This is a genomic window from Longimicrobium sp. (assembly GCF_036399935.1).
In the GTDB taxonomy this organism is placed as follows: Bacteria; Gemmatimonadota; Gemmatimonadetes; order Longimicrobiales; family Longimicrobiaceae; genus Longimicrobium.
Genome location: NZ_DASWMD010000009.1, coordinates 1 through 43,066 on the forward strand (window position 1 = coordinate 1; position 43,066 = coordinate 43,066).

Genomic DNA, 43,066 nt, shown 5'->3' on the forward strand with positions numbered 1-43,066 from the left:
TGGCCTTGTCGAACGACGCCTTGAAGACGACCGGAAGCCCCAGGTCGTCCGCCAGCCGCGCCAGCGCCTCGCCCACCTGCAGGTTCAGCGCGTCGTGCTCCACGACGCACGGCCCGGCGAGGAGGAAGAAGGGCGCGCCCACGCGGAACAGCTCGGCGGCGTCCGTCATCCCGCGGCCACCCGGGCCCGGATGATCTCGCTCACCTCCAGGAAGTCGTCCGCGGCGCGAAGGCGCAGGTGCGCTTCGCGCTGCGTCTCGGGCGGCGCCTCCCCGGCGCCGAGCATCCCCAGCGCACCGCGCTTGAGCTGCTCGCCCACGTCCGCGAGGACGTCGGCGTCGCGGGCCCTGAACTCCGCCGTCCCCGTGTCGCGAAGCTGCTCCAGCCCGCGCGCGATCTCCGTCACCGAATCGGCTGCGTTGCCCGACCCCGCCCCGGCGTAGGCCAGGAGCGAATCGATGTGCGCATCGGTGGGAACGGGCAGGCTGTCCATCACGCGACCACCGTCTCCGTCGCGGACTCCGACGCCGCCACCTTGGACGCGGCCGGCGCGAGGTCGCGGTGCATGCTCACCTGTTCCTCGCCGTTCCGGCGCCCGACCGCCGCGGTGACGAAGGACGCGAAGAGCGGATGCGGATGGTCCGGCCGCGACTTGAGCTCGGGGTGCGCCTGCGTGGCGACGAACCAGGGGTGGTCCGGCAGCTCGATCATCTCCACCAGGTTGCCGTCGGGCGAAGTGCCGCTGATGCGCATGCCCGCGTCTTCCAGCTGCGGCCGGTACTCGTTGTTCACCTCGTAGCGGTGACGGTGGCGCTCGCTGATCTCGTTGCCGCCGTAGATCTCGGCCGAGCGCGAGCCGGGCGCCAGGCGCGCCGTGTACGCGCCCAGCCGCTGCGTGCCGCCCAGGTCGGTGATCTGGCGCTGGCTGTCCATCAGGCAGATCACCGGGTCGCTCGTGTCGCGCTCCCACTCGGCGGAGTGCGCCTGGGCCAGGCCGCAGACGGAGCGCGAGAACTCGATGATGGCCGTCTGCATCCCCAGGCAGATGCCGAAGAACGGCAGGCCGTTTTCGCGCGCCCACTGGATGGCGGAAAGCATCCCCTCCACCCCGCGCACGCCGAAGCCGCCGGGGATCAGCAGGCCGTGGTACTGCGACAGCTTGTCCGCCGGCTGGCCGTTCTCGAAGTCCTCGGACGACAGCCAGTCGATCTCCACCTTCACGTCGTTGGCGATGCCGCCGTGGTACAGCGCCTCCTGCACCGACTTGTACGAATCGACCAGCGCCACGTACTTGCCCACGACGGCGATCTTCACCGCCCCGTTCTTCGGCCGCTTCACCCGCTCCACCAGGCGCTCCCACTCGCCCAGGTCGGGCTTGGCGGTCTGCAGCCCCAGCTTGGCGCACACCTGGTCGTCGAGCCGCTGCTTGTGGTATTCCAGCGGCACCTCGTAGATGCTGGCCACGTCGCGGGCCTCGATGACGCTGGCCACGTCCACGTTGGTGAACAGGGCGATCTTGCGGCGCATCTCGGGCGGAAGCGCATGCTCGCTGCGGCAGATGAGGATGTCGGGCTGAATGCCGATCTCCATCAGCTCGCGCACGGAGTGCTGCGTTGGCTTGGTCTTCAGCTCGCCCGCCGCGGCGATGTAGGGGATCAGCGTCAGGTGGATGAACAGCGTGTGCTCGCGCCCCACCTCCTGCCGGTACTGGCGGATGGCCTCCAGGAACGGCAGCGACTCGATGTCGCCCACCGTGCCGCCGATCTCGGTGATCACCACGTCGTGGTTGGGCGCCAGGCGGCGGATGGCCGTCTTGATGGCGTCGGTGATGTGGGGAATCACCTGCACGGTGGCGCCCAGGTACTCGCCGCGGCGCTCCTTCTGGATGACTTCCTGGTAGATGCGCCCGGTCGTGATGGAGTTGGCGACGGAAAGCGACTCGCCCACGAAGCGCTCGTAGTGGCCCAGGTCCAGGTCGGTCTCCGCCCCGTCGTCGGTGACGAACACCTCGCCGTGCTGGAAGGGCGACAGGGTGCCCGGGTCGACGTTGATGTACGGATCGAACTTCTGGATGGTCACGCGCAGCCCGCGGTCCACCAGGAGCCGGCCGATGGAGGCCGCGGCGATCCCCTTCCCCAGCGACGAGACCACGCCGCCGGTGACGAAGATGTACTTGGTGGGTGTCGTGTTCATGGCGGTCATGCGGGTGCCTCGATCAGGTCGGGTGTAGATGCACTGCCCAGGATGCGCTCGGCGCGCGCCGCGTCGGCCGGGGTGTCGACCCCGCCCTCGGCCGGCGCGCCCACCGCCACGCCGATGCGGATGCCCGCGGCCAGCGGACGGAGCTGCTCCAGCTTTTCGATCCGCTCCAGCGGCGCCTCGCCCAGCGCCACCCAGCGGAGCAGCGCGTCGCGGCGGTAGCTGTAGATGCCCACGTGGCGCAGGTACGGCCCGGAGGCGAAGTCGGGCTCGGCGTCGCGGGCGAAGGGAACCGGGGCGCGCGAAAAGTACAGCGCCGCGCCGTCATCGCCCCTCACCACCTTCACCACCGAGGGCTCGCGCCACTCGTCCACCGAGCCGATCGGCGTCGCCACGGTGCCCGCGTCCCACCCGCCCTCGCGGACGAGGTGGATGGCGGACTCCAGGTGGTCGCGGCGCACGAACGGCTCGTCGCCCTGCACGTTGACGATGGTGCCGAAGCCCGCGTACTCGCCCATCCGCGCCACCTCGGCCACGCGGTCGGTGCCGGAGCGGTGGTCCTCGCGCGTGAGCGCCACCCGCGCGCCGAACCCGCGCGCGACGTCGGCCACGCGCTCGCTGTCCGTGGCCACGACGAGCGCGTCGAAGAGGGCGAACGCCGAAACGCGCCGCCAGACCCATTCTACGAGGGGCCGGCCAGCGAGCGGATGCAGCGGTTTTTCAGGGAGTCGTTGCGAAGACAGCCGGGCCGGGATGACGCCGAGAACTCCGGCAGCCACGATACCCGTATGAGGGAAGTCGGCCCGTCCGCTTGCAAGTATCACGCCAGGGAAGTTAGCGTCGGCGCGGCGGCGGGACAAGGGCCAGCTTCGTGGAGTGCGCGAGTGCGGTAGTGCGTGGGTGCGGAAGGAGGTTGGGAAGGTAGTGCGCCCGGCGCGTGGCGGCTAGGGCATCCCTTGCTGAGCGTGGTCGCAAGGCGCGACTTTCAAGAGATGGAGAACGACGTGGCGAGCACCGCCCAGACCGAGTACCCCGAGCCCAATCCCGCGGCCGTGGGCTTCGTGATGCACCTGGGGCGCGCCATGCACAGCTATGGCGAGGCGTCGCACCGGCTGGAAGACATCCTGGGCGCCCTGTCGGACCGGCTGGGGCTGCAGGGGGCGCAGTTCTTTTCGCAGCCCACGTCGCTGATGGCGTCGTTCGGCCCGGTGGAGTTCCAGCGCACCTACATGCTGCGCGTGCAGCCGGGCGACGTGGACCTTCGCAACCTGGCGGCGGTGCACGCCGTCAGCCTGGAGGTGGCGCAGGGGCACATCCCGCCCGCGGAGGGGAGCGCACGCATCGCCGCCATCGCCGCGTCGCCGTCTCCGTACGGGCCGTTCCTCACGACGCTGGCCTTCGGCGGCATCTCGGGGGCGAGCTGCCAGCTCCTGGGCGGCGGCCTGCGCGAGATCGTCGCCGGCACGGTGCTGGGGCTGGGGCTGCGGGGGTTCATGCTGGTGGCCGCGCGCGTGCCGCGGCTGGGGCGCGTGTTCGAGCCGCTGGCTGCCCTGCTCGTGAGCGGCGCGGCCGTGGCGCTGGCGCACGTGGGCGGGCCGCTCTCCGTCCTGGTCGCCACCCTCGCCGGGCTGATCGTGCTGCTGCCCGGGCTCACGCTGACCAACGCGCTGAACGAGCTCGCCAGCCGGCAGCTGGCGTCGGGAACGGCGCGGCTGAGCGGCGCCTTCATCACCTTTTTGGGGCTGGCGTTCGGCGTGGCACTGGGCAACCGGCTGGCGACGGCGGCGTTCGGCGCGCCGGCCGCCGTGCAGGCGGGTTCCCTTCCGGGATGGGCCGGACTGGTCGCCCTTGTGGTGTCGCCCCTGTGCGGCGTGGTGCTGCTGAAGGCGGCGCCGCGCGACATCCCGTGGATCGTGGTGGGCACCGCGCTGGGCGTGGGGGGCGGCCAGGTGGGGGCGGCGGCGCTGGGGGTGGAGCTGGGCGCCTTTGCCGGGGCCGTCGCCGTGGGGCTGGCCAGCAGCATCTACGCGCGGCTGCAGAACCGGCCCCCCGCCGTGGTGCTGGTGCCCGGCATCCTGCTGCTGGTGCCGGGGAGCGTGGGCTTCCGCGGGCTCACCTCGCTGATGGAGCGGCAGACGCTGGCGGGGATCGAAACGGCGTTCAGCATGATGCTCACGGCCGTGGCCCTCGTCTCGGGGCTGCTGATCGCCGGCGTGATCGCGCCCGAGCGGCGGGTGCGCGATCCGGGCGCCCCCACCCGCCGCCCGCGGCTGAGCGGCTGAGAGACGCGCCGCCAGCCCCGCAGGTCACCTGTCCGGAGCGCCACGTTGTCATCCCGATGGAGCGGCCCCGGTGAACTTGCGCCCACGCCGTCGATCGCAGCGACACACAGCCGGATTGGCGCTCCATCACGGCAGAAACACTGGCCCTGTCTCTGCCCAGTCTCGCGCTGTTGCGAGCGCCGATCGGCGCGAATGGCTTCATCGAGGAGAGAACCACGGTGCGCTTCGCAACGTGTGTGGCGGATCCCTCAGTCGCTGCAAACTGTGTAGCCGCCGCGGCTTCCGCTTGGCCGCTCCATCGGGATGACAAACGCGCCCACGCCTCACCTGCCGAGGCGGGACCGAATTCTCCCCTCTCCGCACGCAGTTTGTGCGGGGAGGGGCCGGGGGAGGGGCACCCGCGGCATGCTTCGAAGCCGATCGAAGCGCGTTTGACCTGGTCCACGCAACACGAAAGCCCCGCCGGACCGGCGGGGCTTTCGTGTCGATGGAGGAGCCGGACTACTTGCCGCCGGACCGGAAGACGCGGACGCCGTAGTGGCACTGGGCGGTCGAGCAGGTGGCCATCTGCACCTTCAGCACGGCCTCGACGTTGCTCGTGTTTTCGATGGCCAGCATCGGCACGTCGTCCAGCTCGCGATCGGCCTCGATCTCGTCGCCGTCGTCGTCCGAGAGCACCAGGTCAAGATCCGAGCAGCCGCCGTCGCACACGCCCACGACCATGTAGGTGACGCCCGCCTCGAGATCGATCTCGAACTCCTCGTCCTGGCCCGCGGCCAAGGTGCCGGTGACGGCGTCGTCGAGCGGGACGAATCCCTGTCCCCTCATCAGCACCACCGCCGAATCGAGCTGCGTGCGGACGATGTTCGCCTGCGCCTCGGCCGTGGTGGAAACGAGCAGCGCGGCCGCGGCGAGCAGGAAGGATCTCAGTTTCATGGGATTCACCTTGCGTGGGCGAGGGTCGGGAGGGATTCCATTCGGTCGTCCGGAAAGTTGGCCGGCTGCTCCAAGATATCGCTGCAGGCGGGCTTCGCAAAGAGGCGCCGGCCGAACGGGTGTGCCGCCCGATCTCTCGTCGGGTGGAAGCGGAGGCGGTATGTTGCGGGGGCGCGTTGGCGGGAGGATGTCCGCGCGCCGCGGGGAACCCCTGGAAAAGGTGACGGATGAAACGCGCACGGCTGGTCCCCGACATCGAAACGTACGCGCAGGACATCGTGGACACCGTGCGTGAGCCCCTGCTCATGCTCGACACCACCCTGCGCGTGCGCAGCGCCAACCGCGCCTTCTACCAGACCTTCCGTGTTTCCGCGGAAGAAACCGAGGACCAGCTGATCTACGAGCTGGGCAACGGCCAGTGGGACATCCCCGACCTGCGGACGCTGCTCGAGGACATCGTCCCCAAGAACTCGGTGTTCGACGACTTCGAGCTGGAGCACACCTTTCCGGCAATCGGGCGGCGGGTGATGCTGCTGAACGCGCGGCAGCTGCGTGCCGGCGGCCATGGCGAGCTGCTGGTGCTGGCCATGGAGGACGTCACCGAGCGCCGTCGGGCCGAAGCGGACCTGGAGGCGATCGACGCTTATGCCCAGGACATCGTCGACACGGTCCGCGAGCCGCTGCTGATTCTGGACCCGTCGCTCCGCGTGCGCAGCGCCAACCGCGCCTTCTACCAGACCTTCGAAGTGGGGGCAGAAGAGACGGAAAACCAGCTGATCTACGAGCTGGGCAACGGGCAGTGGGACATCCCCGCGCTCCGCACCCTGCTCGAAGACATCATCCCCAAGAGCTCGGTGTTCAACGACTTCGAGCTGGAGCACACCTTTCCCCAGATCGGGCGGCGGGTGATGCTGCTGAACGCCCGTCAGCTGCGCGCGGGGAGCCATGACGAGCTGCTGGTGCTGGCCATGGAGGACGTCACCGAGCGCCGCCGCGCCGAGGCGGAGCTGAAGGCCATCGAGACGTACGCCCAAGACATCGTGGAAACCGTCCGCGAGCCGCTGCTCATCCTGGACGCCTCGCTCCGCGTGCGCAGCGCCAACCGCGCCTTCTACCACACCTTCGAGGTGGGCGCGGAAGAAACGGAGGGCCAGCTGATCTACGAGCTGGGCACCGGGCAGTGGGACATCCCGGCGCTGCGTACCCTGCTGGAGGACATCATCCCCAAGAGCTCGGTGTTCAACGACTTCGAGCTGGAGCACACCTTTCCCCAGATCGGGCGGCGGGTGATGCTGCTGAACGCCCGGCAGCTGCGCGCCGGGAGCCACGACGAGCTGCTGGTGCTGGCGCTGGAGGACGTCACGGAGCGCCGCCGCGCCGAGGCGGACCTGGTGGCCATTGAGACGTACGCCCAGGACATCGTGGAAACCGTCCGCGAGCCGCTGCTGATCCTGGACGCATCGCTCCGCGTGCGCAGCGCCAACCGCGCGTTCTACCACACCTTCGAGGTGGGGGCGGAGGAGACGGAGGGGCAGCTCATCTACGAGCTGGGCAACGGCCAGTGGGACATCCCCGACCTGCGCGTGCTGCTGGAAGACATCATCCCCACGCGGTCGGTGTTCAACGACTTCGAGCTGGAGCACACCTTTCCCCAGATCGGGCGGCGGGTGATGCTGCTGAATGCGCGGCAGCTGCGCGCCGGCAGCCACGGCGAGCTGCTGATGCTGGCGCTGGAGGACGTGACGGAGCGGCGGCGCGCCGAGGAGGAGGTGGCGGAGGCCCGCGAGGCGGCGGAGTCGGCCAACCGCTCCAAGAGCCAGTTCCTGGCCAACATGAGCCACGAGCTGCGCACGCCGCTGAACGCCATCCTCGGCTATTCGGAGATGCTCCAGGAAGAGGCCGACGAGCAGAGCCTGGGGTCCTTCACGGTAGACCTGGGTCGCATCAACTCCGCCGGGAAGCACCTGCTGGCGCTGATCAACGACATCCTGGACCTGTCGAAGATCGAAGCGGGAAAGATGGAGCTGTTCGTGGAGCGGTTCGACCTGGCCGAGCTGATCGACGAGGTCGCCTCGACGGTGCAGCCGATGGTGCAGAAGAACGCCAACACCCTGAAGGTGGTGCGTGCCGCGGGGCTGGGCGAGATGCGGGCGGACCAGATGAAGGTGCGGCAGGCGCTCTACAACCTGCTTTCCAACGCCGTGAAGTTCACCCAGGGCGGCACCATCACCCTGAACGCCGACCGCCAGCTGATGGACGGGGGCGAGTGGATCGTCTTCCGGGTGGCGGACACGGGGATCGGGCTGAGCGACGAGCAGCTGTCCAAGCTGTTCCTGGACTTCAGCCAGGCCGACGCATCGACCACGCGCCGCTTCGGGGGAACGGGGCTGGGGCTGGCCCTCACCCGGCGCTTCTGCCAGATGATGGGCGGCGACGTTTCCGTGCAGAGCGTGCTGGGCGAGGGGAGCGTGTTCACCATCAAGCTTCCCGCGCTGATGCAGGAAAGCGCGCCGGAGGGCGACGGCGCCCGGGCGGGCGCCTTCGTGGCCTCGCGCGCCGGCGAGATCCCGGCGGGGGGCGAGGCCCCGCCGGGAACGCGCTACGTGCTGGTGATCGACGACGATCCCGCTCCGCGCGAGCTGCTGCAGCGCTACCTGACCGAGGAGGGGTTCGCCGTCCGCACCGCGGCCAGCGGGCCCGAGGGGCTGCTCCTTGCGCGCACCCTGCACCCCGCCGCCATCACGCTGGACGTGATGATGCCGGAGATGGACGGCTGGAGCGTGCTCAAGGCGCTGAAGGAAGACCCGGAGCTGCGCGGCATCCCGGTCATCATGCTCACCATGGTGGACGACCCGGAACGGGGATTCGCGCTGGGCGCGGCCGAGTACGCCACCAAGCCGGTGGACCGCAACCGCCTGTCCGCCACCCTGCGCAGGTATGCGCGCCCGGGGCCCGAGTCGCTGGTGCTGATGGTGGAGGACGACCCGGCGACGCGTGCGATGATGCGCAACGTGCTGGACAAGGAGGGGTGGCGCGTCTGCGAGGCCGACGACGGCCGGGCCGGGCTCCGGTGCATGGAGTCGGAGACGCCGGACGTGATCCTGCTGGACCTGATGATGCCGGAGATGGACGGCTTCGAGTTCGCCGACCAGGTGCGCCACCACCCCGAGTGGCGCAACGTGCCCATCATCGTCATCACCGCCCACGACCTGAGCGCCCGCGACCGCCAGCGGCTGAGCGGCTACGTAGAAACCATCCTGCAGAAGACGGGGGATTCGCACGAGTCGCTGCTGTCGCGCGTGCGCGAGCTGCTCGACGACTTCGCCGTTCCCCGCGGCGCGATGGCCACCCCCAATGGAGACGAAGCGGCGCGGCCGGCGCCTGACGCTTCGGGTACGCGATGAAGAAGATTTTGCTGGTGGAAGACAACGAGATGAACCGCGACATGCTGTCGAGGCGCCTGGAGCGGAAGGGCTACGACGTGGTGGTCGCGGTCGACGGGCAGGACGGGGTGGACCGGGCCGCCAGGGAGCTGCCGGACCTGGTGCTGATGGACATGAGCCTCCCGGTGCTGGACGGATGGGAGGCGACGCGCCGGCTGAAGGCCACGCCGGCCACCGGCCACATCCCCATCATCGCGCTCACCGCGCACGCCATGGCGGGCGACCGGGAGCACGCGATGGGTGCCGGGTGCGACGACTACGACACCAAGCCCATCGACCTGCCGCGCCTGCTCACCAAGATCGAGAGCCTCCTGGCCCGGCACGCCCGGGGCTAAGCGTCCAGGCGGCGGCCGCTCAGGCCTTTTCGCCGCATTCCGGGCAGAACTTGGCGCTGGACGGCATCTCGGCCGAGCAGCCGCCGCACGTCTTGTTCAGCGAGAGCGCCACGCCGCACTCGGGGCAGAACTTGCCCCGCCCCGCCGGCGCGCCGCAGTCGCGGCAGCTGACCACGCGCTGCTCCAGGTCTGCTTCGCTGACGCTGGCCTTTTCGTACGCCACCTCGCGGGCGCGGGCGATTTTGGCTTCGCGGTTGATGGCGGCCAACTCGGGGTCCAGCCGGGGCACGCACGAAATGCAGGTGCCCTCGTCCTCGTTCCAGCAGTTGTCGCAGTTGTGGTTGGCGCACCGCGGGCAGCGGTGAAAGTGCTCGCGCGCGCTCGTCACCGCCTCGCGCAGCGCCGTGTCGCGCGCCTTGGACCACCCCGCGTTCCGCACGTGTGAAAGCGCGTTGCGCGCGCTGCCGAAGATGCCGCCGAACAACCCCTCCGCCGCGCCCAGCAATCCATCCGCCGTTCCCGCCGCGTACCGGTCGAACTCCGAGCGCCAGGCTTCGCCGCAGTGCTCGCAGTGAAACTCGAACTGGAAGCCGCTGTCGGTGGAGAGGTCGTTGTAGTTGTCGGAGATCTGGATTTCGCTCATGGGAAGGTCTCGCGGTGGGTGGGGGCGGGCAGATGTACGGGTGCAAGCTAAACGGCAGATTTCCCCGGCAACAGGGTCATTTGCATCATGCAGGTGAGGATCAGCGAAGCGGGGCGGCCGGTGTTCGGGTGCAGGGGCTCGCGGAGGTCCGCGAGGGAGTAGCCGGCGGCCGCGAGTACGTCCGTCCACGACTCGAGTGTACGGAAGTACCAGGGCATCGGCGCCGCGAATCCCTCGCCGAAGGCCGTGAAGGTTTCCGTGCGCCAGCCGTCCTGGTACGGACCCTCGCCCGCCGCGATCCACGGATGCACCGTCTGGATGACCAGCGCGCCGCCGGGACGCAGGACGCTCCGCAAGGCCGCGAGAAGGGGAACGGGGTGCTCGTCCAGCAGGGAGAAGTTGCAGACGACAGCGTCGTACTCGCCGCGGGCGAGGGACGGGTCCCCCGCCAGCGCGTCGTAGGAAACGGCGTGGAACTCTCCCCCGCCCTCCCGGCGCGCCGCGTCCACCAATTCCGGCGAAACGTCGATCCCCACGACGTCGATCCCCTGCTCCGCCAGCGCCCTCGCCAGCCATCCTTCGCCGCAGCCCAGGTCCAGCACCCGTTCCGGCCGGCGCTCCAGCACCGCGCGGACGATGGCGGCATCGGTCACCAGCCGCCGGCTCTCGATCCCTCCCCCGCGCACGGTGCGGGTCCACGCCTCGGCGTTGCGGCTCCAGCTGCGGACCAGCGCGTCCTGATGGCTCACGCTCAGAACTGCGGGAGGGAGATGCCGAAGCTGAGGGTGGGCTCGAAGTCGGCCGGGTTCACCAGCACGCGGGCGTAGATGAAGGGAAAGACGATGCCCACGCCGGCGTTCTGCACCCAGTCCGGCGACGCGCCGCCCACCCACGCCGCGCCCACGGCGTGCCCGATCTCCAGGCTGGGCGAGCCCACGTACGGCAGCACCACGCGCGGATAGGGGATCAGGTAGCTGGACTCGATGAAGGCAAGGTGGTCGCCGCGGAACGCAGCGACCTCTTCCGTAGGGAGCGTGCCGCTGCCGCCCAGGATGCCGAAGCGCTGCGGCGCCGCCCCGCCGCCCAGGGGCATCATCCCGCGGAAGTACAGGCGGATGGTGTGGGTGCGCAGCGCCATCGCCCAGTAGGTGCCTTCCACCAGCGCCTGCGTGAACGTGGCGTCGCCCGCCCCCTGAAGCGCGTGCTCCAGGTTCACCTGGCCGTCGAAGGTGGAAGTGATGCCGCGCCAGTGGTACTCGGTGCCGGCGATGGCGGACACGATGGTGCCCTCCAGCGCCTCCATGTTGGACCGGTCCAGCCCGTCCCCGAGCAGCGACCACGGGTCTTGCGGCTCGAGCCGGCGGTCGCGCGACGCCTGCACGCCGAAGCGCGGCCCCAGCCACGACTCGCCCGCGATCAGCGGCTTGCCCACGGGGCGCTCCACCATCACCCGCAGCACGTCGGCGTCCCAGTAGTCTCGGTAGTCGTTCCCGAGCACCAGCGCGTGCAGCGAGTTGGTGATGTCGCCGTAAATCCACGCGTCGTTGGTGCGGGTGGCGCGCGAAAGCTCGGCCGTCAGGTGGATGCTCTCGCGCGCCAGCGGCAGGTCTGCCCGCACGCCGCCGCCCAGGTGGTTCTCCTGCTCGAACCGGTACGAGCCCCACACGTTCAGCCGCGGGCCGCCGCGCCGGCGCGTGGGATGGATGTTGGCGCTGGCGTGGAGCGTGAGCCCGTTGACGCGGTCGTACGTGGGGAACGGGCCCACGGCGGGGGCGAAGAACGCCGGCCGCGCGGGCGGGGTGACCGTCACCGAGGCCGTGTAGGTGCCGTCCGTGGCGGGAACGGTGGCGATGGCGACGCGGGTCGTGGGATCCTGCCGGAAGATGGAGTCGCGCTCCAGGATGGCCAGCCCCGACGGGTACACGCCGCCGTCCAGCACCGCCACCGCGCCGCCCACCCTGCCGCCGGGCCGAATCCAGAAGTCGCCCCCGAGGACCGCCACGGAGCCGTCGACGTTGCCCTCGAGCTTCACCTCGGCGTCGTAGACCACCAGGTCGCCGGGGGTGCGGAACTCCGGCCCCAGCACCGTGTCGCGGTCGATCCACACGTACGTGCGCCGCGCCAGGATTTCCCGCGCGCGGCGAACGGCCGGGGAGTCGTCGTCGCCGGCGAGCTCCGGCACCTGGGCGGCGGCGGGCGCGGCCGCCAGGAGCCCGGCGGCAAGGAGGAGGGCCGTGAGGATGCGCTTCATCCCATCCGCAGGAAGTTGCGCAGCAGGTCGTGCCCGTGCTCGCTGGCGATGGACTCCGGGTGAAACTGCACGCCCCACACCGGGTGCTCGCGATGCCTCACCGCCTGGATCTCGTCCTCCCACCCCTCCTCCTGCGTCCAGGCGATCGCTTCCAGCTCGTCGGGAAGCGTGCTCGGCTCGATGACCAGCGAATGATAGCGCGCCACCGTGAACGGCGAGGGCACGCCCGCGAAGATCCCCTCGCCGTGGTGGCGGATGGGCGACGTCTTGCCGTGCATCACCCGCCGCGCGCGCACCACCTCGCCGCCGTACGCCGCCCCGATGGACTGGTGCCCCAGGCACACGCCCAGGATGGGCGTGGTGGGCCCCAGCTGCCTGATGACGTCCACGGACACGCCCGCCTCGGCCGGGGTGCACGGCCCGGGAGAGATCACGATCCGTTCCGGCGCCATCTCGCGGATCTGGTCCACCGACAGCTCGTCGTTGCGCCGGACCTCCATCTCCGCCCCCAATTCGCCCAGGTACTGCACGAGATTGAAGGTGAAGCTGTCGTAGTTATCGATAACCAGTATCATGAGATAAGCGCATTCGCCTGATGCGATTCGTAGATGGTCCTGGCGAGAAACGTCGGCTCGTGCCTCAGTCTCGCCGCTCCCCGAAAAGTCACACCCCGTGCCACGGCCGCGCAATCCCGGGCGACGGCGGCGGCCGGATCAGGGTGGCGAGGGCCGCTTCGTGGGGATGATGGTGGCTCCGTCGACCCCGGTGAATCCGTGGGTCGCCGCGGCTTCGGCCGCTCTGACAACCGTGATGTTGGCGACCGAGTCGGGGTGAATGGTTTCCAACTGGGCCAGCGGAATCTCGGGCGTGGCGCCACACCCGTCGGACGACTGGATGAAGCGCTGCCCACCGAGCACGACGCCGGTGCGCCGCGGCCGGCCGATGCCTGCGCTGGAATCCGCTGGAGCATCCGCGGGCTCGGGCCGCCACGTGGGATCGCGCGTCATCGCCAGGCGCAGGGGCGGCGGCGCGCTCGCGCCGATGGTCACGGTCGGCGTCATGCGGTAGTAACCCCGGCGCGCCGCCACCAGGTCCGCCGGGCCGGACGCCAGGCCACAGAGTTCGAACCGGCCCCGATGGTCCGTCACGGTAACCCGGCGCGCTCCGCTGATGTGCACTCCCGCGAGGGGCGCGCTCGTCCGCTCATCCACGACGACGCCGGTCACCCTTCCGCGCTCCTGCGCCGGGAGGGCGTCCGCCCACAGCACGGAGGCGGCGCCGAGGATCAGCGCGTGGATCCGGCGAAGGCGGCGCATGGACCTAGCGGACGCGGAACGGGACGGTGAACGCGCTTCGGTCCCAGACGATGCGCAGGGTTCCGCCGTTCCCGGCCGGCTCCACGTCGATGGTGAACGCCTCCACCGGCTCGGCGTGCGTCGTCCGCGTCATGCGCACGCGGCCCAGGTCGCGCGCGGCGTCGTAGGTGGTGCCGCCCTGGCCCGTCTGGCGGTTGACGATCAGCCATCCGCCGTCCTGCTCCGGGATGGTGTACAGCGTGTACTCGCCCGGAGGGATGACCAGGTCGCTGCAGGCGTCGTCGCCCAGCACCAGCGTGCGGTCGGTGGTGAAGTGCGTGGCGCGGTTGGCCCCCGTGCGCCACAGCTGCCCCCACTGCACCACCTGCCCGAAGATCTCGCGCCCGCGCCGCATGGGCGTGCCGTAGTCCACCAGGATGTGCGCGCCGGCCACGGTGGCCTCCTCGCGTCCGCGGCCGGAAAGCTCGCCCACGCCGCGCCCCTCGCGGTCGGCGCGAGCCCAGCGCGCGGCGGGCTCCGCCAGTTCCAGCCAGGGCACGCGCGTGACGATCACCTTGCGCGTGGTCCCCGCTGCATCCAGGGAAAGCAGCCGGCCCTGCGCGTCCACCCGCGCCACGGACGGGCCGCGCAGCGGGTGGGTGAGTGTCCACCCCCCGCCCTGCGCCGGCGCCACGCCGTACGCCAGCGAGCGGCCGCCCACCAGCATCGGCTGGGTGCCGCCCTGCCCGCCAACGGCCCGCATCAGCGCCAGCTCGAAGGGCCAGTGCACCAGGTCCACCCACGGCAGCGCGTCGGCGGACGCTTCCACGCGGCTCGTCGCCATGGAATCGCCGAGCGTCACCGTGCGCGTCCACCCGCCTTCCGCTGCCTCGTACACCTCCGTGCGGGCGGGCGTTTCCGGTGCGGCGGGGTCGAACATCCGCTCCGTGAACCGGCGCATGCGGCCGTCCGGCGCCAGGTCCATCTCGTAGCGGCGGTGCGTGGTGCGCGGCGAGCGGACGACGGCCTCGGCGGTGATGCGCGTGGGCGTGCGCGTCCACCGCTCCAGCGCCAGCGTGTCGCGCCCCAGCACGGTGACCAGCGCCGCGCTGTCGGCCTGCTGCGCGGCGGCCGGTGCGGCGGCCAGCAGAGGCAAGGCGCAGGCGGCACGGAGGAGAGGGCGTGTCACGATCGTTCGCATCGTTCGGCTCCTGGTGGGTCGCGGGTCTCGGTCGATGTCGCCAGGCAACCTAACCGGGGCGCGCGGCGGCACAAGCGGCCCGGACCCTCAATCCGCGAGCAGCCGGCGCTCGCGTCTTGGAACGCGGAGGCGCAGGCCTATGGCGGAGACGCCGAAGCCCGCCATCCCGTAAAGCATGGCGACCACTGGATCGCCAATGGCGAGGAGGGCGATTCCGCCGCCCGCCAGCGTGCCGAGCGTGGTACCGCCCACGGCCAAGCCCAGCGGCACGTGCCGCATCAGCAGCCACGCCGCAATCGGCCCCAGCACCGCGCCCAGCACGCCCCCGAAGATCATCGCGAACTCCAGTGCGAACCTTAGGCCGGCGAGCGAAAGGATCGAGGGATCAGAGTGAACCATCCCCCACCCGATCAGTACGAGCGTTCCCGCGATGGTCCCGAAGAGCCAACCCGCCACCATCAGCCCCGCCGTCACTGCGGCGATCCGCTTGATCCGCATACCGCCTCTTGTGTCTTTGGAAGAGTACTTTGCACTACAAAGCAATGTGTATCGTTCCGCCTCGGCCGTCAAGGCATCTCTTTCGTGGTCGGGCTGATCAGCCGCGCAGGTCGTCCAGCGCGCGGCCCAGCCGCGCGAGCCCTTCCGCGAACGTCTCCGGTTCCACGCCCAAGCCGATGCGCACGTGGTCCGGCGCGCCAAAGAAGCTGCCGGGGACCACCGCGGCGTCGTAGCGATCCTGCAGCTGGGCGCAGAGCCCGTCCGCGTTACCCATCCGCAGGCGCGGGAAGCTGACGGTTCCGTGCACGTGCGGAGCGACGTCCAAGTCCTGACGGGTAGAATAGAATGCGTTCAGCGCGGCGGCGTTGGCGTCCAGCAGCGTCCGCGAGCGGCGGGCGAGCGCATCCAGGTTCTGGAAGGCGACGAGCGACATCCGCTCCGCCGCGTGCACGCCGATGTTGTTGAACAGCTCCGTCAGCCGCCACATCCGTTCCGCCAGCGCCGGCTCGGCGAGCACCCATCCGCAGCGCAAGCCGTTGAGCCCGTAGACCTTGGTGAGGCTGTTCGTGGAGAGAAAGGCCGGACCCAGGTGGAACGCCGTCCGCGGCGCAGGCTCCCACAGCGCGTCCACGTACACCTCGTCCACGATCACCCGCGCGCCGTGCGCCTCCGCGATCTGCCCGATCCGCCGCAGCGCGTCGTCATCCGCCAGGGCGCTGCTGGGGTTGTGGAGGTTGGTGATGACAATCGCCCGCGTGCGGCTGGTCATCCCCTGCTCCACCGCGGACGGATCCAGCCGGAAGCCGTCCTCCGCGCGGCGGGTGAAGTGGCGCACCTCCGCGCCCAGGTAGCGCGCGACGGCGACCAGCGGCTCGTACGTGGGATGCTCGATCAGCACCTCGTCCCCGGGCTGAACGAGCGCCGCGAGGGCCAGGTGGTTGGCCATGGACGTGCCCATCGCCGCGACGACGCACGCCGGGTCTACGCGATACCGATCCGCGATCGCCTGCTGCAGCGGCGCGTAGCCGTACGCGCCGGTGCCACTGATCTCCATGTCCTCCAGCGCCACCGGCAACTCGTCGACCGACACGTACGGCACGCCGCTGGACGTGAGGTCGTACCGGGCCGGGGTGCGCGTCTTGGCCCAGCGCAGGTAGTCGCTGCCGTACGGGCGATGGCTCACGCGGCCCGCCGGCGCCAGAGGAGGTAGACGGGAAGCCCGGTGAGCATGATCCCCAGCCCGATGGCGCTGTCCACGGGCGCCTCCAGCACGGTGCTGATGACGATGAGCGCCGCGGCGGCGATGAACAGCGCCGTCGTCAGCGGATGCCCGGGGATGCGAGCAGACCCATCGTCCCCATCACCCGCGCGGCGGCGGAAAAGGAAGACGGCGCCGGCGGTGAGGCCGAAGAACACCCAGTCCACCGCCACGACGTAGCTGAGGATCTGCTCATAGCTGCCGGAAAGCGCGATCAGCAGCGAGAGCGCGCCCTGCAGCAGCACGGCGACCACCGGCGCCTGCGTGCGCGGCGAAACCCATGCGACACTGCGGAAGAACAGGCGGTCCTCGGCCATGGCGAAGTACACGCGCGGCGCCGTCAGCATCCCCTGGCTGAGGAAGCCGAGCGTGGAGATGGCGATGCCCGCCGCGATGATCGTCGCTCCCGTGGGGCCGAACGCCAGGCGCATGACGCTGGAGGCGGGCGCCGTCGTCTCCGCCAGCCCCGCGGCGCCCAGCGCGTGCACGCACGCCAGCGTGACGCCGACGTACAGGCCGATCACCCCCAGCACGCCGATCAGCAGCCCGCGCGCAAGATCGCGCCGCGGGTTCTTCATCTCGCCCGCGACGAAGCTGGCCGTCTGCCATCCGCCGTACGAGAACATCACCGGCGTCATCGCCGCGCCGAAGGCCAGCAGCACGCTTCCGCCGCCGACGGTAGGGGCCGCCGCGGGGACCGCATCCGCAGGACCCGTCACGAAGAACAGGCCGGCCGCCACCAGCGCCAGGATCGCGGCAATCTTCAGCACCATCAGCGTGTTCTGCACCGTTCCCCCGGAGCGCACCCCCATGCAGTTCACGGCGGCCAGCAGCGCGATCCCCAGCCCGGCGATCACCGGCTCGCCCAGCGGCACCTGGGTGACCTCGCGGAAGTAGCGCGCGAACGTCACCGCCACGGCCGCCATGCCGCCCGTCTGGATGACCAGCAGCAGCGCCCAGCCATAGACGAACGCCACGGCCGGGTGGTAGGCATCGCGCAGGTACGCGTACTGGCCGCCCACGTGCGGGCGCCGCGCGGCCAGCTCCGCGTACACGAACGCGCCGGCCAGCGCGATCAGCCCGCCCGCGAGCCAGGCGCCTACGATCAACGCCGGCGTATGGACGTGGCGCGCGACCACGTACGGCGTCACGAAGATGCCGCTGCCCACGATGCCGCCCATCACGATCATCGTGGCGTCGAACAGGCCCAGGCGCCGGGCCAGCCGTGGCGGCTCGGGACGGGCGGATGCGGGAACGGGCGTGGAGTTCACGGGCGGCGGAACGGTGCGGGTCGGGAGGCGGACCGGAGATTGCGCGACAGAATCAGCCCCCGGCCCGGCCGGGCGCAAGGGCACCCCATTTCCCCAACCCGATCAAGGGCCGTTCCTTGCATGACGGCAGCGGAACTTCCACCGGCAGCTCGATGAACCCAGCAGACACGGCGGCCCCACGGCCGAGTGCGAACCTCGTATTTTCCGGCTCCAGCGAAATGGCGCGCCTGTGCCGCGCCACCGACTGGGCATCCACCCCCCTGGGACCCGTCGCTCTATGGCCGCAGAGCCTGCGGACCGCGGCGGGGATGGTGATCGAGCAGGGGATCGCGCAGAGCCTGTGCTGGGGCCCGGAGCTGGTGCAGATCTACAACGACGAGTACCGCGTGATCATGCGCGACAAGCACCCCTCGGGGCTTGGGCGCTCGGTGCTGTTGAACTGGGCGGAGATCGCGGAGTTCATCGCGCCGCTGTTCCAGCGCGTGATGGCGGGCGAGACGGTGTTCTTCGAGGACCAGCCCTTTCGCGTGGAGCGTGGCGGGGTGATGGAAGACGCCTACTTCACCTTTTCGTACAGCCCCGTGCGGCTGGAGTCGGGCGAGGTGGGCGGCGGGCTGATCAACTGCTTCGAGACCACCCGGCAGGTGCACGCCCGCGCCCTGCAAAAGGAGCGCGACGCCCTGTACGATTCGCTGGTGTTCGAGCGCTCGCGCCTGGAGTACGTGTTCCAGCACGCGCCGGCGTTCCTGGCCATTCTGCGCGGCCAGCAGCACTCCTTCGACCTGGTGAACCAGGCGTACTACCAGCTGGTGGGGCACCGCGACATCGTGGGCAAGCCGGTGCTGGAGGCGCTTCCCGAAATCCGCGGGCAGGGGTTCGTGGAGCTGCTGGACGGTGTGCTGGCCACGGGCGACCCGTTCCTGGGGCGCGAGCTTCCCGTGATGCTGGCCCGCACGCCCGGCGCGCCCCCGGAAGAAAAGTTCATCGACCTTACCTACATGCCCCTGGTAGAATCCGACGGAACGCGCTCGGGGGTGATCGCGCACGGCTACGACGTGACGGGCCAGGTGCATGCCCGGCGCGAGGTGGAGCGCCTGCTGCGCGAGAGCGAGGAGGCCCGCCGCACGCTGCAGGAGGTGAACCACCGGCTGGAGCTTCAGCGGCTGGAGCTGGAAACGGCCAACCACCAGCTGCAGGAAGGTGCCGTGGAGCTCGAGGCCCAGGCCGAGGAGCTCCAGAGCACGGCCAGCGCGCTGGAGGCGCGCACCCGCGAGACCGAGGCCGCGCGCGCCGAGGCCGAGCGGGCTCGCGAGCACCTGGCGCGGGTGATCGAGCAGGCGCCCGTGCCCATGTACATCGCCGTGGGGCGCAACCACGTGTTCGAGATGGTCAACGCCCCGTACGCGGCCATGGTGGGCAGGCGGCGCGAGGACATGCTGGGGCGCCCCGGCCGCGAGGTGTTTCCCGAGTTCGTGCCGCAGGGCGTGTTCACGCTGATCGATGACGTGTTCGACTCCGGCGTGCCGTACCGGGCCACGGCCATTCCCGCCACCTTCGACGCCGACCGCGACGGCGTGCCCGAGACGCACTACTTCAACCTGGTGTACCAGCCGCTGCTGGATGCCGGGGGCGCGGTATACGCCATGGCCCTGGTGGCCACGGAGGTCACCGAGCTGGTGCAGGCGCGCGAGGCGGCCGAGGCGGCGCAGCGCGACGCGGAGCTGGCCAACCGGGCGAAGGCCGACTTCCTGGCCAGCATGAGCCACGAGCTGCGCACCCCGCTGAACGCCATCGGCGGGTACGTGGACCTGATCGACATGGGCATCCAGGGGCCGGTGACCCCGGAGCAGCAGGCCGCCCTGGCCCGGGTGAAGGCCAGCCAGCAGCACCTGCTGGTGCTCATCAACGACGTGCTTTCGTTCGCCAAGGTAGAGGCAGGGACCATCGAGCTGGACCTTCGCCCGCTGGGCGCGCGCGAGCTGGTGGCTGGCGTGGAGCCGCTGGTGGCGCCCCAGGCCCAGGCGAAGGGAATCGCGCTCTCCGTGGACGGCAGCGGCCCCGAGCGCCGCCTGCTGGGCGACGAGGAGCGCGTGCGGCAGATCCTGCTGAACCTGGTGGGCAACGCCATCAAGTTCACCCAGCCCGGTGGATCGGTGCAGCTGTCCATCGGCGGCGACGCGCGGTGGGTGCGCATCTCCGTCCGCGACGACGGCCCGGGGATCGCCGTCGAGAAGCAGCAGGCCATCTTCGACCCGTTCGTGCAGGTGGAGCGCCGCTTCAGCAACCCGCGCGAGGGGGTGGGGCTGGGGCTGGCCATCAGCCGCGACCTGGCGCGCGCCATGGGCGGCGACCTGGCCGTCGTCAGCACTCCCGGCGAAGGCAGCACCTTCACCGTTCAGCTTCCCGCGGCGGCGTGATGGATGCGTCCCTTCCCTCCTCCGCCGCGCTGCACCCGTCGAGCCCCATGAGCACATCCGAATCGTTCGCCCACTCCCTGCGCGGGATCATCGCCGAGCTCGACGGCGCCGAGCCGTCGCACACGCACCTGAACCGCGCCGCCATCGACGTCGACCGGCTGGGCCGCCACCTGGGCGGCCTCGGGCTGGCGAACGACCGCGAGATCGGCCGGGCGTTCACCGGAGCCATCGCGGCGCTGGCCTCCGCGCACCCCGTCGCCCAGGACAAGCGGGCCGACGCGGTGGACCGCGCCCTGGCGGAGCTGCGGGCCGCCCTGGCGCACGCGGAGAACGGGACGCCGCACCCACCGTCGGGGGAGGCCGATGCAGAGCGCCCCTGAACGGCGGACTGTGCTCATCGCCGAGCGCGACCCCAGCGTCCGCGAGCTGCAGGAGCACTTCCTGGGTAGGGCGGGCTTCGCCGTGGAGTTCGCCGGCGACGGCCTGGACGCGCTGGAGCGCGCCCGGCTGCTGCGCCCCGCGGTCGTCATCACCGAGATCCTGATCCCCAAGCTGGACGGCCTGGCGCTCTGCCGGCGGCTGGGGGAAGACCCGGACACGCGCCACATCCCCGTTCTCGTCTTCAGCATCCTGGCGGCCGCGCCGCGGGCGGCGGAGGCCGGGGCCAGGGCGTACCTGCGCAAGCCCCTCGTCGAATCGCTTTTCGTGGCCACGGTCCAGCAGTTGATCGTGCCGCCCATCGATATCCTGGAGACCCAATGAGCCTCGAACCGATGGTGGACCGCCGGGCAGCCCCCAGGGACGACGTGCTGGACGACACCGAGCGGATGAGCGCCGGAAACCCCGAAGCCGACCACATCCTGGGCGGCGGGTTTCCGGCCAACTCCATCAACATCATCATGGGCCACCCCGGCTCGGGAAAGACGATCTTCGCCGAGCAGCTGATCTTTCACAACGCGGCCGAAGACCGGCCCATCCTGTACTTCACCACCCTTTCCGAGCCGCTCGCCAAGGTCGTGCGCTACCTGCAGGGGTTCCGCTTCTTCGACGAGAACAAGCTGGGAACGCAGGTGATCTACGAGGACGTGGGTCCGCAGCTGGCGAAGGAGGGGGCGCCCGCCCTGATCCCGCTGCTGCGCGAGGCCATCATGACGCTGTCGCCCAAGGTGATCGTCATCGACTCGTTCAAGGCGGTGCACGACCTGGCGCCCTCCATGGCCGACCGGCGGCGGATGGTATACGAGATGACGGCGCTGCTCACCGCGTACGGCACCACGGCGTTCCTGCTGGGCGAGTACACCGAGGACGACATCCTGCTTTATCCCGAGTTCGCCGTGGCCGACGCCATCGTCGAGCTTTCGCGCCGCCGCCTGGGCAACCGCGACGAGCGCTACTTTCGCGTCTACAAGCTGCGCGGCAGCCGCTACCTGGAGGGCGCGCACGCCTTCCGCATCACCAACTCGGGGCTCGACGTGTATCCGCGGCTGGTCAGCCCGCGCATGCCCGAAGGGTACGAGCCCGCCTCGGAGCGCATTTCCACCGGCGTCGCGGGGCTCGACGAGATGATCGGCGGCGGCCTGTGGCGCGGGACCACCACGCTGCTGGCCGGGCCGTCGGGCGCGGGGAAGACGACCATCGGGCTGCAGTTCGCCCTGGAGGGGGCCCGCCGCGGCGAGCCCACGCTGTACATGAACTTCCAGGAGAACCCCACCCAGCTCGTGCGCACCATCCGCGGGCTGGGGGTAGACCTGGAAGAGGCGCAGCGGCAGGGGCTGGACCTGGTGTACGCATCGCCGGTGGAGCTGCAGATCGACAGCATCATCGTCGACATGTTCCGCCGCATCCAGCAGGGCGGCGTCAGGCGCCTGGTGATCGACGCGCTGGGAGACCTGGCCAGCGCCGCCACCGATCCCCAGCGCCTTCACGACTACCTGTACGCGCTGGTGCAGCACTTCGCCGTCAGCACCATCACCAGCGTGCTGAACTTCGAGACGATGGGCAACACCATCTCGGGGAACGGGATGCAGAACGCCATGAGCTACCTGTCCGACAACGTGCTGCTCCTGACGGTGGATGGCGACGAGCGCACCCGCCGCCGCCTGCGCGTGCTCAAGACGCGCGGAAGCGCACACGACACGCGGGTGCGCGAGGTCGGCATCACCGACGCCGGGCTGAGCATCCTGGAATGACCGTTCCGGCCCCGGGCGACGCGCACCTGGCCCAGCTGCGCAAGCTGACGGAGGTCAGCCGCGCGCTCACCTACACCACGTCGCTCCAGCAGGTCACCCGGCTGACGGTGGAGCGCGGCGCCGACCTGATCGACGCCGCCTGCGCCGTGCTGATGCTTCCCGATGCCTACGGCGTGCTGCAGGTGCGCTCTTCGTGCGGGGTGCGCGACGAGGACGTGGAGCGCCTGCACGCGCCGTTGACGGACGACGGAGTCGGGCGGCTGCAGGAGTTGCTGGGGGTGCCCGACGACCGCTTCGTCGCCGTGCCGCTGGTCGTGGGCGGCGCGGTCACGGGGCTGCTGGCCGCCGCCACCCGGCAGCCTTCGACCTCCACCGACGAGACGCTGCTCTCCGCCCTGGCCGACCAGGCGGCCCTCGCGCTGGAAAACGCACGGCTGGGCGGCGAGGTGCGCGAGGAGATGGAGGACCGCCTGCGCGCCAGCGAGGGCGCGACGGACGCCCAGGAGCGCGCGCTCTCGACGCTGGCGCACGACATCCGCACGCCGCTGGGGGCCATCGACGGGTACTGCGAGAACCTGGAGATCGGGGTGTACGGCCCCGTCAACGACCGCCAGCGCGAAGCCCTGGGCCGGGTTCGCATGAGCGGCCGGCACCTGCTCTCGCTGCTGGACAACGTGATGGAGATGGCCCGCCTGAACGCGGGGGTGCTGCGCATGGGCGCCGAGCCGGTGGAGCTGGCCGACGTGGCGCGGGAAGCGGTGCACATGCTGCTCCCCGCCGCACAGGCGAAGCTGGTGGCACTGGAGGCGGGAGCCGTGGAGGAGGTCACGGTGACGGCGGACCACGCGCGGGTGCGGCAGGTGCTGGTGAACCTCGTCGGCAACGCGGTGAAGTTCACCCCGGCGGACGGTTCGGTGACGGTGAGCACGGCCGTCGTGTCGATCGATGGAAGCGCGTGGGGGGAGATCCGCGTCGCCGACACGGGCCCGGGGATCGCCCCGGCGGAACAGGCGGCGATCTTCGAGCCGTACTACCGCAGCGAGGAGACGGCGCAGCTGCCCGGTGTCGGCCTGGGGCTGGCGATCTCGCAGGCGCTGGTGCGGCAGATGGAGGGCGAGCTGGCGCTGGAAAGCGAGCCCGGCGCCGGCTCCACGTTCATCGTCCGCTTTCCGGCGCTTCCCCTGCCCTGACGAGCGGCACGCGGCCCACCAGAAGCGTGTGCTTGCCGCCCGAGGTGGCGTGCGCCCTCGCCTTGACCACGTGCACGGTTAGCCCGGCCTCCCGCAGGAGGGCGGCGAAGTGGGGGTCGTCGTCCGCGGACCAGTAGGCCACGCGGCCGCCGGGGCGCAGCGCCGCGATGGCCTGGCGGATGCCCTTCATCCGGTACAGGTCCGCGTTGCCCCCCGTCGTCAGCGCGTGCGCCCCGTTGTCCACGTCCAGCATGATGCCGTCGAACGCCCCCGGGCTATCGCGCAGCACGCGGGCGACGTCGTCGTGCCGCACCTGCACGCGCGGGTCGGCCAGGGCCTCGGCGGCCAGCGGATACTCGGGGTTGCGGTTCCACTCGATGATCTCGCCCACGAGCTCCGCTACCACCACCTTCGCGTCGGCCGGCAGCGAGCGGAGTGCGGCCTTGAGCGTGAATCCCATCCCCAGCCCGCCGATGAGCACGCTCGGCGCTCGTGCATCGCGCAGCGGCTTGCAGACGAGTTCCGCCAGCTGCTCCTCGGAGTGGTAGCGGCGGGTGGACATCAGGTCCGTGCCCTCCACCCGGATGGTGTAGTCGCCGTCGTGGCGGTACAGCGTCAGCCTGGTGCCGTCCGGCGTGACGGCCTCGCCCAGTCGTTCGGTTCGCTTCACGGTTCGGTCGGTTCGTGGGTCCATGCAGCGGGGGCGAAGCGATTCGTCCGCCGATCCGCCGCCCAAGCAATGAGAAAAGCGAGGGAGGTACAGAGGGACAGAGAACAGCCAGAAATACAGAGGACAACACGTTTTTCCTCTGTATTTCTGGTCTTTCTCTGTACCCTCTGTAAATTCGCTGTTGCTGTTCCCTCCCAGGCGCGAAGCTAGTGCCGGATGGCGTCCAGGCGCGCAATCTCCTCTTCCGACAGGCGGAACGTGCCGGAGCCCATCACCCCCTGTACCTGCTCGCCGTTGCGCGCGCCGACGATGGCACCGGTGACGGACGACAGGCGTAGCGTCCACGCGATGGCCACCTCGCCCGGCGAGCGCCCGTGCGGTTCGCCGATGGCGCGCAGCTCGTCCACGATCCGCAGGTTCTTCGACAGGTGGGGCTCGGTGAAGTCCGGGTGCCCGCGCCGCCAGTCGCTCTCGGGCAGGTTCGCCGCCCGCTCGCGCGTCATCGCCCCCGTCAGCAGCCCCGATTGCATGGGCGAGTAGACGATCACGCCGATGCCGTTCTGCTCGCAAAAGGGCAGGATCTCGTCTTCCACCTCCGGGTGCACCAGCGAGTACGGCGGCTGCAGCGACGTCACGGGCGCGATCTCCTGCGCCATCGTCAGCAGCCCCACGTCCCAGTTGCTGACGCCGATCCAGCGCACCTTTCCCTCGCGCTGCAGCTCGGCCATGGTGCGCCAGCCTTCCTCGTTCTGCGCGAAGTCATCGTCCACCGGCCAGTGGATCTGGTACAGGTCGATGGCGTCCACCTTCAGCCGGCGCAGGCTGTCTTCGCACTCCTTCCGGATGGAATCGGCGGTGAGGTTGTTGTAGGGATCGCCCTCGCCCTCGTTCCAGCGCAGGCCGCACTTGGTGAACACCCACGGACGCGCGCCGGACCACCCCTCCAGCGCGCGCGCCACCAACTCTTCCGAGTGGCCCAGGCCGTACACGGCAGCCGTGTCGATCCAGTTCACCCCCAAGTCCAGCGCACGGTGGATGGCCTCGATGGCCTGCTGGTCGTCCTGCGGCCCCCATCCGAACGCCCATCCCGGCCCGCCGATGGCCCACGAGCCGAAGCCGATGGGCGTGATCTCCATGTCGCTGTTGCCGAGCTTTCTCGTCTGCATCTTCCCCGTTCTTCACGTGCCGTCGTCCGTGCATCCCTGTTTGGGCGGCCGTGGACGTTGCGCAATCCGTGCCCAAGCGGATGGAGCGCCGCGGCGCGCGTTTCGCTGCGGAGCCGGTTTCCGACAGAGATCGTACCGTCGATGGACCCGTTCCGAAGGAGGCGTTCCGGTGAAGACTCGTTCGACGTTGATGATGGCCTTCGTGCTGGCTGCCGGGTGCGCGCCCCCGCAAGCTGCGCCCGCCGCCACGCCGGAGGTGGCGCCGGTGAGGACGATGGATGCCAACCAGGCACTGGACCAGCTGGCGGAGGCGTTCTTCGAGGCTACCCTGCCCCTGAGCCCCACGACGGCGACGTTCATCGGCGACGCGCGGTTCAACGACCGGTACACGGCGGGGTTCGTACCGGAAACGCGCGCCGCGTTCAGGGCGCTCGGGGCGGAGTACGAGGCGCGGCTGGCCGCCATCGACCGCGCCGCGTTGGAGGAGGAGCATCAGCTGACGTACGACGTGTTCCGCTGGAACCTGGAGAACGCGCGAGCGGCCGAGCAGTTTCCGTCGCACCTGATGCCGCTCAACCAGTTCTTCAACTTCACCGCCGGGTTCGCGCAGATGGGCTCCGGGACGGGGCTTCACCCGTTCAAGACGGTGAAGGACTACGACGATTTCCTGTCGCGCATCGGCGCGTTCGAGCGGGTGGTGGATGCGTCCATCGCCAACATGCGCGAGGGCGTGGCGACCGGCATCGTGCAGCCGCGCATCCTGATGGAGCGCGCGCTGCCACAGCTTTCGGCGCACGTGGTCGCCGACCCCGCGCAGAGCCTGTTCTGGGGGCCCATCGCCAGCATGCCGGCCACCTTTTCCGCCGCGGACCGTGCGCGGCTGACGACGGCGTACACGCAGGCCATCCGCGAGCGCATCGTCCCCACGTTTCGCCGGCTACACGACTTTGTGCGCGACGAGTACCTGCCGCGCACCCGCACGACGGTGGGCCTCTCGGCGCTCCCGAACGGCCGCGCGTGGTACGAGCACATGGTGCGGACGAGCACCACGACCAACCTGACGCCCGAGCAGGTGCACGAGATCGGGCTGGCGGAGGTGGCGCGCATCCATCGCGAGATGGAGACGGTGATGCGGCAGGTGGGGTGGACGCGCGACCTGAAGTCGTTCATGCAGCACATGCAGATGGCGCCGCAGTTCCGCTACGGTACGCGCGAGGAGATGCTGGCCGACTACCGGGCCGCCCAAGCGCGCATCGACGCGTCGACGGACCGGCTGTTCGACGTGAAGCCGCGCGCGAACTACGAGATCCGCCCCGTGGAGCCGTTCCGCGAGCGCAGCTTTTCGGGCGGATCGTACACGGCGGCGAGCCCGGACGGATCGCGCCCGGGCGTGTTCCATCTGAACACCTACGATCCCGGCTCGCGGCCGCGGTACGGAATGGAGTCGCTGCTGATCCACGAGGGTTCGCCCGGGCACCACTTCCAGATCTCCATTCAGCGCGAGCTGGAGCACCTGCCCCGCATCCGCCGCTTCGGCGGGTTCACGGCGTACGCGGAGGGCTGGGGATTGTACGCGGAGACGCTGGGGCGCGAGCTGGGGCTGTACCAGGACCCATACCAGTACTTCGGCTATCTGTCGTCGGAGCTGTGGCGCGCCATCCGGCTGGTGCTGGACACGGGCATCCACGCCAAGGGGTGGACGCACGAGCAGGCGATCGCCTACGCGCAGCAGAACTCGGCGAACAGCCTGACGAGCACCCAATCGGAGGTGGAGCGGTTCAGCGCCATTCCCGGGCAGGGCCTGGCGTACAAGATCGGCCAGATGAAGATCACCGAACTGCGTGAGCGCGCCCGCACGGCGCTGGGCCCGCGCTTCGACATCAAGGCCTTCCATCGCGCGGTGCTGGAGAGCGGCGCCCTGCCCCTCGACGTGCTCGACGCCAAGATCGATCGCTGGATCGCGGCCCAACAACGGAGGTGAACGCGAGCACCGTTGTCCAACGGAGGAGTGTCGCTCGGAGGCCGGCGCTTCCGATGGGCGGGAGAGCAGCAGCACGCCTACGGGCCGTATCGAATGCGAGTTATTCCGGCCGGGTTTGGCCGCTGGCGGCAAAGGTTCTTGACAAGGGGTGAACAAACACCGAAGATTATCGTGCTTACACCCTCATCGGGAGCGCTGCTGTGGCCGCTAGCGTGTCTGATCTCCTGCAGGAACGGATTCGGATAGAAACCCGAATCGGTAACCGGGTCGCCGATCTCTGGTCCGTCCTGCAACCGGAACTAGGTATATCTGCGGAACTCAGGACGACCTCACCACAGGTTCGCATTGGACAGGCGACGATAGGGCTAGAAGTTTCCGTCCGCGGACGACCAACTCCGTTTGACGAAGAACGTACAGCTACACACGTCTTTGAGATCCCGCCGCATGTTCTGGATCTGGACTCGGATTCAGCGTGCGAAGTTCTTCGTCGCCTCTTCCCGCTCCAATGTACAGCTTGCGGACTTGTGCAGGCGCTTGGTTCAACCGCCTGCAGGTCGGCTGCTGGTTGCTGGGAACGGCTCGTCTGGCGGCGAGAGGCGCCGAAGCCGGCCTACTACGTTGAAGAAAGGGACACCTGGGGGTACTTCGATGCAGCGCCAGCAAGAGGGCTCCGTTTCGTCGTTGAGCTTGCAACCAACCAGGTCCTCCGCATCGAGTACACGCTTCGCAACCGGCAACGTTGGGTCACACCGACGGTCGAGACGCAGGCACAGGTCCTAAAAAAGCTCGCAGCCACTATCAGAAGCGACCTTCACCACGCTATCGATGGCCGGATTTCGAGGTACGCGGATCCAGCTTGCTTTGCCTTTGAGCTGCCGGGTTGGTGCGATGGACCCGCACAATCTGCCCCGACCCACATGCACGTGAGCCGGTCGCATATTCGGGTCATGTAAATTACGGGGCAGAGCTGGCGTACAAGATCGACGGATGAACGTGACTGAGTTGCGCCGCTGCGTCCGCGTGCGTTCCACCGCACGGTGCTGGAGCGCGGCGCCCTGCCCTTGGACGCGCTTGACGCCAAAACCGCTGGATCGCCAGCGGCACGCCGATGTCGATCGTATCAATGCGTCACGCCGACGGGATTGAGACAAAGCTTTGTGTTCTCGGCGAGTTGCCCGAAACCGCGGTTCTTGATCGGACGCAGCGCCGCTGGTTACATCTATTTACTCTAACCCCCGAGTAATGGCCACATTGAGAGTAGCACAACGAAAGTAATGAGAGCAGAAACAAACCCCAAGCTCCGGAATGGCTGATTCCTAAGATCCAAGAACCAGCGCATACGGAATGTGGCCACACCCGCCGCTTGTGCCCCTTTGACCAATACTGTCGAAACAACATACAGCCAGAGCCATATTGACGTGGCATATGTCCCGTAGAACCACGCGCCGAAGCCTAAAGCGATTATATCCTTCCGTGGTACACTTGATTCTAGCGTCATTATTCCCGGCAAGTACGCCGGATTCATCATGGCAGAGATGAATTCCGCCCACATCGTATTTGCGATGTTCGGTAACCCTGTCGTTCTTGGACTTAGATTGATGTTAGCTAAGACCATCCCAGATACCATTACCGCAACATTTAGCCGCGCAAGAAGAGTTGTAACGATAAGATCTGAGACTAGTAACAATCCAACTGCCATCCGAGTCTTAGCTCGCTGCACGTGCGCCAAAATCACGCGGGTCTCTAAGAGTGAAATGTAATCCGGTAGCAGTGTGCATACGGCCCACCAGATAAGCAACAGCTTGGCTCGTGTGGGCATTGTCAACAGGTTCGATTGACGAAAGTACGCGAGTACCTCTGGGTCAGCACTGATGGTGATAAGCAATAGAACACCTGTCGTCGCAACTGAAGCTAGAGACGAACGAGCGAAGCAGCGCCACGACAAATGTTTTTTCCCAAAAACAGTATCAAATGCTTCCACCAGAACAACCGACCAACGTAGTACGATATCTTTTCCACGGTAGTTTGTTAAGGATCGGTAAAGACTGTACCGCGCTCTTTTTGACGCTACCGTTTCTAGCCGGTCGAAAACGGTCCATACGAAGCCGGCGCCTCCCAATGCTGCGCCGACAAAGAGTAGTATGGATGTTGGTTGTGCGCTCATGATAAGAGATTTTGGTTGAAGGAAACCAATCTTCCAAGTACAACCGCAATGAAGCTGCCCGCCTCGCGGAATAGGCGTTAGTTAGCTCATACCGATTACTAGGTCCCTTGCTCCTCGCCCACCGCCCTGCGCAGTTCCGCAGCCAGCGCGGTCAACCTCGCCGCACGGGCTTCGAATCCGCTGGCGATGCGCGACAAGTTCTCCGGCATTGGAGCTCGCCTGCCGATCGCCCATGCGCGGAGAACGTCATACTTGAGACCTGCATCCTCGGCGAGTTGGCGCATTGAGAACGGGCCGTCTCGCAACGCACGTTGCACGAGGCTGATGATGTCTTCTCTCACGGACGTGCATCCCTGGCGCAAAGGCGTTCACAAAACCGTTGACGGCACCTGTGCCGTTCACTAATTTGTAAACGCAGGGCAATAGAAGAGGCTGACCACTCTCCCGCAAGAAGATCCGGCCAGCCTCTCACCGCGAACCGACCCGAAGGCCGCCCGCTCGCCAAGAGTAGCCCTGCCCGGCGCCAAGGGTCAAGAGGATTGGAGGCCACGATGAGCGCAGCCCAAGACTCCCCCGCCCCGGCTCCCGCCGAGCCTACTGCGGCCTACGCGATCATCAAGCAGAAGAAGAGTCGTTGGTGGGAGGTGCGCGATCCGGCGGGCGAACTGGTGTGCTTGACCGTGTACAAGCGCGGCGCGATCGAAGTGGTTCGCCGGCTCGCGGCGTAAGACGAACCACCTCACGCACGACGGCGCGGCGCCAGATCCTGGCGCCGCGCCGTCGTTTTTAGCGTAGCAAAGAGCCGGTAGCCGCGTCCGAGTCGCCAGATGGCTCGTGTCAGGTCGCGGCGGCGAGCGGAGCGGCCGCCGGGACACGGACGGCCCCGCGCGCCGGAAGGAAGGTCGCGATTAGCTCCCAGAGCGCGAACAGCACGACGCCGGGGAAGAGGAACGTGAAGTCCGTAAGCCCAAGCCCCACCACCAGCGGCGGCGCCATCCCGTGCATCGCGGCGCCCAGGATTCCCAGCCATGTGATCCACCGCGACCCAATCACCCGCTCGCGCGCACCCGCCAGCATGAAGCCGATCATCGTGACGGAGAACACGGGATACAGGACCACCGCCAGCGCCAGGTGAATGGTCAGGATGGGCGTGGTGCGGCCAGCCATGAGGCTCGCGTGGTCCAGGTAGGCGAACGTATGGAACACGGCCTCGGTAGCCATCAGCGCCGTGCCGATCACCGCCAGCCGCGCCCACTTGGCGGTGCGGGTGGGTAGCCCGCCGGCGCGGCGGAACAGGATGAGCGCCGCGAGCAGCGAGATGTATCCGGCGAGCACCAGCACGTGAGAGAGCACCCAGTCCGGGTGAGCGAGCATCTCGGCCATGCTGCCGCCGGGGTGGCGCGGGCCGCCGCCGAGGATGCCGACCGCGCCGAGAAGCAGGAAGAGACGCCAGGGTTGGAAACGAACCTTGCTCATACCGTTCTCACTCCAGGGAATCGGGTGAACGCTTCAGATTCGGCGAAGATAGGGCAGTCAGGCCGAGGCGTCTTGTACAGAACGGCCATCGTCGTGGAACAGGTGGCCGACGACGGGGCCGGCCGCCTCGGCGCGGTATTCCTGCGGCGTCATCGCGGCGAACACGCGGAAGTCGCGGCGCAGGTGCGCCTGGTCGTAGTAGCCGGCGCCCTGCGCGATTTGCCCCAGGGTGGTCGATGAAGGGGGGGAGATCAGGTGCGTGGCGCGGACGAACCGTGCGACGCGCACGTATTCGGCGGGCCCGACACCCACGTGGTCGTTGATCATGCGGCGAAGGTGGCGCGGGGAGATGGCCAGCGTCCGGGCCGTCGTCCCCACCGGGTCTTCTCCGCGGGCCTGTCGCAGCACGGCGCACGCGTGCCGGGCCATCTGTGCCCCACGCACCGGGCGAAGCCGCTTCAACAGCCACTGGACGATCAGCTCGCACTGCTCCGGGAACCCGGGCGTTTCGCGCAGCCGCTCGCCCATGATGCGCACGTCGTCCGGGAGGTCGGAGCCGTGCATCTCGGCGTTCAGGAGCTCGGCGGGCGAAAGCGGCATCAGCCCCGCGCAGCCCTCGGCACGGAGCACGATGCCGAGAAGGTCTACCTTCCCGCCCGGACGAACGATGTAGGGCTTCGTCCTCAGCCCTCCCACCCAGGTGCAGCCCTCGTCCACCACGTGGTCGCGCACCCCCGGCACGACCCCGTGCAGCGGCGCACCCAGGTTGAACAGGTAGTCGACGTTCCCCTTGGGCAGAATGGTTTCCCGCATCCCGGCGCCGTCCCAGCGCGTGCGGAAGATCGCCTGCAGGTATGGATGCAGGGGATGGTCGCGTGGCGGCAGATAGAGATGCGGGGTGAACGGGCTCGACACGGGGGCTCCGGGCAGGGGGAGCGGATTGCGGAGGGGAACCGCGCGGGTGTGGTGGACCGACAGGACGTCGTGGGGCGATCACCCGATGACGTCCAAGAAGGCGGATTTCAGCGGAATCCGCAAGGGCACCGACGCGTCCAGAGCCGGCGCGGAAGAGCGGGTGAACCCGCCGCAACAACGGCGGAAAGCCCCAAGCAGCGCCGCTGTCGCGGCCCTGCTCGGGGCTTCACCGGCACGAACACGAGACCTGCCGATGCGCACCTGTCATCCCGACCGAGCGGCCACCCGGAACCTGCCCGCACGCGGCACTGCGCAGCGACGGAGGGATCCGCCACACACTCGCCGGAGCGCACCGGGCCCTACGATCCCACGGGCCCGCCGTATCGCAGAACGATCTCACGGCACGCCTCCAGCGCCAGACCGCGCGCCCACGCCTCCGCCTCGGCGATCTCCTCGTCCTTCCTGGACAGCGCCGAGGCGGCCCAGTACTGGCGCTCTGTGCCGATCGGCAGGTGGGCCGTTTCTGACACCATCGCGGTGAATGCGGCTTTGACACGGTCATCGTGGCGCAGCCCAAGCCTAAACAGAAGCGCGTTCATCCGCTGCGCGTTTGGCAGAACGGGCACGCGGCCATCGAGGATGGATTTCGCGAGCGCGAACACCTGGCGCTCGAGCTTTCTCTGCAGATCCGGATTTGGCCCGCCCACTCACCCCCTACCGCGAAGTCGTGGGGTAGCCCGCGCGCGTACGAAGGGCGTGGCCCGTTCGCGCGGCGACGGTGCGCAGGAGGACCGCCGCGCCCAGGAAACCCGCGATTGCGAAGATCACGCTTCCGGTGGGGCCGCCCAGCACCAGCCCGGCCACGGCCCCGGCAATCGTCCCCAGCGCCGTTCCACCGATCGCCAGCCCCAGCGGCACCTGTCGCAGCAGCAGCCACCCGGTCAACGGGGCCAGGATGCCACCGATGATCGCGCCGACGTAGACGCCCAGCCACAGGCCCTGCGGCACGAGCAGGGCTTGCGCGGGGCCAAGCATCATCAATGTCGTGATCGCGCCCAGCGCAGCGCCGATCACGCCGCCCGTGAGCGCCAGGAGAACGGTGAGGATGAGGATGCGCACAGGTCGGGAAGTCGTCGGCTCAGGCGATGTCGATCGTGGATCCATGAACCAGTCTCCACGTTCCCGCGGTCGGCCGCAGGAGCTTGAATGTGACGGTATTACGAAGGGGGACACGTTCGGCAGGCACTACGGAGGTGGAGCCGCAGTAGTTTCGGTCGCGCTACGCCCGCGGGTGATGGCTACGGTGCTCCTGCTGCAGGTACGTGCGGTCCACGTGGGTGTAGCGCTGCGTCGTGCCGATGTCGGCGTGGCCCAGCATCTCCTGCACGGCGACGAGGTCTGCCCCGCCCTCCAGCAGGTGCGTGGCGAACGAGTGGCGCAGCACGTGGGGGCTCACCCGCTTCTCGATGCCCGCCGTCTGCACGTGCTGCCGCAGGATCTTCCACACGCCCATCCGCGTGAGCGGCCCTCCGCGCGCGTTCAGAAACACGCGACCCTCGCCCTTGCCGCGGTCCAGCACCGGCCGCGTTTCGCGCAGGTAGATGGAGAGCGCGCCGATGGCCCGCCGGCCGATGGGCACCAGCCGCTCCTTGGCCCCCTTCCCGAAGACGCTGGCGAACTCCTCGTCCAGGTACAGGTTGCGGATGCGCAGGTCCGTCAGCTCCGACACGCGCACCCCGCTGGCGTAGGCAAACTCCAGCATCGCCCGGTCGCGCCAGGCCAGCGGGTGCGACAGGTCCGGCGCCTCCAGCAACGCCTCCATCTCCGCCACGCTCAGCACGTCCGGAAGCTTCTTCCAGGCCTTGGGTGTGGCGATGCCCTCGCTGGGCTCCGCGACCACCAGGTTTTCGCCGAGCAGAAAGCGAAAGTAGGTGTGCAGCGACGAGACGTTGCGGCCGATGGACGACGGGGCCAGCCCCAGGTCCTTGAGCAGCAGGAAATAATTGCGGAGATCGGACGTGGTGACGTCGCCCGGGCTGGCGCGCCCCTTGGTGCGGGCGAACTCGGCCATGCGCACGACGTCGTGCTCGTACGCCTCGAGCGTCTTTTCGGACAGCCCGCGCTCGAACCGCAGGTGGTCCAGGAACGGCTGGACCGCGAAGGAGAGCGGCGGCGCGGGCTTGTCCGCGACGGGAGGGGCCGACTGGCTCACTCGCGCGATTCCTTGCGGCTGCGGTACCACCACCACAGGACGATGGCGCCCAGAACGGCGGCCGCGATGGCCAGGTACCGGCCCGACGCCTCGACGCTGGCGCGGATCTGCTCCCAGTTTTCGCCCGCGGTGGCGCCCAAATACACGATCAGCCCATACCAGGCGGCGCTGGCAACCGCGATAGGCACGGCGGCGCGCCAGAAGCTCATCCCGCTAGTCCCGGCGAAGATGGGGACCACCGCGCGGAACGCGGGGAGAAAGCGGCTGATGAAGATCACCTTCACGCCGTGCTTGTCGTAGAACCCGGACAGCCGCTCCATCTGCTTGGGCTGCAACAGGAATCGTCCGGCCCGTGTCCGAAAGAACGCGTCGCCGTACTTCCTGCCGATCAGGTAGATCACCAGCGCGCCGCCCACGTTGCAGGCCCAGACGATCAGGAACGCCATCCACGGGTTCACGACGCCCTGCCCCGCCAGGAACCCGCCGGTGAGCGCGATGACGTCCGCCGGCACGGGGGGAAAGAAGTTCTCCAGCCCCGCGAACGCGCCGATCACCACGTAGACCAGGGCCTCGGGAAGCCCCTGCATCCACTCGATCAGCCGGTCGATGAATCCACCCACGTGATCCCTGCTCTCGTAGTTAGGTGCGTCGCCACGCCCGTGTTGTCATCCCGATGGAGCGGCCACGAAGAGCCAGCCCGCACTACATGGACCGCAGCGACTGAGGGATCCGCCACACACGTCGCTCATTCGCGATGCAGCCCTCCCTGCCCCGAATCCAGGTCCGTTTCTTCGTCTCCGCCAAATGCAGCTTCGATGCAGCCGCAGCCACCGGGCCACAGGCCGTAGTGTGTGGCGGATCCCTCAGTCGCTGCCTCGCTTCGGTGCGTCGGACGGTTCGGCTTGGCCGCTCCATCGGGATGACAGGCCGGCTGCGTAGCGGCTCGTCGAGTCCGGATTGCGGCGATCACAGGCTGGTGTCGCGGCGGTGCCGCGCGTGGAGGACGTCCAGATCCTCCAGGCTGTCCACCAGCGCCACGGCGAACACGGCGATCCCCTCGCCGCGCCCGATCCAACCCATCCCCTCGTTGGTCTTCCCCTTGATGGAGATGTGCCCGGGCGAAATGCCGATCACCGACGCCAGCCGCTCCTGCATCGCGGGCGCGTGCGGCCCGATCTTGGGCGTCTCACAGACCACGGTCACGTCGACGTTGACGACCTGGTAGTTGCGCCCTTCCAGAAGACGGACCACCTGGGCCAGCAGTTTCAGCGAGTCGGCATCCTTCCACTGCTCGTCCGATGGCGGAAAGTGCCGGCCGATGTCGCCCAGCCCGGCCGCGCCCAGCAGCGCGTCCGTCACCGCGTGCGCCACGGCGTCGGCATCGGAGTGCCCGGTCAGCCCCCGGTCGTGGGGAATCTCCACCCCGCCCAGAATCAGCTTGCGCCCCTCGGCGAACCGGTGGGAATCGTAGCCGTGCCCAATCCGCATGCCGCCCGCGTCCTTCGTTGTGAGTTGGATCCCGCCGCTCCGGGCAAGATACCGCGTCGGCATAGCCGATGGAACATCCCGCGCACGAGACCCGCGTGGCGCAAGGCCGTGCACGAGCGCTACCTTCGCCTGCCCTGCCCGTCCAACCCGAACCGACGTACCATGCTGGAGCTGTCGCCCGACGAGATGCGCGCCCTCGGCTATCGCGCCGTGGACATGATGGTGGCCCACCTGGCCGCCCTTCCCGACGAGCCCGTGTTCGGCACGGCGACGCGCGCGGAGATGGAGGCTCGCCTCCGCGAGCCGCCACCGGCCGAGGGCCGCGGCTGGGAAGCGGTGCTGCAGCGCGTGGGCGACGAGGTCTTTCCCCCGATGACGCACCTCACGCATCCCCGCTTTTTCGCCTACGTCCCCGGGCCCAGCAATTTCGTCGGGGCGATCGCGGATGCGCTGGCCTCCGGCTTCAACCCGTTCGTCGGCGCGTGGGCCATGTCGCCCGGCGCGGCGCAGGTGGAGCTGGTGACGGCGGATTGGCTGCGCGAGGCGCTGGGGATGCCGTCCACCGCGGGCGGGCTGTTCGTCAGCGGGGGATCGATGGCCAACCTCACCGCGCTGGCCGTCGCCCGGCACAAGCGGCTGGGGGATGATGCCAGCCGTGGCGTGATCTATTGCTCGGACCAGACGCACACGGCGGTGGACCGCGGGGCCCGCGTCCTGGGATTCCGCCCCGACCAGGTGCGCAAGCTGGCGCCGGACGAGCAGTATCGCCTGGATGTGGACGACCTTGCCGCAGCCATGGACGCGGACGCGGCGGCGGGGCTGCAGCCGTTCTGCGTGGTCGCCAACGCGGGCACCACCAGCACGGGCGCGGTCGATCCGCTCGCGGAGATCGCTGAGCTGTGCCGCGCGCGCGGCGTGTGGATGCACGTGGATGGCGCGTACGGCGCCGCCGCCGCGCTCACGGACGAGGGCCGCGCCGCGCTGCACGGCATCGGGGAGGCGGACTCCGTGGCACTGGACGCGCACAAATGGCTGTTTCAGCCCGTGGAGTGCGGCTGCGTCCTGGTCCGCCAGGCGGAGGACCTGAAAGACACCTTTCGCATCGTCCCCGCGTACCTGCGCGACAACGACCTGTCGGCCGAGGAGGTGAACTTCCGCGACTGGGGCGTGCAGCTGACGCGCGGGTTCCGTGCGCTGAAGCTGTGGATGACCATCCAGGTGTTCGGGATGGATGCCATCCGCCAGGCCATCGCCCGGGGAATGCGCCTGGCCGAGGTGGCGGAAGAGGAGATCCGGTCGCTGGCCGATTGGGAGATCGTCACCCCCGCGCAATTGGGCGTCGTCACCTTCCGCCATCGCCCGAACGGTATCGACGGCGCGGAGGCGGACGACCTGCAGCGGCGGATCGCCGCCGGGCTGGCGGCGGACGGGTATGCCCTGCTGAGCACGACCGAGCTGCGCGGCCGCACCGTGCTGCGCCTGTGCACCATCAACCCGCGGACGACGGCCGAGGAGATGCGGCGGACGGTGAGGACGCTGGACCGCATCGCCCGCGAGCGGGTTGTTTCGCCCCCGCGTGCCGGGTAGCTTGCCGCCCATGGAAACCAAGCCCGTCTACGTCGTATCCGACGTGCACCTGGGAGGCGTGCCACCCGCCACCGAGCGCGCATTCCGCCGGTTCCTCGACCACGTGGCGGAACATGCGTCGTTCCTGCTGATCAACGGCGACCTGTTCGACTTCTGGTTCGAGTACCGCCACGTGATCATGGCCGAGCACTACCGCGCCCTGGCCAAGCTGAAGGACGTGGTGGAGGCCGGCGTCCCCATCGCCTTCGTGGGCGGCAACCACGACGGGTGGGCGGGGCCCTTTCTGCGCGACGAGATCGGCATCGCGCTGCACGAGGGGCCGGTGGAGATGGATCTGGGAGGGCGGCGCGCGCTGGTGGCGCACGGCGACGGCGTGGGGAGCGGCGACCTGAAGTACCGCGCGCTGAAGTGGACCATCCGCAACCGCCTGTTCACCGGCGCGTTCCGCGTGATTCACCCCGACGTGGGAACGCGCATCGCCATGCTGGCCAGCACCACCGAGCACAAGGCCGAGGCGGGCGACAAGCGCGGCAAGAACCGCGCGGCGTTCATCCAGCGCTGGGCCGAGGGCGAGCTGCGAGCGCGGCCGGAGATCGACCTGGTGCTGGCCGGGCACGCGCACGTGGCCTCCATTAGCGAGGTGGAGCGCGGGCGATACTACGTGAACTCGGGCGACTGGCTGCGGAGATTCGACTACGTGGTGCTGCCCCCCGGCGGCGGTCCGCCCGAGTTGCGCCACTGGCCTGAGGACTGACGCCCATCCATCTCCAGCTAGGGCAAAAACATCGGCGGGCGCCTTGGGGCGTCCGCCGATGTCGGTTCAGCTGCATACCGGGCGCTTGAAGGCCGCCATCAGGTCAGTTCCCACCCTCGTCCATGTGGTTCAGGTTGCGGCTGACGTGGTGGATGTCGATCAGCGGCCCGCTCACGTAGCGGTCGGCGTTGGTGATCTTCCCGGCGGTGCTGCCGTGGTCACCCCAACAGCTCGTCCATGCGCTTCGCCGAGAACCCCGCCGTGGCGCGGTCGCCGCGGACGACCACGGGGCGGATGATGAAGGTGTACTCCTCCGTCATGTGCCGCAGGAGGTCGTCTTCGGAGAGCTGCTGCTCGTGGAGTCCCATCTTGCGGTACTTCATCGCGCGCTTGCTGAACAGCTTCTCCGCGCCGCCCACCTTGCGCGCCAGGTCCTCTACCTCGGCACGCGAGAGCGGCTGCGTCTTCACGTCGCGGAAGTTCCGAATCGTCACGCCGCGCTCCTCAAGATACCCCACCGCCTTCTGGCACGTCGTGCAGTAGGGCAGGCCCACCACCTCCACACTCACGCTGTCCGCCATCACCATCTCCCGTTCCCAAGATGCCGGCGGCGCCCGCGTCTCGTTCGCCGCCTCCCGTGAAGAGAACCGGGAGGATCGTCCGAGGCAACACCGGTTCCCTGCGGCATCACGGCACCCAATCCGCAACCCCTCGTGCGATTTCCTGACTTCCCGCCCGACAATATCTCCTGCATGTCCTTTCCCCCGCCCCCGATACACGATCATGCGCAAGGTAAAAGTCCTCTTCTTCGCTGCCGATCCTGCGTCCCTTTCGGCTGATCGCTCCAGGCTGCGGCTGGACGAGGAAGTCCGGCAGATCCGGAAGCGGGTGGAGGCCGCCGTCTTCGGCAACATGCTGGATTTCGATTGGCGGCCGGCTACCCGCACCCGCGACCTGCAGCAGAAACTGGAAGACACACGCCCGCGGATCGTCCACTTCAGTGGCCACGGTGGGAGCCAGGGGCTGGTGCTGACGGGTGCCGACGGCCGGACGCCGCGCCCGGTCAACACGGAGGTGCTGCGGGAGCTGTTCGAAAAGGACGCTGGCGTCATCCGCCTCGTGGTGCTGACCGCCTGCCACTCGCGCGCCCAGGCACAGGCGATCTGCGAGGTGGTGGGATGCGCGATCGGCACGCGTGACGCCATTTCGGACGACGCATCGATCACCTTTAACGCGAAGTTCTACAGCGCCATCGCGACCGGCCGGTCGGTGCGGGACGCGTTCGAGCGCGCCCGCGTGGCGCTGAGGCTGGAGCATCCCGCGGAAGGCGATATCCTGGAGCTCCTTCACCGGCCAGACGTCGATCCAGGCAAGATCGTCCTGGTGTCCCGCTTCCGCCGCTATGCCCGAATCGCGGCTCCGGCCGCCGCTGCCCTCGCGCTCGCCGCCGCCGTCGCGGCCGCGGTGATCGATTCGCCCGCGTCGCCTCCTGGTGAGCCCCCCGTCGCTGGGGAGCTCCGTCTAGGCGACTGTACTTCGCAGGGCACGCCGCGCCCGGCGGCGTACCGGCCCCTGGCACCCGTCTCCATGTCCGAAACCCCGTCGGACGCAGCAGCGGCCCTGGCACAGGCGAAAGCGTTCTGCCTCGCGGGACGACACGATTCCGCCGTCGCCTACTTCCAACGAGCGGCGGCGGAGGGCGAGCCGGAAGCCATGTCGTTCCTCGCGATCGCCTACGTGAGCGGAGAGGGCACGGCGCGAGACTCCGTGCGCGGCATGCGCTGGCTGACCACGGCCGCGAAGGTGAAGCGTGACCCGCGCGGGATGAACGCACTTGGCGTGGTATACGAGAACGACCAGCGCATGAGCCGGCGCTACTACCTGTCTCGGCACTGGTACACGGAGGCCGCGAAGCTCGGCTACGGCGAAGCCATGCGCAACCTGGGCAGGCACTACCGCACCGGCCTCGGCGTCGAGCGGCGCGACTCGGCCCTGGCGTGGTACCGGCGCGCGGCCGATGCCGGTTCGGTGGATGCGCTGGCCGACATCGGGTGGATGTACGAGCAGGGGCAGGACGTGGGCGAAGCGATCCGCTGGTACCGCCGGGCCGCGGCGGCGGGGTCGCCGCCGGGCATGTACGCGATGGGAAGGGTGTACCAGGGCGCGGTGGGCGTGCCGAGGGATTATGGCCAGGCGCGGACCTGGTTCTACCAGGCCGCGTGCGCGGGCTCTGCCCCGGCGATGAACGAACTCGGGGTGCTGTACGAGCGTGGGCTGGGCGGTGCCGCGGACGAGGGAGAGGCGATCGAATGGTTCCGGCGCGCCGCGGCGGCGGGGTCCACGGAGGGGGCGAGGAACGCCGCCCGGCTGAAGCCGCGAGGCGTACGGACGGTGCTCGCCGCGCTGGATCGCCCGCCGTCCGGGCTTCCCGCTGGCTGCGCGGCACCGCTCGGGTAACGAGGCGCAGGGGGGATGCCGCCGGTCTATGCGTCGCGATACGGGAGAGGGGGCCGCGCGGCGTGCGCGGCCCCCTCCCGTTTCCCCGCCTATGTCCTCCCCGCGATCAGTCCGCGGCCTCGGCCGAGGGCTCGCCGACCCCGGTGTACGACCGGCAGATGGCGTGCACCTCGTCGTCGCTGAAGGTGTGGTCGCAGGTCTTGGCGGCCTCGAACACGTGCGCGCACAGCGCCCCGTCGGTGCCGTAGCCGTGCGCCTTCAGCCAGTAGCGCACGTTGCTGATGCCGCTCATCGGCGAGATCTCGATCACCTGGTGCAGCCCGAACCAGCCGGCGGGCACGCCCGAGTAGATGCGGTCCGCCAGCCAGGCGTCGCCCTTGGCCTCGGCCTTGATGATGGCCGCGGCGTGCACGCCCGTCCCCGTGCGGAACGCGTCCTCGCCGAACACCGGCCAGTTGTAGGCGAGCGGCACGTTGCACGCCCGGGACGCCAGGGTGACGTACTCGTTCAGGCGCGAAACATCCCAGTCGTGCAGCCCCAGCAGCTTCAGGTTCACCAGCAGCAGGTCCATCTCGGCGTTGCCGCAGCGCTCGCCGATTCCCAGCGCCGTGCCGTGGATGCGGTGGGCGCCTTCCTCGATGGCCGCCAGGCAGTTGGTGATGGCCAGCCCGCGGTCGCGGTGCCCGTGCCAGTCCACCTTCACGTCCTCGCCCGAGGGCTTCACGACCTCGTCGAAGACGAAGCGGATCAGCTGGCGGACGCCGTGGGGAGTCGCATGGCCCACCGTGTCGCACACGCAGATGCGGCGCGCTCCACACTCGATGGCCGTGGTGTACAGCGCCTTCACCGTCTCGGGGCTGGCGCGCGTGGTGTCTTCGGTCACGTACATCACCGGCAGCCCCTCGCCGACGGCAAAGGACACGGCGTCCTCGGTGGCGCGCAGCATCCGGTCGAGCGTCCAGTCTTCCGCGTACTGGCGGATGGGGGACGAGCCGATGAACGTGGCCACCTCGATGGCCATCCCCACCTTCTGCGACACGTCCACGATGGGCTGCACGTCGGCGCGCACGGTGCGGGCGGCGCAGTTGGGCTCGATGCCCAGGCGGTTGGTGGCGATCTCGCGCGCCAGCGCCTCGACGTCGCGCACGGCGCGCGGCCCCGCGCCCGGCAGCCCGATGTCGGCCGAGGCGATGCCCAGGTCGGCCATCAGGTGCAGCAGCTGGATCTTGTCTTCGATGCAGGGGTCGGTCACCGACGGCGACTGCAGCCCGTCGCGGAGCGTTTCGTCGTTCAACTGAACGCCGCGCCGGGTACCGTAGTCGAACGACCCGTGCAGGGTGTTCCAGTCGTGGATCAGCTCGCTATCCTGCATGGCCGGACGGTGGTGCGCGGGATCGATTGGCGCGGGCTGGCCGCGCGTCGGAACGCGTAGAACGTAACGCACGCGCGGGCGCCGCGAAACAGTCCGGGGCGCACGGCCCGCGGTTTGACAGCACGGGGTGCGTACGGCAGAATCCGCGCTCTCACGCTCCCCTGCACCCGGACGGTTTTCCTGCGCGACCTTACCCGCCACTCCGCGCTAAACTCGCTGCGCGCGCGCGTGCACCACGCCGACGCCGACACCCTTCGCGAACAGCTGCGGCTGGTGTCCATCCCCGCCCCGCCCTTCGGCGAGGCGGAGCGCGGCGCGTGGGTGCTGGAGCGGTTCCGCGCCATCGGGCTGGCGGACGTGCGCGCCGACGAGGCGGGGAACGTGGTGGGCACCTGGGTCGCGGACGGCGCGGACGGCGCCCCCGTCGTCGTGGCGGCGCACCTGGACACGGTGTTCCCCGCGGGGACGGAGGTCACGCCCCGGCACGAGGGAAAGCGGATCTACGCGCCGGGGATCACCGACAACTGCCGCGGGCTGGCGGGGATGCTGGCCATCGCTCGCGTGCTGGCGGAATCCGGCCCCGCGGCGCAGCGTCCCGTGGTATTTGCCGCCAGCGTAGGCGAAGAGGGGATCGGCGACCTGCGCGGCGTGAAGCACCTCTTCCGCGAGGGGTCGCCCCTGCGCCGGGCGGCGGCGTTCGTGGCGCTGGACGGCTCGGGGATGCGCCGGATCGTCCACCGGTCCATCGGCTCGCGGCGGCTGCGGGTGGAGGCCACCGGGCCGGGCGGCCACTCGTGGTCGGACCGGGGTGCGGCCAACCCCATCGTGGCGCTGGGCGCGGCGGCGGCGGAGATCGGCACCCTGGCCCGGCCGGAGCCGCAGCGGTCCGCGCTGACGGTGGCACGCATGGCGGGGGGGAGCAGCGTGAACGCCATCCCCGAGTCCGCGTGGATGGAGCTGGACATGCGCAGCGAGGTGGCGGACGCGCTGGCGCGGATGGAGGAGAGCGTGCGCGGCGTGCTGGTTCGCGCGGTGGACGAGGAGAACGGGTCGCGACGGATGGGGACGGAGCCGCTGCGGTTGAAGGTAACGGTGATCGGAGACCGGCCGTCGGGCGAGACGCCGGCCGCCCATCCCCTGGTCCGCGCCGCGATGGACATCACGGGCTCCCTGGGCTCGCCCCCGGAGCTGGTGGGCTCGTCCACCGACGCCAACGTGCCGATGGCGCTGGGCATTCCCTCCATCGCCATGGGCGTGGGCGGCGACTCGGGGGGCATCCACACGCTGGACGAGTGGTACAGCAACGACGGTGGCGCGCTGGGGGTGGAGCGGGGGCTGCTGGTCGTTCTCGCGGCGGCGGGAGCGTGAAGAGTGCGTGAGTGCGTGAGTGCGTGAGTGCGTGAGTGCGTGAGTGCGT

General features: G+C 69.3%; 39 protein-coding genes and 1 pseudogene. 14 read left to right on the forward strand and 26 right to left on the reverse strand.

Features of this window, described 5'->3' with window-relative positions; all coding sequences use genetic code 11:
• The 4 genes and pseudogenes from VGB24_RS25305 to kdsB all read right to left on the reverse strand — a co-directional run.
• Positions 1-169 (reverse strand): annotated as a pseudogene (locus VGB24_RS25305) (hypothetical protein); the annotation flags it as partial.
• Positions 166-495: a hypothetical protein gene (locus VGB24_RS03440; RefSeq protein WP_331071561.1), complete on the reverse strand. Its 330-nt coding sequence runs from the start codon at positions 493-495 to the stop codon at positions 166-168. The gene VGB24_RS03440 and the pseudogene VGB24_RS25305, both read right to left, overlap by 4 nt.
• A complete protein-coding gene (locus VGB24_RS03445) occupies positions 492-2,192 on the reverse strand; it encodes a CTP synthase (RefSeq protein ID WP_349263888.1) in 1,701 nt (566 codons plus the stop codon). Before VGB24_RS03445 ends, VGB24_RS03440 begins: the two co-directional genes overlap by 4 nt.
• A 5-nt stretch (positions 2,193-2,197) precedes the next feature.
• On the reverse strand, positions 2,198-2,977 hold the full coding sequence (gene kdsB, locus VGB24_RS03450; protein WP_414676704.1) for a 3-deoxy-manno-octulosonate cytidylyltransferase: 780 nt from the start codon (positions 2,975-2,977) through the stop codon (positions 2,198-2,200).
• 225 nt (positions 2,978-3,202) lie between these two features.
• Between kdsB and VGB24_RS03455 the strand changes: the two genes are divergently transcribed.
• Positions 3,203-4,480: a threonine/serine ThrE exporter family protein gene (locus VGB24_RS03455; protein ID WP_331071564.1), complete on the forward strand. Its 1,278-nt coding sequence runs from the start codon at positions 3,203-3,205 to the stop codon at positions 4,478-4,480.
• Positions 4,481-4,981: 501 nt separating this feature from the next.
• Here VGB24_RS03455 and VGB24_RS03460 read toward each other — a convergent pair.
• Positions 4,982-5,416 carry a hypothetical protein gene (locus VGB24_RS03460; protein WP_331071565.1) on the reverse strand — a complete coding sequence of 145 codons (435 nt, stop codon included), beginning with the start codon at positions 5,414-5,416 and terminating at the stop codon, positions 4,982-4,984.
• A 227-nt stretch (positions 5,417-5,643) separates the two neighbouring features.
• Here VGB24_RS03460 and VGB24_RS03465 point away from each other — a divergent pair, with 227 nt between their 5' ends.
• Positions 5,644-8,820, forward strand: a complete 3,177-nt coding sequence (locus tag VGB24_RS03465) for a response regulator (RefSeq protein ID WP_331071566.1) — start codon at positions 5,644-5,646, stop codon at positions 8,818-8,820.
• Positions 8,817-9,194 (forward strand): response regulator, encoded by a 378-nt coding sequence (locus VGB24_RS03470; RefSeq protein WP_331071567.1) that lies wholly within the window; start codon positions 8,817-8,819, stop codon positions 9,192-9,194. The genes VGB24_RS03465 and VGB24_RS03470 overlap by 4 nt, the downstream gene beginning before the upstream one ends.
• A gap of 19 nt (positions 9,195-9,213) precedes the next feature.
• Here the strand turns inward: VGB24_RS03470 and VGB24_RS03475 are convergent, their stop codons facing one another.
• From VGB24_RS03475 to VGB24_RS03515, 9 genes are all read right to left on the reverse strand, one after another.
• The gene (locus VGB24_RS03475; RefSeq protein ID WP_331022047.1) at positions 9,214-9,837 is read right to left on the reverse strand and encodes a double zinc ribbon domain-containing protein; all 624 of its coding nucleotides are present in this window, start codon (positions 9,835-9,837) and stop codon (positions 9,214-9,216) included.
• 47 nt (positions 9,838-9,884) lie between these two features.
• Positions 9,885-10,586, reverse strand: coding sequence for a class I SAM-dependent methyltransferase (locus tag VGB24_RS03480; protein WP_331071568.1), 702 nt, complete (start codon positions 10,584-10,586; stop codon positions 9,885-9,887).
• 2 nt (positions 10,587-10,588) lie between these two features.
• On the reverse strand, positions 10,589-12,088 hold the full coding sequence (locus VGB24_RS03485; protein WP_331071569.1) for a hypothetical protein: 1,500 nt from the start codon (positions 12,086-12,088) through the stop codon (positions 10,589-10,591).
• Positions 12,085-12,663, reverse strand: coding sequence for an aminodeoxychorismate/anthranilate synthase component II (locus VGB24_RS03490; RefSeq protein WP_331071570.1), 579 nt, complete (start codon positions 12,661-12,663; stop codon positions 12,085-12,087). Before VGB24_RS03490 ends, VGB24_RS03485 begins: the two co-directional genes overlap by 4 nt.
• A gap of 138 nt (positions 12,664-12,801) precedes the next feature.
• Complete coding sequence (locus VGB24_RS03495; protein ID WP_331071571.1) at positions 12,802-13,404, reverse strand: carboxypeptidase regulatory-like domain-containing protein; 603 nt, start codon at positions 13,402-13,404, stop codon at positions 12,802-12,804.
• 4 nt (positions 13,405-13,408) lie between these two features.
• Positions 13,409-14,584, reverse strand: coding sequence for a DUF2911 domain-containing protein (locus VGB24_RS03500; RefSeq protein ID WP_331071572.1), 1,176 nt, complete (start codon positions 14,582-14,584; stop codon positions 13,409-13,411).
• A gap of 87 nt (positions 14,585-14,671) precedes the next feature.
• Positions 14,672-15,154 carry a hypothetical protein gene (locus VGB24_RS03505; protein ID WP_331071573.1) on the reverse strand — a complete coding sequence of 161 codons (483 nt, stop codon included), beginning with the start codon at positions 15,152-15,154 and terminating at the stop codon, positions 14,672-14,674.
• A gap of 25 nt (positions 15,155-15,179) precedes the next feature.
• Positions 15,180-16,265, reverse strand: a complete 1,086-nt coding sequence (locus VGB24_RS03510) for a pyridoxal phosphate-dependent aminotransferase (protein ID WP_331071574.1) — start codon at positions 16,263-16,265, stop codon at positions 15,180-15,182.
• Complete coding sequence (locus VGB24_RS03515; RefSeq protein WP_331071575.1) at positions 16,262-17,611, reverse strand: APC family permease; 1,350 nt, start codon at positions 17,609-17,611, stop codon at positions 16,262-16,264. Before VGB24_RS03515 ends, VGB24_RS03510 begins: the two co-directional genes overlap by 4 nt.
• 218 nt (positions 17,612-17,829) lie before the next feature.
• On the opposite strand from VGB24_RS03515, the gene VGB24_RS03520 reads away from it, so the two are divergent.
• Genes VGB24_RS03520 through VGB24_RS03540 form a run of 5 tightly spaced genes read left to right on the forward strand, consistent with a single transcriptional unit; the run spans position 17,830 to position 23,407 of the window.
• Complete coding sequence (locus VGB24_RS03520) at positions 17,830-20,028, forward strand: ATP-binding protein (protein ID WP_331071576.1); 2,199 nt, start codon at positions 17,830-17,832, stop codon at positions 20,026-20,028.
• A 47-nt stretch (positions 20,029-20,075) separates the two neighbouring features.
• Entirely contained in the window at positions 20,076-20,408 is a 333-nt protein-coding gene (locus VGB24_RS03525) for a hypothetical protein (protein ID WP_331071577.1), read from the forward strand.
• Positions 20,392-20,790 carry a response regulator gene (locus VGB24_RS03530; protein ID WP_331071578.1) on the forward strand — a complete coding sequence of 133 codons (399 nt, stop codon included), beginning with the start codon at positions 20,392-20,394 and terminating at the stop codon, positions 20,788-20,790. The genes VGB24_RS03525 and VGB24_RS03530 overlap by 17 nt, the downstream gene beginning before the upstream one ends.
• The gene (locus tag VGB24_RS03535; protein ID WP_331071579.1) at positions 20,787-22,217 is read left to right on the forward strand and encodes an ATPase domain-containing protein; all 1,431 of its coding nucleotides are present in this window, start codon (positions 20,787-20,789) and stop codon (positions 22,215-22,217) included. The genes VGB24_RS03530 and VGB24_RS03535 overlap by 4 nt, the downstream gene beginning before the upstream one ends.
• The gene (locus tag VGB24_RS03540; RefSeq protein WP_331071580.1) at positions 22,214-23,407 is read left to right on the forward strand and encodes a HAMP domain-containing sensor histidine kinase; all 1,194 of its coding nucleotides are present in this window, start codon (positions 22,214-22,216) and stop codon (positions 23,405-23,407) included. Before VGB24_RS03535 ends, VGB24_RS03540 begins: the two co-directional genes overlap by 4 nt.
• Here the strand turns inward: VGB24_RS03540 and VGB24_RS03545 are convergent.
• Both VGB24_RS03545 and VGB24_RS03550 read right to left on the reverse strand, forming a co-directional pair.
• Complete coding sequence (locus tag VGB24_RS03545) at positions 23,373-24,077, reverse strand: hypothetical protein (protein ID WP_331071581.1); 705 nt, start codon at positions 24,075-24,077, stop codon at positions 23,373-23,375. The genes VGB24_RS03540 and VGB24_RS03545 overlap by 35 nt on opposite strands.
• Before the next feature lie 206 nt (positions 24,078-24,283).
• Positions 24,284-25,243 carry an aldo/keto reductase gene (locus VGB24_RS03550; RefSeq protein ID WP_331071582.1) on the reverse strand — a complete coding sequence of 320 codons (960 nt, stop codon included), beginning with the start codon at positions 25,241-25,243 and terminating at the stop codon, positions 24,284-24,286.
• Between the two features lie 169 nt (positions 25,244-25,412).
• Between VGB24_RS03550 and VGB24_RS03555 the strand changes: the two genes are divergently transcribed.
• The gene (locus tag VGB24_RS03555) at positions 25,413-27,224 is read left to right on the forward strand and encodes a DUF885 domain-containing protein (protein ID WP_331071583.1); all 1,812 of its coding nucleotides are present in this window, start codon (positions 25,413-25,415) and stop codon (positions 27,222-27,224) included.
• 2,262 nt (positions 27,225-29,486) lie between these two features.
• Here the strand turns inward: VGB24_RS03555 and VGB24_RS03560 are convergent.
• Complete coding sequence (locus tag VGB24_RS03560; RefSeq protein ID WP_331071584.1) at positions 29,487-29,729, reverse strand: hypothetical protein; 243 nt, start codon at positions 29,727-29,729, stop codon at positions 29,487-29,489.
• A 210-nt stretch (positions 29,730-29,939) separates the two neighbouring features.
• On the opposite strand from VGB24_RS03560, the gene VGB24_RS03565 reads away from it, so the two are divergent.
• Positions 29,940-30,116, forward strand: coding sequence for a hypothetical protein (locus tag VGB24_RS03565; protein WP_331071585.1), 177 nt, complete (start codon positions 29,940-29,942; stop codon positions 30,114-30,116).
• A gap of 109 nt (positions 30,117-30,225) precedes the next feature.
• Here the strand turns inward: VGB24_RS03565 and VGB24_RS03570 are convergent, their stop codons facing one another.
• From VGB24_RS03570 to ispF, 7 genes are all read right to left on the reverse strand, one after another.
• Positions 30,226-30,864, reverse strand: coding sequence for a hypothetical protein (locus VGB24_RS03570; RefSeq protein WP_331071586.1), 639 nt, complete (start codon positions 30,862-30,864; stop codon positions 30,226-30,228).
• Positions 30,865-30,921: 57 nt separating this feature from the next.
• Positions 30,922-31,779 (reverse strand): helix-turn-helix domain-containing protein, encoded by an 858-nt coding sequence (locus VGB24_RS03575; protein ID WP_331071587.1) that lies wholly within the window; start codon positions 31,777-31,779, stop codon positions 30,922-30,924.
• A gap of 359 nt (positions 31,780-32,138) precedes the next feature.
• A complete protein-coding gene (locus VGB24_RS03580; protein ID WP_414676705.1) occupies positions 32,139-32,441 on the reverse strand; it encodes a hypothetical protein in 303 nt (100 codons plus the stop codon).
• 52 nt (positions 32,442-32,493) lie between these two features.
• The gene (locus VGB24_RS03585) at positions 32,494-32,898 is read right to left on the reverse strand and encodes a hypothetical protein (RefSeq protein ID WP_331071589.1); all 405 of its coding nucleotides are present in this window, start codon (positions 32,896-32,898) and stop codon (positions 32,494-32,496) included.
• A gap of 160 nt (positions 32,899-33,058) precedes the next feature.
• Positions 33,059-33,991 carry a site-specific tyrosine recombinase XerD gene (gene xerD, locus VGB24_RS03590; protein ID WP_331071590.1) on the reverse strand — a complete coding sequence of 311 codons (933 nt, stop codon included), beginning with the start codon at positions 33,989-33,991 and terminating at the stop codon, positions 33,059-33,061.
• Positions 33,988-34,611 (reverse strand): DedA family protein, encoded by a 624-nt coding sequence (locus VGB24_RS03595; RefSeq protein WP_331071591.1) that lies wholly within the window; start codon positions 34,609-34,611, stop codon positions 33,988-33,990. Before VGB24_RS03595 ends, xerD begins: the two co-directional genes overlap by 4 nt.
• A gap of 346 nt (positions 34,612-34,957) precedes the next feature.
• The gene (gene ispF, locus VGB24_RS03600; protein ID WP_331071592.1) at positions 34,958-35,479 is read right to left on the reverse strand and encodes a 2-C-methyl-D-erythritol 2,4-cyclodiphosphate synthase; all 522 of its coding nucleotides are present in this window, start codon (positions 35,477-35,479) and stop codon (positions 34,958-34,960) included.
• 108 nt (positions 35,480-35,587) lie between these two features.
• On the opposite strand from ispF, the gene VGB24_RS03605 reads away from it, so the two are divergent.
• Both VGB24_RS03605 and VGB24_RS03610 read left to right on the forward strand, forming a co-directional pair.
• A complete protein-coding gene (locus VGB24_RS03605) occupies positions 35,588-37,066 on the forward strand; it encodes a pyridoxal phosphate-dependent decarboxylase family protein (RefSeq protein WP_331071593.1) in 1,479 nt (492 codons plus the stop codon).
• Between the two features lie 10 nt (positions 37,067-37,076).
• Complete coding sequence (locus VGB24_RS03610) at positions 37,077-37,820, forward strand: UDP-2,3-diacylglucosamine diphosphatase (protein ID WP_331071594.1); 744 nt, start codon at positions 37,077-37,079, stop codon at positions 37,818-37,820.
• A gap of 218 nt (positions 37,821-38,038) precedes the next feature.
• Here VGB24_RS03610 and VGB24_RS03615 read toward each other — a convergent pair whose 3' ends face one another.
• Complete coding sequence (locus VGB24_RS03615) at positions 38,039-38,401, reverse strand: arsenate reductase family protein (protein WP_331071595.1); 363 nt, start codon at positions 38,399-38,401, stop codon at positions 38,039-38,041.
• A 202-nt stretch (positions 38,402-38,603) separates the two neighbouring features.
• Between VGB24_RS03615 and VGB24_RS03620 the strand changes: the two genes are divergently transcribed.
• Complete coding sequence (locus VGB24_RS03620; RefSeq protein WP_331071596.1) at positions 38,604-40,277, forward strand: CHAT domain-containing protein; 1,674 nt, start codon at positions 38,604-38,606, stop codon at positions 40,275-40,277.
• Between the two features lie 106 nt (positions 40,278-40,383).
• Here VGB24_RS03620 and VGB24_RS03625 read toward each other — a convergent pair whose 3' ends face one another.
• Positions 40,384-41,649 (reverse strand): hypothetical protein, encoded by a 1,266-nt coding sequence (locus tag VGB24_RS03625; protein ID WP_331071597.1) that lies wholly within the window; start codon positions 41,647-41,649, stop codon positions 40,384-40,386.
• 228 nt (positions 41,650-41,877) lie between these two features.
• On the opposite strand from VGB24_RS03625, the gene VGB24_RS03630 reads away from it, so the two are divergent.
• Complete coding sequence (locus VGB24_RS03630; RefSeq protein ID WP_331071598.1) at positions 41,878-43,017, forward strand: M20/M25/M40 family metallo-hydrolase; 1,140 nt, start codon at positions 41,878-41,880, stop codon at positions 43,015-43,017.
• Positions 43,018-43,066: the final 49 nt, after the last annotated feature.

What these genes read in the sequence shown, in the direction of transcription:
- VGB24_RS03445 (WP_349263888.1), bottom strand. Translation starts at nt 2,192, where the DNA reads ATGAACACGACACCCACCAAGTACATCTTCGTCACCGGCGGCGTGGTC.
- VGB24_RS03460 (WP_331071565.1), bottom strand. Translation starts at nt 5,416, where the DNA reads ATGAAACTGAGATCCTTCCTGCTCGCCGCGGCCGCGCTGCTCGTTTCC.
- VGB24_RS03465 (WP_331071566.1), top strand. Translation starts at nt 5,644, where the DNA reads ATGAAACGCGCACGGCTGGTCCCCGACATCGAAACGTACGCGCAGGAC.
- VGB24_RS03470 (WP_331071567.1), top strand. Translation starts at nt 8,817, where the DNA reads ATGAAGAAGATTTTGCTGGTGGAAGACAACGAGATGAACCGCGACATG.
- VGB24_RS03475 (WP_331022047.1), bottom strand. Translation starts at nt 9,837, where the DNA reads ATGAGCGAAATCCAGATCTCCGACAACTACAACGACCTCTCCACCGAC.
- VGB24_RS03485 (WP_331071569.1), bottom strand. Translation starts at nt 12,088, where the DNA reads ATGAAGCGCATCCTCACGGCCCTCCTCCTTGCCGCCGGGCTCCTGGCG.
- VGB24_RS03490 (WP_331071570.1), bottom strand. Translation starts at nt 12,663, where the DNA reads ATGATACTGGTTATCGATAACTACGACAGCTTCACCTTCAATCTCGTG.
- VGB24_RS03495 (WP_331071571.1), bottom strand. Translation starts at nt 13,404, where the DNA reads ATGCGCCGCCTTCGCCGGATCCACGCGCTGATCCTCGGCGCCGCCTCC.
- VGB24_RS03500 (WP_331071572.1), bottom strand. Translation starts at nt 14,584, where the DNA reads ATGCGAACGATCGTGACACGCCCTCTCCTCCGTGCCGCCTGCGCCTTG.
- VGB24_RS03520 (WP_331071576.1), top strand. Translation starts at nt 17,830, where the DNA reads ATGGCGCGCCTGTGCCGCGCCACCGACTGGGCATCCACCCCCCTGGGA.
- VGB24_RS03525 (WP_331071577.1), top strand. Translation starts at nt 20,076, where the DNA reads ATGAGCACATCCGAATCGTTCGCCCACTCCCTGCGCGGGATCATCGCC.
- VGB24_RS03530 (WP_331071578.1), top strand. Translation starts at nt 20,392, where the DNA reads ATGCAGAGCGCCCCTGAACGGCGGACTGTGCTCATCGCCGAGCGCGAC.
- VGB24_RS03535 (WP_331071579.1), top strand. Translation starts at nt 20,787, where the DNA reads ATGAGCCTCGAACCGATGGTGGACCGCCGGGCAGCCCCCAGGGACGAC.
- VGB24_RS03540 (WP_331071580.1), top strand. Translation starts at nt 22,214, where the DNA reads ATGACCGTTCCGGCCCCGGGCGACGCGCACCTGGCCCAGCTGCGCAAG.
- VGB24_RS03550 (WP_331071582.1), bottom strand. Translation starts at nt 25,243, where the DNA reads ATGCAGACGAGAAAGCTCGGCAACAGCGACATGGAGATCACGCCCATC.
- VGB24_RS03565 (WP_331071585.1), top strand. Translation starts at nt 29,940, where the DNA reads ATGAGCGCAGCCCAAGACTCCCCCGCCCCGGCTCCCGCCGAGCCTACT.
- VGB24_RS03570 (WP_331071586.1), bottom strand. Translation starts at nt 30,864, where the DNA reads ATGAGCAAGGTTCGTTTCCAACCCTGGCGTCTCTTCCTGCTTCTCGGC.
- ispF (WP_331071592.1), bottom strand. Translation starts at nt 35,479, where the DNA reads ATGCGGATTGGGCACGGCTACGATTCCCACCGGTTCGCCGAGGGGCGC.
- VGB24_RS03610 (WP_331071594.1), top strand. Translation starts at nt 37,077, where the DNA reads ATGGAAACCAAGCCCGTCTACGTCGTATCCGACGTGCACCTGGGAGGC.
- VGB24_RS03615 (WP_331071595.1), bottom strand. Translation starts at nt 38,401, where the DNA reads ATGGCGGACAGCGTGAGTGTGGAGGTGGTGGGCCTGCCCTACTGCACG.
- VGB24_RS03620 (WP_331071596.1), top strand. Translation starts at nt 38,604, where the DNA reads ATGCGCAAGGTAAAAGTCCTCTTCTTCGCTGCCGATCCTGCGTCCCTT.
- VGB24_RS03625 (WP_331071597.1), bottom strand. Translation starts at nt 41,649, where the DNA reads ATGCAGGATAGCGAGCTGATCCACGACTGGAACACCCTGCACGGGTCG.